Genomic DNA, 57671 nt, shown 5'->3' with positions numbered 1-57671 from the left:
TCACGACGCTCCAGCTCGAGCCGTTCTACCCGGACCTCAGTGACGAGCGCTTCGCGTCGAAGCTCGCGATCGTGCACTCCCGGTACTCCACGAACACGTTCCCGTCGTGGCCGCTCGCCCAACCGTTCCGCACGCTGGCGCACAACGGCGAGATCAACACCGTCCGCGGCAACCGCAACTGGATGCGCGCCCGCCAGTCGCAGCTCGAGAGCGAGCTGCTCGGCGACATGGCGCCGCTGCTGCCGATCGTCAGCCCCGGCGCGAGCGACTCCGCGTCCTTCGACGAGACCCTCGAGCTGCTCACCCTGACCGGGCGGACGCTCCCGCACGCGGTGTCGATGATGGTCCCAGAAGCGTGGGAGAACCAGGCCGACATGGACCCGGAGCTCCGGGCGTTCTACGAGTACCACTCGATGCTCATGGAGCCGTGGGACGGCCCCGCCGCGATCACGTTCACCGACGGCTCGCTCGTCGGCGCCACGCTCGACCGCAACGGCCTGCGTCCCGGCCGGTTCCTGGTCACCGACGACGGCCTCATCGTGATGGGGTCGGAGACCGGCGTGATCGACGTCCCCGCGTCGAAGGTCGTCCGCAAGGGCCGTCTGCGCCCTGGCCGGATGTTCCTCGTCGACACCGAGGCCGGTCGCATCATCGAGGACGACGAGGTCAAGCAGGGCCTGGCGTCCTCCGGGCCGTGGGGCGAGTGGCTGGAGGCCGGCCGGATCAACCTCCGCGACCTGCCCGAGCGGGAGCACATCGTGCACACCCCTGCCTCCGTCACGCGTCGACAGCGCGCCTTCGGGTACACCGAGGAAGAGGTCCGGATCCTGCTGCGTCCGATGGCGCAGGCGGGTGCGGAACCGCTCGGTGCGATGGGCTCCGACACGCCGATCGCCGTGCTGTCCCAGCGCCCGCGACTCCTCTTCGACTACTTCACCCAGCAGTTCGCCCAGGTGACGAACCCGCCGCTCGACTCCATCCGCGAGCAGGTCATCACCTCGATGGGCATGGGCCTCGGCCCGGAGCGCAACCTGCTCGACGCCGGCCCGGAGCACGCGAAGCAGATCGTCCTCGACTTCCCGGTGATCGACAACGACCAGCTCGCGAAGGTCCAGCACTTCGAGACGGCGTCCGGTCGGCACCTCACCGTGACGATCAGGGGCCTCTACCGCGTCGATGCGGGCGAACAGGCCATGGAGCAGCGCATCCAGGCCGTCTGCGACGAGGTGGACGAGGCGATCGAGTCCGGCAAGCAGTTCATCGTGCTGTCCGACCGTGACGGCAACGCCGAGAGCGCGCCGATCCCGAGCCTGCTGCTGCTCGCGGCCGTGCACCACCACCTGATCCGCACCGAGCAGCGCATGAAGGTCGGCCTGATCGTCGAGGCGGGGGACGTGCGTGAGGTCCACCACGTCGCGACCCTGATCGGCTACGGCGCCTCGGCGATCAACCCGTACCTCGCGATGGAGACCTGCGAGAACCTGGTCCGCCAGGGCATGATCAGCGGCATCACCCCCGAGCAGGCCGTCAAGAACGTGATCAAGGCGCTCGGCAAGGGCGTCCTGAAGATCATGTCGAAGATGGGCATCTCGACGGTGTCGAGCTACGCGGGCGCCCAGGCGTTCGAGGCGGTCGGGCTGTCGCAGGAGTTCGTCGACAAGTACTTCACCGGCACCTCGTCGATCCTCGGCGGCGTCGACATCGACGTGATCGCGAAGGAGAACGCCGAGCGGCACGGTCAGGCGTACCCGCAGGACGGCGCGGTGCTCGCACACGAGCGCCTGCAGACCGGTGGCGAGTACCAGTGGCGCCGCGAAGGGCCGCCGCACCTGTTCAACCCGGACACGGTGTTCCGCCTGCAGCACGCCACCCGTGCCCGTCGGTACGACATCTTCAAGGAGTACTCGAGCACGGTCGACGACCAGTCCGAGGAGCTCATGACGCTCCGCGGTCTGTTCCGCTTCAAGCACGGCGAGCGGAAGCCCGTCTCGCTGGAAGAAGTCGAGTCGATCGAGTCCATCGTCAAACGGTTCAACACCGGCGCGATGTCCTACGGCTCCATCTCGAAGGAAGCCCACGAGACCCTCGCGATCGCGATGAACCGTCTCGGCGGGCGGTCCAACACGGGCGAGGGCGGCGAGGACGTCGACCGGCTCCTCGACCCCGAGCGCCGCAGCGCGATCAAGCAGGTCGCCTCCGGTCGCTTCGGCGTCACGAGCATGTACCTGACGCACGCCACGGACATCCAGCTGAAGATGGCCCAGGGTGCGAAGCCCGGCGAGGGCGGCCAGCTGCCGCCGCAGAAGGTCTACCCGTGGGTGGCGCGCACCCGGCACGCCACCGCCGGTGTCGGCCTCATCTCGCCCCCGCCGCACCACGACATCTACTCCATCGAGGACCTCAAGCAGCTGATCTTCGACGTCAAGCGCGCCAACCCCTCGGCACGCGTGCACGTCAAGCTCGTCAGCCAGTCCGGCATCGGTGCGGTGGCCGCCGGCGTGACGAAGGCCCTCGCCGACGTCGTGCTCGTCTCCGGCCACGACGGTGGCACCGGTGCGTCGCCGTTGAACTCGTTGAAGCACGCAGGCACCCCGTGGGAGATCGGTCTCGCCGAGACGCAGCAGACGCTCATGCTCAATGGCATGCGCGACCGCGTGGTGGTGCAGGTCGACGGCCAGATGAAGACCGGCCGCGACGTCGTCGTCGCAGCGCTGCTCGGCGCAGAGGAGTACGGCTTCGCCACGGCTCCGCTCGTCGTCGAGGGATGCATCCTGATGCGCGTCTGCCACCTCGACACGTGCCCGGTCGGCGTCGCGACGCAGAACCCGGAGCTCCGCAAGCGGTTCTCGGGCAAGCCGGAGTTCGTGGTGAACTTCTTCGAGTTCATCGCGCAGGAAGTCCGCGAGCTCCTCGCCGAACTCGGCTTCCGCAGCCTCGACGAGGCGATCGGGCACACCGACGTCCTCGACGTCGACCGCGCCGTCGAGCACTGGAAGGCGTCCGGCCTCGACCTCGAACCCGTCCTCAAGGGGCCGGAGTTCCAGGCGGAGGAACCCCGTCGGCACCACCGCGAGCAGGACCACGAGCTCGAGCAGCACTTCGACGTGCAGCTCATCCAGAAGGCGTCTGACGTGCTCGAGCACGGTGGGTCCGTCACGCTCGACCTCCCGATCCGCAACACCGAGCGCGCCGTCGGCACCATGCTCGGCCACGAGGTCACGCTGCGCCACGGCGAGAACGGGCTGCCGGCCGGGTCGATCGACGTCACGCTGCGCGGGTCCGCCGGGCAGTCGCTCGGCGCGTTCATGCCGTCTGGCATCACCCTGCGGCTCATCGGCGACAGCAACGACTACGTCGGCAAGGGACTCTCCGGTGGCGACATCGTCGTGCGCCCGGCCGAGTCGAGCGGCTTCGAGCCGTCGGAGAACGTCATCGCCGGCAACGTCATCGGCTACGGCGCCACCCAGGGCAGCATGTTCATCCGCGGCATCGTGGGGGAGCGCTTCCTGGTCAGGAACTCCGGCGCGACCGCGGTCGTCGAGGGCGTCGGCGACCACGCGCTGGAGTACATGACGGGTGGCCTCGCGCTCATCCTCGGCGAGACCGGTCGGAACCTCGGCGCCGGCATGTCCGGTGGCACCGCGTACGTCAGGGGCCTGCGGACGGAGCACGTCAACCAGGACTCCCTGGGCAGCGGCGAGCTCCGGCTCGAGGAACTCGACAGCGCCGACGTGGAGATCGTCACCGACCTGCTCGAGCGGCACGCTGCCGAGACGGGCTCGACGGTCGCCGCAGACCTGCTGGCGTCGGGTGACCTGTCCGAGTTCGTCAAGGTGCTGCCGCGTGACTACGCCGCAGTGCTCGAGACCCGCAAGCAGGCCGTCGACGAGGGCCTCGACCCCGACGGCGACGTCGTTTGGAACAGGATCATGGAGGTGACCGGTGGCTGAGATCACGGCGCGTCCGGAACAGACTGAGCACACGAACCCGATGGAGGTAACAGGTGGCTGACCCCAAGGGATTCCTGAAGGTCCAGGAACGCGAACTGCCCGAGCGTCGGCCCGTCCCCGTCCGGCTCATGGACTGGAAAGAGGTCTACGAGCAGCAGGAGTCCGGCCAGCTGAAGCGCCAGGCAGGCCGCTGCATGGACTGCGGTGTGCCGTTCTGTCACCAGGGCTGCCCACTCGGCAACCTCATCCCGGAGTGGAACGACCTCACGTGGCGCGGCGAGGGCCGGCAGGCGATCGAGCGGCTCCACGCGACGAACAACTTCCCGGAGTTCACGGGTCGGCTCTGCCCGGCTCCGTGCGAGTCGTCGTGCGTGCTCGGCATCAACCAGCCGCCCGTGACCATCAAGCAGGTCGAGGTCTCGATCATCGACGAGGCGTTCCAGAACGGGTGGGTCACCCCGCACCCGCCGGAGCGCCTGACCGGCAAGACCGTCGCCGTCGTCGGCTCCGGCCCCGCCGGGCTCGCGGCCGCGCAGCAGCTGACCCGCGCCGGCCACACCGTCGCCGTCTACGAGCGTGACGACCGCATCGGTGGTCTGCTCCGGTACGGCATCCCGGACTTCAAGATGGAGAAGCGCCAGATCGACGCGCGCCTCGCCCAGATGCAGGCGGAGGGCACGCGCTTCCGCGCCGGTGTCGAGATCGGCCGGGACATCACCTGGGACGACCTGAAGTCGCGCTACGACGCGGTCGTCGTCGCCACGGGTGCCACGGTCCCGCGCGACCTGCCCATCCCCGGTCGCGACCTCGCCGGTGTGCACTTCGCGATGGAGTACCTCGTGCAGCAGAACCGCGCGGGTGCCGGCACCGTCGTCGACAACCAGATCACGGCGGAGGGCAAGCACGTCGTCGTGATCGGCGGTGGTGACACCGGTGCGGACTGCATCGGGACCGCCCACCGTCAGGGCGCGCTGAGCGTGACGAACCTGGCGATCGGCAAGCAGCCGCCGCTGGAGCGCCCGGACAACCAGCCGTGGCCGATGTTCCCGACCGTGTTCGAGGTCACCAGCGCCCACGAAGAGGGCGGGGAGCGCACCTTCCTGGCCTCGACGGTCGAGTTCCTCTCGAACGACGCTGGCGAGGTCCGGGCGCTCCGTGTCGCCGAGACGGAGTACCTCGACGGCCGCCGGGTCCCCAAGGCCGGCACCGAGCGGGAGATCCCCGCCGACCTGGTCCTCATCGCGATGGGCTTCACCGGTCCCGAGACCGACACGCTCGAGCCGCAGCTCGGGCTCCCGGTCACGGTGTCCGGCGCGGTCGCGCGGCAGGCCGACTACACCACGAACGAGGCCGGCGTGTTCGTCGCCGGTGACGCCGGCCGCGGGCAGTCCCTGATCGTCTGGGCCATCGCGGAGGGCCGTGCGGCCGCCGCGAAGGTCGACGAGTACCTCGAGGGCACCACGATGCTGCCGGCGCCGGTGAAGGCGACCGACCGGGCGATCTCCATCTGATGGTCACCACTCGGTGAGCGGGAGGCCACCAGCACTCGATAGGGTGCTGGTGGCCTCTTCTTCGTACTGCGAAGCCCCACGCCAGCAAGCAAGCAGCAGCCGCAAGCCCCACAAGACACCACACGAAGGAATCCATTGAGACGCGCAAAGATCGTTTCGACCCTCGGCCCGGCCACGTCGGACTACGAGACCGTCAAGGAGATCATCGAGGCAGGCGTGGACGTCGCCCGACTCAACCTCAGCCACGGTGACTACAGCGTCCACGAGGCCAACTACGAGAACGTCCGTCGCGCCGCCGAGGAGCTCGGCAAGCCGGTCGCGATCCTCGTCGACCTGCAGGGTCCGAAGATCCGCCTCGCGAAGTTCGCCGACGGCCCGCACGAACTCGCCGTCGGCGACGTCTTCACGATCACGACCGAGGACGTGCCCGGCTCGAAGGAGATCTGCGGCACCACGTTCAAGGGCCTCCCCGACGACGTGCAGCCCGGCGACCCGCTCCTCATCGACGACGGCCGCGTGCGCCTCCGCGTGCTCGACACGGACGGCGTCCGCGTCCGCACCGAAGTCGTCGTCGGCGGCACCGTGTCGAACAACAAGGGCATCAACCTCCCCGGCGTCGCCGTGAACGTCCCCGCACTGAGCGAGAAGGACGAAGCGGACCTCCGCTGGGGGATCCGGCAGGGTGCCGACCTCATCGCGCTGTCGTTCGTGCGCAACGCCGCCGACGTCGACCGCGCCCACGAGATCATGGACGAAGAGGGCAAGCGCCTCCCCGTCATCGCGAAGATCGAGAAGCCGCAGGCCGTCGACGCGCTCGAGGAGATCATCGACGCCTTCGACTCGATCATGGTCGCCCGCGGTGACCTCGGCGTCGAGCTCCCGCTCGAGGCCGTCCCGATCGTGCAGAAGCGCGCCGTCGAGCTCTCCCGCCGCATGGCGAAGCCGGTGATCGTCGCGACGCAGATGCTCGAGTCGATGATCTCGTCGCCGATCCCGACCCGCGCCGAGACGTCCGACGTCGCGAACGCGGTGCTCGACGGTGCCGACGCCGTGATGCTCTCCGGCGAGACGAGCGTGGGCGAGTACCCCGTGCAGACCGTCCGCACCATGGCACGCATCGTCGAGTCGACCGAGGACCACGGCCTCGAGCGCATCGCGCCGCTCGGCACCAAGCCGCGCACCCTCGGTGGTGCGATCACGCTCGCCGCGGTCGAGATCGCCGAGTTCACCGAGGCGTCGTACCTCTGCGTCTTCACCGAGTCCGGTGACTCCGCCCGCCGCATGTCGCGTCTCCGCCACGGGCTGCCGATCATCGCGTTCACGCCGAACGAGGCCACGCGTCGCCGCATGGCGCTCACCTGGGGCGTCCGCTCGTTCCTGGTGCCGCGCATGAAGCACACCGACGAGCTGTTCGGTCAGGTCGACGACGTCCTGATCCACAACGGCCTCGCCGCACCCGGTGACCGCGTCATCGTGACGGCCGGCTCGCCTCCCGGACTCGAGGGCTCGACGAACGACCTCCGCGTGCACCGCGTGGGGGACGCGCACGCCGAGGCCGCACCGGCGTACGTTCGGGACTAGTCCCGCGGATCGCGCGAGGGCGCGGACGGGAGGCCCGGTGCAGCTCACTGCACCACCTCCGGTCCGGGCCCGCTCGCGTCCAGAGCCCCCATCCCGTCGACAGGAGACGATCGCGATGAGTGAGCGGAGCCTCCGGTCCGAGACGGTGGGCCGACGGCCCACGGACGTCCGCCGATGGCGACGGTACCTGGCCGACGAACGCGCGGAAGGCGCCGTCTACCGCAATCTCGCCGCCCGTCGCGAGGGTGAGGAGCGGGAGATCCTGAGCGCCCTCGCGGAGGCCGAGGGCCGGCACGAGCAGCACTGGATCGACCTGCTCGGCAACGACATCGGCCGGCCGTTGCGCGGCAGCCTGCGGACGCGGGTCCTCGCCGGACTGGCGAAGCGGTTCGGGTCGGTGTTCGTGCTCGCGCTCATGCAACGCGCCGAGGACCGCTCGCCGTACGCCGACGACGCGGACGCGACCGCGAGCATGGCAGCAGACGAACGGATCCACGGCGAGGTGGTCCGCGGGCTGGCCAACCGCGGCCGGATGCGGCTGTCCGGCACCTTCCGGGCGGCGGTCTTCGGCGCGAACGACGGACTGGTCTCGAACCTCGCGCTGATCATCGGCATCAGCGCCTCGGGAGCGGACCGGCACTTCGTGCTCCTGAGCGGGATCGCGGGGTTGCTCGCGGGTGCCCTGTCGATGGGCGCGGGGGAGTACGTGTCCGTGCGGTCCCAGCGCGAGCTGCTCGAGGCGTCGTCACCGCATCCGGACGCGAACCGGGCCGTCGCGGACCTCGACGTCGACGCGAACGAGCTCGCCCTGGTCTACCGGGCGCGGGGGATGCCCGAGCACGAGGCCGAGGCCCACGCGACCGACGTGCTCGCCGGGCTCGGAACCGGGCCGGACACCAGGTCCACCCGGGCGGTCGACGACCACGAGGCGGTCGGCAACGGCATGAGCGCGGCGATCTCGAGCTTCCTGTTCTTCGCGTCCGGCGCGATCATCCCGGTGCTGCCCTACCTGTTCGGGCTCGACGGCTGGACCGCGGTCGTCGTGGCCGGGTTCCTGGTCGGGATCGCCCTGCTCGGCACCGGCGCGGTCGTCGGCGTCCTCAGCGGTGCCTCGCCGCTCCGTCGGGCACTGCGGCAGCTCGCGATCGGCTTCGGTGCCGCGGTGGTCACGTACCTGCTCGGGCTGCTCTTCGGCACCGGATCGGCGTAGCGACCGCCCGCTACCGGCGGACGGCGGCCCGCGGGGGCAGGAGCAGCAAGGCCGCCGCCCCGACCACGATCAGCGCGATCCCGGCGAAGACCATGAACACGGTCAGGGCGAGGCCCGGCGCGAACAGCACCGCGATGCCGCCGAGGATCGACAGCACCCCGCTGACGACCGTCGGGATGCGGGAGGAACCGGGGTGTCCGGCGAACCCGCCGACGAGCGACGCGATGCCCTCGATGACGAACCCGATCCCCGCGAGCACGGCGTAGACCACGAGCGGGACGGCGGGGTCGAGGAGCGTGACCAGGCCGGCGACCGCGACGAGCACCCCGACCACGCCGGACGTCCACCGCCACACGGGCGGCGTCCCGTGGCCGCGGACCGCTGCGAACACACGCATCACGCCGGCGACGACGAGGTAGACGCCGAAGAGCAGTGCGACGACGACGAGGGACGGCCGGGGCCAGACGATCGCGACGATGCCGAGCGCGATGGCGACGACGGACGTCACGATGACGAACACCCGGAACGTCCGGACTGCACGGGAATCCACGAGCACTCCTCCCTGATCGGAGCTGGACGACCTGGACAGTACCCGGAGCGCGACCGGCCCGCCCGCCCGTGCAACCGGATGCAACCCCTGTCCACGTAGCGTCGCGAACAGGCGCGCGGATCGTGCGCCCCGACAGCGTCGTCGAAAGGGCACCACCATGACCATCGCAGCATCGCCCACCACCTACGCCGCACCCGGCGAGGCAGGATCACTCGTCTCGTTCCGACCGAGGTACGACCACTTCATCGGGGGCGAGTACGTCGCCCCGACCGGCGGCCAGTACTTCGAGAACCCGACACCGGTCACCGGGCGGGTCTTCACCGAGGTCGCCCGCGGCGACTCCACCGACGTGGACCGCGCCGTGCAGGCCGCGTGGAAGGCGTTCCCCGCGTGGGGGAAGACCAGCGTCACCGAACGGGCGAACATCCTCACCAGGATCGCCGACCGGATGGAGCAGAACCTCGAGCTCCTGGCGGTCGCGGAGACGTGGGAGAACGGCAAACCGATCCGCGAGACCCTCGGTGCGGACATCCCGCTCGCGATCGACCACTTCCGCTACTTCGCGGGGGCCATCCGCGCGCAGGAGGGTTCAACGGGGGAGATCGACCACGACACCGTGGCGTACCACTTCCACGAGCCGCTCGGCGTCGTCGCCCAGATCATCCCGTGGAACTTCCCGATCCTGATGGCGGTGTGGAAACTCGCGCCGGCCCTCGCCGCCGGCAACTGCGTCGTCCTGAAGCCCGCAGAGCAGACGCCGGCGTCGATCCACGTGCTCGTCGAGCTGATCCAGGACCTCATCCCCGCCGGCGTGCTCAACGTCGTGAACGGCTTCGGGTTCGAGGTCGGTGCCCCGCTCGCGCAGCACCCGGACGTCCGGAAGGTGGCGTTCACGGGGGAGACGACCACCGGCCGGCTCATCATGCAGTACGCGTCGCAGAACCTCATCCCCGTGACGCTCGAGCTCGGCGGCAAGAGCCCGAACGTGTTCTTCGCCGACGTCGCCCAGGAGCACGACGCGTTCTACGACAAGGCACTCGAGGGGTTCGCGTTCTTCAACCTCAACCAGGGCGAGGTGTGTACCTGCCCGTCCCGCGCGCTCGTCGCGAAGGAGATCTACGACGGGTTCGTCGCCGACGGCCTCGACCGCGTGCGTGCGGTGAAGCAGGGGCACCCGCTCGACATGTCGACCATGATCGGCGCCCAGGCGTCGAACGACCAGCTCGAGAAGATCCTGAGCTACATCGACATCGGCAAGCAGGAGGGGGCGAAGCTCCTGACCGGTGGCGAGCGAGCCGACCTCGGCGGCGAGCTGTCCGGCGGGTACTACGTCACGCCGACCGTCTTCGAGGGCGACAACGCGATGCGCATCTTCCAGGAGGAGATCTTCGGGCCGGTCCTCGCGCTCACGTCCTTCAGCGGCTACGACGACGCCATCTCGATCGCCAACGACACCCTGTACGGTCTCGGCGCCGGTGTGTGGAGCCGCGAGGCCACCACCCTCTACCGGGCAGGTCGTGACATCCAGGCCGGACGCGTGTGGGAGAACACCTACCACCAGTACCCGGCCGGTGCGGCCTTCGGCGGCTACAAGCAGTCCGGGGTCGGGCGCGAGAACCACAAGATGATGCTCGACCACTACCAGCAGACGAAGAACCTGCTGGTCTCCTACGCAGAAGGGCCGATGGGGTTCTTCTGATGAGCACCGACCGCGTCGCGGTCACGCCGGCGGCGAGTGACCTGCTCAGGTCCCTCGCCGCCCGGCACGGCCCGCTCATGTTCCACCAGTCCGGCGGCTGCTGCGACGGCTCGAGCCCGATGTGCTACCCCGTCGGCATGTTCATGACCGGGCCGGGCGACGTCCTGCTCGGGGCGCTCGAGGTCGACGGCATCGACCCCGTCGAGGTCTACATGTCGAAGGCCCAGTTCGAGTACTGGAAGTACACCCACCTCACGATCGACGTCGTCGACGGGCGCGGCGGCGGCTTCTCGCTCGAGGTACCCGAGGGCAAGCGGTTCCTCACCAGGTCCCGGATGTTCACCGACCCGGAACTGGAGGATCTCGGTCTGGTCCCGGCCACCCACCGGACGTAGGCTGGCCGCACCCCGGCGCGACGACGCGACGGGCGGACCCGAGGACGGAGGACGCATGCGCGCACCCCGACCGGGATCCGTTCGTCCCCTCGTCGCCGACTCCTGGCGCCGCTCCGCTGGAGTCGACCCCGATGGTGTCCCACGGGTCGCCCTCGGAGCCGACGAACTCGACGCCGCGCGGCGGGACGGGCCGCTCGCCACGCTGCTGCCGATCGTCCGCCGGCTGCTCGTCGACGACACGCGGTCGGCCGGCTGCGTCGTGGCCGTCGGTGACGCGTCCGGCCGGCTCGTCTGGGTCGACGGCGCACGGACCGCCCGCCGGGCAGCAGAGGACATGGGGTTCGTCCCCGGTGCCGACTGGGCAGAGGAACACGTCGGCACGAGCGCACCCGGCACCGCACTCCGCATCGACCGTGCCGTGCAGATCCGCAGCGACGAGCACTACGCGACCGCAGTGAAGCCCTGGTCCTGCACGGCGGTCCCGGTGCACGACCCGTCCGGACGCGCGGTCGGTGTGCTCGACATCACCGGCGACGACCGTGCGGTCGAACGGCACACGCTGCCGCTCGTGCGTGCGACGGTCGCGGCGGTCGAAGCGGAACTCGCCCTCGCCGGGCTCCGGGTCCCGACCCCCGCTGTGGACGTGCCTGCCGAGGCCGAGCTCGTCCTGCTCGGCTCCGACACCGCGACGCTGCACGTCGACGGCCGGGCGGTGGCGCTGTCGGCCAGGCACTCGGAGATCCTCGCGGTGCTCGCGACCGCCCCGGCGGGGATGGCCGCCGCTGACCTCGCCGACGCCGTCTACGGCGACCCCGGTGCGGTGGTCACGCTCCGCGCCGAGGTGGTGCGGCTCCGGCGCGTGCTGTCGTCGGCCGCACCGTCGGTGACGCTCGCCTCCCGCCCGTACCGTGTGGGCGGTGTCCGGACCGACGTCGACGGCGTGCTGTCCGCGCTCGACCGCGGGGCGCGCCTCCAGGCCGTCAGCCGGTACCCGGGACCCGTCCTGCCCGGTTCCGCCGCGCCTGGTGTGGACGCGCTCCGCGACCTGGTGCGCGGTCGGTTCCGCGAGGCGGTCGTGTCGGACGGTTCCGCCGATGCGCTCCTCGCATGGGCGCGGACGCCCGACGGCGCCGCGGACGCGCGCGTGCTGCGAGCGCTGCTCGCGACGCTGCCGCCGCGATCGCCCCGCCGGGCCGGATTGGTCGCTGCGGTGGAGGCGCTCGAAGGTCCGTGACCGCGGGCACCGACCTGGAGGCCCGGGCCGGGCTGGTATCGTGAGTCACCTCGCGAGTGTGGTGGAATCGGCAGACACGGGGCACTCAAAATGCTCTGCCTCACGGCGTGCGGGTTCAAGTCCCGCCACTCGTACAAGCGCAGCTCACGGCGTGCGGGGCAGTTCCGACCCCACCGTCCCGCCACTCGTACTCTCTCCACGGCTGTTCGCGGCTGCAAGCAGCGCTCCCGACGTCTAGTAGGCTTTCGGACGTGAGTGACTCAGAAGCAACTGCAACAGCGCCCCGTCGTGTCGTCGTCGCCGAGGACGAGTCGCTCATCCGTCTCGACATCGTCGAGATCCTCCGCGACAACGGGTTCGACGTCGTCGGCGAAGCGGGTGACGGCGAGACCGCCGTGCAGCTCGCGACCGACCTCCGCCCGGACCTCGTCATCATGGACGTCAAGATGCCCCAGCTCGACGGCATCTCCGCGGCCGAGAAGCTCTCGAAGAACCACATCGCCCCGGTCGTCCTCCTCACGGCGTTCAGCCAGAAGGAGCTCGTCGAGCGTGCGACCGAGGCCGGAGCGCTCGCGTACGTCGTGAAGCCCTTCACGCCGAACGACCTGCTCCCCGCGATCGAGATCGCCCTCTCGCGGCACCAGCAGATCATCACCCTCGAAGCCGAGGTCGCCGACCTGGTCGAACGCTTCGAGACCCGCAAGCTCGTCGACCGCGCCAAGGGCCTGCTCAACGAGAAGATGGGCCTCACCGAGCCCGAGGCGTTCCGCTGGATCCAGAAAGCATCGATGGACCGCCGCCTGACCATGCACGACGTCGCCAAGGCGATCATCGAGCAGCTCAGCGCGAAGAAGTAGTCGCTCACACCCTCTCCTTCCCGAAACGCCGCCGTTCTCGGCAGCGTTTCGCGGTTCCGGCGGCGTTCCGTGTCTCCGGTGGTGTCCATCTGCGAAGGTGGAGCCGTGAACGACGTCGTGATCCGTGCCTCCCGTCCGTCCGACATGCCGGCGGTGGCCGACCTGCGGTGGCGGTGGAGCATCGAGGAGGACGGCCGACAGGCCGCGCAGACGCCCGAGTCGTACCGCGATGCCATGACGGACTTCGCCGTCGCCCACCCGGAGTCGCACCGGTGCGTCGTCGCCGAGCGCGACGGCGTCGTGCTCGGGATGGCGTGGTTGGCGCTCGTCGCCCGGCCGCCGGCACCGGACCGCCCGGGTGGCCGCATCACGGCCGACGTGCAGACCGTGTACGTGCACCCGGACCTGCGTGGGCTCGGGGTCGCGGGTCGACTCGTCGCCCGGCTGCTCGAGATCGCCGACGAGCTCGGATCCGAGCGCACGTCGGTCCACTCGAGCGTGGACGGCGAACGGCTCTACCGGCGGCTCGGCTTCGGCGACGCCCGGCTGCTGCTGCAGCGGCCTCCGGAGGACTGACCGCGGCCGTCGTCGCTCAGCCGCCTGCGGGGAGCTGCTGCAGCGTCCAGGCGTTCTCGTCCGGGTCGGTGAAGAACACGAACCGCCCCCAGGCCATCTCGTCGACGCCGACGGCGTTCACCCCGAGGCCCTGCAGGTGTGCAAGGGCCTCGTCGGCATCCGGGACGACGACCTGGATCGACTTCAGCGACCCGGGAAGCACGTCGGGGGACATGATGCCCTGACCGAACGCGATCGAGCACGCGGACCCGGGAGGGGTGGCCTGCACGAAGCGGAGTTCATCCGAGACGCGCTGGTCGTGGTCGATCGTGAAGCCGATGCGTTCGTAGAACTCGCGGGCACGGTCGACGTCGCTGACGGGGACCATGATGAGTTCGATCTTCCAGTCCATGGCGGACTCCCTGCGTCGGAGCGGTCGGTCAGCGCCGCTCACGGATCATGTTCGTGATGCGTACCGTGGAGCAGCGTCGCCCCTGCTCGTCGGTGAGGACGATCTCGTGGGTCGTCAGCGTGTTGCCGAGGTGGATCGCGGTGCACGTGCCGGTGACGATGCCGCTGGTGGCGCTTCGCGAGTGCGAGGCGTTCAGCTCGATGCCGACCGCGTACCGACCGGGTCCGGCGTGCACGTTCGCGGCCATCGAACCGAGGCTCTCCGCCAGGACGACGTACGCCCCGCCGTGCAGGAGCCCGACCGGCTGCCGGTTGCCCTCGACCGGGATGGTGCCGACGGCGCGCTCCGCGGAGAGCTCCGTGATGACCATGCCCATCTTGTCGGCGAGCTCGCCCATCCCGCGGTCCGCGAGGCGTTCGTCGACGGGGCCGGTGGTGGTCGCTTCGTCGGTCACGCGCTGGGACTCCCGTGTCGGATGGCGTCGGTAGGCTGTCCGGGTGTCGGACTCCGCAAAGCCTACCCTCATGGTCATCGACGGCCACTCGCTCGCCTTCCGGGCCTTCTACGCGCTCCCGGTGGACAGCTTCGTGAACCGCGACGGGCAGCACACGAACGCCATCCACGGTTTCATCTCGATGCTGCTCATGCTCCTCCAGCGCGAGAAGCCGACCCACCTGGCGGTCGCGTTCGACATCTCGCGGTTCTCGTTCCGCACCCGAGAGTACGAGGACTACAAGGGCACCCGTTCCGAGACCCCTGCTGAGTTCAAGGGCCAGATCCCGCTCCTGCAGCAGGCGCTCGAGGCGATGGGCATCACCACCGTCACGAAGGAGGACTACGAGGCGGACGACATCCTCGCGACCCTCTCCTCGCAGGGTGCTGCACAGGGCTACCAGGTCTACGTGGTCTCCGGCGACCGCGACTCCATCCAGCTCGTGAACGACGACGTCACGCTGCTGTACCCGTCCGTCCGCGGCGTCTCCGAACTGACGCGGTACGACCGCGACAAGGTCTACGAGCGGTACGGCATCGAGCCGCACCAGTACCCCGACATCGCCGCACTCGTGGGCGAGACCAGCGACAACCTGATCGGTATCGACAAGGTCGGCGAGAAGACCGCCGTCAAGTGGATCACCCAGTACGGCTCGCTCGACGGCGTGCTCGAGCACGCGGACGAGATCAAGGGCGTCGTGGGCAACAACCTGCGCGAGCAGAAGGACCGGGCGATCCGGAACCGCAAGCTGAACCGCCTCGTCACCGACGTCGAGCTGCCGGTCGGTCCGGGGGACGTCGCGCTCCGACCCCTCGACGAAGCCGCCGTCCGCGAGCTGTTCGCCAAGCTGCAGTTCCGCACGCTGCTCGACCGCGTGTTCAAGGTCGCCGGGAACGGCGAGACCGGTGAGGCCCCCGCGGTCGAGGGCGGTGTCGACGACGGTGGACCAGCCTCGCCGACGGTGAAGACCCTGATCGACGAAGAGCTCGGCTACTGGCTCGAGCGGAAGAACGCCGCAGCAGCCGAGAACGGGTACGGCGTCGCGGTGGAGGTCATCGACGGCAGCCTCAGCGCCATCGGGATCGCCACCCACGACGACGCCGTCCTGGTCCCGGGCGGCAGCGGTGCGAAGGACTACGAGCAGCTGACCGCGTGGTTCGCGTCCGACGCCCCGAAGCACTTCCACGACGCCAAGGCCGCGGTGAAGGCGCTCGGCACCGCCGGCATCGCGGTGAACGGCATCGCCGGCGACGCCCGCATCATGGGCTGGCTGGCGAACCCGGGCAAGCAGGGCCAACCGCTCACCGACCTCGTGTACCAGGAGCTCGGTGAAGAGCTCCCGACGGCGGACCCGAACCAGCTCGTCCCGGAGACCGACCCCGTGAACGTCGGCGTGCACGCCTGGTACGTCCTCCGCGTGACGACGGCGCTCCGGGCTCGCATCGACGCCGGGTCGCTCGGGGTCCTCGACGACATCGAGCTCCCGCTCGTGTCGGTCCTCGCTGACATGGAGACGACCGGCGTCGGCATCGACCGCCCGGTGCTCACGAACCTCTCGAAGGAGCTCGGGGAACGCGCGGCCGACCTCGCGCAGCAGGCGTTCGCCGAGATCGGGCACGAGGTCAACCTCGGCTCGCCGAAGCAGCTGCAGGAAGTGCTCTTCACCGAGCTCGCGATGCCGAAGACCCGCAAGACCAAGACGGGCTTCTCGACCGACGCCGCGAGCCTGGCCGACCTGCAGGAGCAGCACCCGCACCCGTTCCTGGGGCTCCTGCTCCAGCACCGTGACGCCACGAAGCTCCGGCAGATCGTGGACACGCTCGACGCCGCGGTCGTCGACGGCCGCATCCACACCCGGTACGAGCAGACCGGCAGCAGTACCGGCCGTATCTCCTCGACCGACCCGAACCTGCAGAACATCCCGGTCAAGACCGCCGTCGGTCGTCGGGTCCGTTCCGCGTTCGCCGTCGCCGAGCCGTACACGACGCTCCTCACCGCGGACTACTCGCAGATCGAGATGCGCATCATGGCGCACCTCTCCGGTGACCCCGGGCTGATCCAGGCCTTCAACGAGGGTGAGGACCTGCACCGCTTCGTCGGCGCCCGGGTGTTCGGTGTCGAGCCGGCGGACGTCTCACCGGAGATGCGCACGAAGGTCAAGGCGATGTCGTACGGCCTCGCGTACGGGCTCAGCGCGTTCGGTCTGTCGAAGCAGCTCCGCATCGAGCAGAGCGAAGCGCGCACCCTGATGACCGAGTACTTCGCCCGCTTCGGCGCGGTGCGGGACTACCTCCGCAACGTGGTCGAGCAGGCTCGTGAGGACGGCTACACCGAGACGATCTTCGGCCGTCGTCGTCCGTTCCCCGACCTCAAGAGCCCGAACCGCGTCCTCCGCGAGAACGCCGAGCGTGCTGCGCTGAACGCACCGATCCAGGGCTCGGCCGCCGACATCATGAAGATCGCCATGCTCGGCGTCGCGGCCGACCTGCGCGACGGCGAGATGGGCACGCGGCTGCTGCTCCAGGTGCACGACGAACTCATCCTCGAGGTCGCCCCTGGGGAGCAGGACCGCGTCGAGGAGATCCTGCGGACCCGGATGGGCGGCGCGGCCGACCTCACCGTCCCGCTCGACGTGTCCGTCGGCTCCGGCCCCAACTGGGAGGCCGCCGCGCACTGACCCGCGACTGGTCACGACACCACGCTCGGGTTCGCCGGGTGGTCGCTGCCCGTCGGTTCGGCGGCGTCGGAGCCACGTTCTTCGACCGGTCGGGGGTGTGCGCGCGGGGTGTCGCGACCGGTCGCCGGGTGCCACGTCCCCCCATCCCAGGCCGCACCCGCACGCCTGCACCTCGCGCGCCTACGCCGCGCGCCTGCACCTACGCCGCGCGCCTGCGCCTACGCCACCCTCACCCCGCCCGCCCTCGCCCCCCCCCCGCGCCGTCAACCGGCCCGCGAGCCTGCACCCCGCCGCGTCACCCCGCCTGCGACTGGTCACAACATCCCGCTCAGGTTCGCCGGGTGGTCGCAGCCCGTCGTCCGGGCGCTCTCTGAGCAACGTTCTTTGACCGTTCGAGGGCGTGCGCGCGGGGTGTTGTGACCGGTCGCCTGGTGCCACTTCTCCCATCCCGCGACGCACCCGCACGCCTGTACCTCGCTCGCCTGCGCCTGCGCTGCGCGCCTGCGCTGCGCGCCTGCGCTGCGCGCCTGCGCCGCGCGCCTACGCCGCCGTCACCCCGCCCGCGACTGGTCACAACACCCCGCTCAGGTTCGCCGGGTGGTCGCGAAGGGTCGTTTGGGTGCCCTCTGAGCGACATTCTTTGACCGGTCGGGGGCGTGCACGCGGGGTGTTGTGACCGGTCGCGCAGGCGGGCGGCGGGCGAGAGCACGAGGCCGGCGCGCGTCGGTAGGGTCGAGGCATGACCGAAGACCGTCCCGCCCGCCAGCCCTCCGCCGTCGACCGTGTGGCCGAGGAGTGGGTGACCACCCTCGTCGACCTCGACCCGACGGTCGCCACCTACGTCGGCGTCCCCGGGCGCACGGGGGAGTACGGCGACACCTCGCCGGCCGGGGCAGCCGCGATGGCGGACGCGGCGAGGGCGGCCGCTCGTTCCCTGGCCGCTGCGGAGCCGGTGGACGCCGTCGACCGTGTGACGAAGACGGACCTCGGCGCCGAGCTCGACCTCGTCGTCGAGTCGTACGACCGGAAGCTCCACCTGCGTGACCTCAACGTCATCGCCAGCCCGGCGCAGTCGCTCCGCGAGATCATCGACCTCATGCCGACCGCCACGGCATCGGACTGGGACGACATCGCCGACCGTGTCGGCGCGTTGCCGGACGCGCTGGAGGGGTTCCGCGAGACGCTGCTCGAGGGCACGCGCGAGGACGTCACCCCGGCCAGGCGCCAGGTCGAGCTCGTCGCCGAGCAGGCTGCTCGGAGCGGTGCCGAGGACGGCTTCTTCCGACAGCTCGCCGAGAGCGCGGCGCTCGACGACGGGACGCCCGTCCCCGACGCCGTGCGGGCGGAGCTCGCCCGTCGTGGCGAGGTCGCCGCCGCGTCCTTCCGGTCGTTCGGGCGCTTCCTCGAGCACGAGCTGATGCCACTGGCGACCCCGGTGGACGCCGTCGGCCGTGATGCCTACGAACTCCACTCCCGGCGCTTCCTGGGTGCCGTCGTCGACCTCGACGAGACGTACGAGTGGGGGCTCGAGGAGCTCGCACGCATGCGGTCGGAGCAGGAACGCATCGCCGACCGCATCGAACCCGGCGCGTCGGTCGCCCGCGCGGTCGAGGTCCTCGACGCGGACCCGGCCAGGATGCTGCACGGCACCGACGCCCTACAGCGGTGGATGCAGGAGACGAGCGACGCCTCGATCCGGGCGATGGACGGCGTGTACTTCGACATCGCCGACCCGATCAAGCGCCTCGAGTGCCGCATCGCCCCGACGCAGGAGGGCGGGATCTACTACTCCGGTCCGTCGGACGACTTCTCACGCCCCGGCCGGATGTGGTGGTCCGTGCCGCAGGGTGTGACCGAGTTCCAGACCTGGCGCGAGAAGACGACCGTCTACCACGAGGGCGTCCCCGGACACCACCTGCAGATCAGCCAGGGCGTCTACAACCGCGGCGAGCTGAACACCTGGCGCCGCCAGCTCTCCGGATCGTCCGGCCACGTCGAGGGCTGGGCGCTCTACGCGGAGCGGCTGATGGAGCAGCTCGGGTTCCTCGACGACGAGGGCGACCGGCTCGGGATGCTCGACGGGCAGCGCATGCGGGCGGCCCGCGTCGTCCTCGACATCGGCGTCCACCTGCAGAAGACCAACCCGGACGGCGGCGGCTGGACGTGGGAGTACGCGCTCGACTTCATGCGCGAGAACGTGAACATGGACGACGCGTTCATCCGGTTCGAGGTCGCCAGGTACTTCGGGTGGCCGGGGCAGGCGCCGTCCTACAAGGTCGGACAGCGCGTCTGGGAGTCGATCCGCGACGAGGTCGCAGCGCGCGAGGGCGCCGCGTTCGACCTGAAGTCCTTCCACCACCGCGCGCTGGCGCTCGGCAGCATCGGCCTCGACACGCTCCGGTCGGCGCTGCTCGACTGACCGATCCGGTGCGAGTGACTCCCCGCGACACGGGCGACACACCCGCTTGTGGGGGGTCGCGCGCACCGGTTAGACTTGTGCGGCGCAATCCGCGTCACCACAATCAACCGCCACCGCGACAGCATGTGGGAGTCATTCTCCCGCGTCGCCCTGGCCCGACTCATGTCCGTTCGGAGCAATCTCTACATGACAACCACTACGACCAAGGCTCCTAAGCAGGTCGCCATCAACGACATCGGTTCGGCTGATGACTTCCTGGCCGAGGTCGAGAAGACCCTGAAGTTCTTCAACGACGGCGATCTCATCTCCGGCACCGTCGTGAAGATCGACCGCGACGAGGTCCTCCTCGATGTCGGTTACAAGACCGAGGGCGTCATCCCCTCGCGCGAGCTCTCGATCAAGCACGACGTCGACCCCAACGAGGTCGTCAACGTCGGTGACGAGGTCGAGGCCCTGGTTCTCCAGAAGGAGGACAAGGAAGGCCGCCTCATCCTGTCGAAGAAGCGTGCGCAGTACGAGCGTGCGTGGGGCGACGTCGAGAAGATCAAGGAGTCCGACGGGGTCGTCACCGGCACCGTCATCGAGGTCGTCAAGGGTGGCCTCATCGTGGACATCGGTCTCCGTGGCTTCCTCCCGGCTTCGCTCATCGAGCTGCGTCGCGTCCGTGACCTGACGCCGTACCTCGGCCAGGAGATCGAGGCGAAGATCCTCGAGCTCGACAAGAACCGCAACAACGTGGTCCTCTCGCGCCGCGCCCTGCTCGAGCAGACGCAGTCCGAGTCGCGCACCACGTTCCTCAACAACCTCCACAAGGGCCAGGTCCGCAAGGGCGTCGTCTCGTCGATCGTCAACTTCGGTGCGTTCGTCGACCTCGGTGGCGTCGACGGTCTCGTCCACGTCTCGGAGCTCAGCTGGAAGCACATCGAGCACGCCAGCGAGGTCGTCGAGGTCGGTCAGGAAGTCACCGTCGAGATCCTCGAGGTGGACCTGGACCGCGAGCGCGTGTCGCTCTCGCTCAAGGCCACCCAGGAAGACCCGTGGCAGGTCTTCGCCCGCACCCACGCGATCGGTCAGATCGCACCGGGCAAGGTCACGAAGCTCGTGCCGTTCGGTGCCTTCGTCCGCGTCGCGGACGGCATCGAGGGCCTCGTCCACATCTCGGAGCTCTCGAACAAGCACGTCGAGCTCGCCGAGCAGGTCGTCTCGGTCGGCGACGAGGTCTTCGTGAAGATCATCGACATCGACCTCGACCGTCGCCGCATCTCGCTCAGCCTCAAGCAGGCGAACGAGGGCGTCGACCCCGAGGGCAGCGAGTTCGACCCGGCGCTCTACGGCATGCCGACGGAGTACGACGACAAGGGTGACTACAAGTACCCGGACGGCTTCGACCCGGAGACCAACGAGTGGCTCGAGGGCTACGACACCCAGCGCGAAGAGTGGGAGCGTCAGTACGCCGCCGCTCAGGGTCGCTGGGAGGCGCACAAGGCGCAGGTCGCCAAGTCGCTCACCGAAGAGGCGCAGGGTGGTTTCGACCTCCCGGCCAGCGCTTCCTCGTCGTTCACGAGTGAGCAGGCCGGTCAGGGCACCCTGGCCGACGACGCTTCGCTCGCGGCGCTCCGCGAGAAGCTCAGCTCGACCAACTGATCGAGCCGGTGCTGCCGTGCGCAGCACTGAGCGCACCGGAAACCCGGCACCCCGAGAGGGTGCCGGGTTTCCGGCGTTTCGGGAGCGTCCGACCCGTACGCTGTTGCCGTGCGCATCATCGGACTGACGGGCGGCATCGCCGCGGGGAAGTCGACCGTGTCGCGTCGATGGGCCGAGCACGGCGCGGTCGTCGTCGATGCGGACCGGCTGGCACGGGACGCCGTCGCTCCCGGCAGCCGGGGGCTTGCACGTGTCGCGGAGCGGTTCGGTCCCGATGTGATCGCTGCCGACGGCTCGCTCGACCGCCCGGCGCTCGGCACCGTCGTGTTCGCTGATCCCGCGGCACGGAAGGACCTCGAGGCGATCACGCACCCGGAGGTGTGGCGCCTCGCCCAGCTCGCGTTCGACGCCGCCGCTGCAGCGGACCCCGACGCGGTCGTGGTGTACGACGTGCCGCTCCTCGCCGAGGCGAAGGCGGACCGCCCGCTGCAGTTCGACGCCGTCGTGGTCGTCGACGCCCCGGCGGCCGACCGCATCGAACGACTCGTGGCGCACCGTGGGATGTCCCGTGCCGAGGCCGAACGGCGCGTCGGTGCACAGGCATCCGACGCGGAGCGCCTCGCACTCGCGGACCACGTCGTCGACGCCACGGGCTCCGTGGCCGACACCATCCGGTCCGCGGACGAGGTGTGGTCCCGGGTCGGCCGATGAGGCACCGTCTGCTGATCGTCATCGCGCTGGTCGTCCTGGTGGCGATCGGCGCCGCGGCACTCGTCGCGGCGAACGTGATGGGCGAGCAGCGCGTCGAGGACCACGGACGGCGGCCCGCGAACGCCCAGCCACGCAACACACACGGTCCGCAGGACGAGTTCCACCGCTTCCGGCTCGGCGCGATCGACGGCGAGCGGCTGGAGCCGAACCGTGACGACTTCGCGGCTCGTACGGCGTCGGACGGCCCGCTGCTCCTGTTCCTCCCCGCCACCAGGGCGAAGCCCGCCCAGTACCAGCGCTTCCTCACCACGGCGCTCGGTGACGGCTACCACGTGCTCGGGCTCGACTACTGGAACCTCGGCAAGACCCTGTCCGGCACGTGCGAGGCCGATCCGCAGTGCTACGGACAGGTGCAGCGGAACCGGTTCGACGGCACCAGGCAGTCCGAGTTCAGCAAGGTGTCGCCGGCCGGATCGATCGTCTCCCGGTTCCGCGACGCCATCGCGCACCTCGACGACGTCGACCCGAAGGGCGGCTGGGGACGGTTCGTCGCCGCGAACGAGGACATCGCCTGGCAGGACGTCGTCGTCGCCGGGCACTCGCAGGGCGGGGGAGAGGCGGCCTACATCGCGCACATCCGTCCAGTCCTCGGCGCGCTGATGTTCTCGTCGCCGGTGGAGTCACTCGGGCCGGCACACGCGGCGTGGATGGACCGTCCCGGTCGGACCCCCGCGTCGAAGATGTACGCGATCGACGACGTCCGTGACGTCTTCGGTCCGCGCATCCGCGGTTCGTGGCGGGTCCTTGGACTCGACGCACCTGCGACGTCGGGTGGGCCGGACGGCCCGTGGCGCACGGACACCGCAGCGCCGCCGGACGGCTGGGATCCGCACGCCATCCTCACCGACATCGAGGTGGGGACGCCGGACGAGTCGCACTCGCGCATCATCAAGGACACCACACCGCTCGCGGACGACGGACAGCCGCGAATGCTCGGGCTGTGGCAGTGGCTGCTCCGGCGGTTCCCGCTCCCCGTCGAGCAAGGACCGGATGCCGGTGCCACCGACGTCCCACAGGCGGCCCCGACGACGTCCTCCGGGACGTCATAGGAACGAGAACTACCATTGGGTGGTGCAGCACGATGGTCGATCACCCGAACCCGCACCCGCCGATCTCCGCTCGTTGATCCGGGAGCGCGCCTCCACGGACACGGATCGCGTCTTCCTCGAGGACGGCCGGTCCGACCGGGTCCTGCGCTACGGCGCCCTCGATGCCGCGGTCAGCGCCTGGGCGTCGACGTTCGACGTGATCGGCATCCCGTCGTCCGGCGCGGTCCTGATCGACGTCGGCGACCCGCTCGCCTTCGCGGTGGTGCACCTCGCTGCGGTCGCCACCGGTCGTCGAGCGGTCCCGGTGGACACCGGACAGCCGGTCACCGAGCCGGCCCGGCTCGCCGACCTGCTCGGTGGAGCCTCCATCGTGGTGTCGGACCGCGAGGTGGACTCGACCATCCCCGGGACGCCCGCCGCACGCGTCGACCCGGCCACGGGCCTCCCGGCGGACGTCCGTGACGGCGACCTGCCGGGTGATGCCCCGGACGCTCCCGGCGAGGGCTCCGTGGTCCTGTTCACCTCGGGCTCGACGGGCACGCCGAAGGGCGTCGAACTCCCGGAGTCGCAGCTGCTCTTCGTCGCCCGAGCAGTCGCGCAGCACAACCAGCTCGACTCGGACGACCGCGGGTTCAACTCCCTGCCGCTCTTCCACGTCAACGCCGAGGTCGTCGGGCTGCTCGCGACGCTGGTGGCGGGCGCGACGCTCGTGCTCGACCGGCGCTTCCGTCGCACCGGGTTCTGGGAGTTGCTCGCCGAACGACGCATCACCTGGCTGAACGCGGTCCCGGCGATCCTCGCGGTGCTCGCGAAGACCGGCCCCCTCGACTTCCCGCCGAGCCTGCGGTTCGTCCGCAGCGCATCGGCACCGCTGCCCGACCCGGTCCGCACGGCGCTCGGCGACACCCCGCTCGTCGTGAGCTGGGGGATGACCGAGGGCGCGAGCCAGATCACCGCGACGCCGCTCGACGCTCCGGCGCGACTCGGCACGGTCGGCGTGCCCGTCGGCTCCGAGGTGCAGGTCCGCGGCGAGGACGGCACGCTGCTGCCCGCCGGCGAGGTCGGCGCGCTCTGGGTCCGCGGACCCGGCATCGTGCACTCGTACCTGTTCGGCCGCGCGGCGGAACGGTTCGACGCCGACGGCTGGCTCTCGACGGGCGACGTCGGGTCGGTGTCGGAGGACGGCTGGGTGTCGCTGGCTGGACGGTCGGACGACGTGATCAACCGCGGCGGCGAGAAGGTCTACCCCTCAGAGGTCGAGGACGTCCTGCTCGGCGACGCCCGCGTGCTCGAGGCCGTCGTGGTCGGACGTCCGCACGACGTGCTCGGGAGCGTGCCGGTCGCCTACGTCATCCCGCAGCCGGACGAGCCCGTCGACGCCGACGCCCTCGTGGCCGACCTGACCGAGCGGACCACCGCCGAGCTCACCCGCTTCCGGCGGCCGGTCGAGATCGTCGTGGTGCCCGACCTGCCGCGGGCACCCACCGGCAAGATCCAGCGCGCCCGGGTGCGGAACATGGCGGAGCGCTCATGACCGCGACGGGTACCGGCACGGGAACGGCGGACGCCGCGTCGCGCGTCGCCCCGACCGGCGTACAGACCCCGACCAGGACCGCGGCGGGGCGGCCGCGGCACCTGTACGAGATCGACGTCCTCCGCATCCTGACGTTCGCGTGCGTGCTCGGTGTGCACACCACGAGCCACACGATGGCGTCGGACGACATCGGCCTCGCCGGGCTGCTGTCGCTGCTGCACTTCACCCGCCTGGTCTTCTTCACCCTGACGGCGTTCGTGCTCGTGTACAGCTACACGATCCGCCCGAAGCCCATGTCGGTGTTCTGGCCGAAGCGCTTCCTGCTCGTCGGCGTGCCCTACCTGGCGTGGTCGTTCGTCTACGTGGCGTCGGCCTGGCTGCTCGACTCCGGGCAACGCGGCGACGTCCCTGCGCTCGTCACGACGTACGCCGAGGGCATCGTCACCGGCACCGCGAAGTACCACCTGTACTTCCTCCTCGTCACGATGCAGGTGTACCTCCTGCTGCCCGCGATCATGTGGGTCGTCCGCAGGACCCGGCGGCACCACGTGACACTGCTCGTCGTCGCGTTCGTCGTGCAGCTCGGCATCTTTGCCTGCTACAAGTACTTCCCGTCGACGGACGCGTGGATGCACGGCTACCAGAAGCAGTTCTTCTTCTCGTACGTGTTCTTCATCATCTCCGGGGCCATCGCCGCCGACCACGCGGACGGGTTCCTCGGGTTCATCCGGAAGTACCGGCGCGCGATCATGTGGTCGTTCGCCGGCGGTGCGCTGCTGACGGTCGTCGTGTTCACGATCCACCTGCTCGCGGGCAACTCCCCGTACGCCGCCGGGACGCCGCTGCAGCCGATCGAGGTCGTCTGGAGCACGATCGTCTTCGTCGCGTTCCTGGCGATCGGTGCCGCGTGGGCAGACAAGCGCGTGCCCGGCAGTCGCCTCGCCAAGGCGGTCGACTACGCCTCGGACCGCTCGTTCGGCATCTTCCTGAGCCACCCGCTCGTCATCTGGCTGCTCCTGTACGGCGACAGCTGGCTCGAGGGCCTCGTCCCGAAGCCGTGGCTGACGCTCGTCACGTACCTGCTGGTGGTGGTGCTCGCCGTCGCGATCACCGAGGTGTTCCGCTGGACACCCCTCAGCGTGCCGCTCACGGGTCGTCCGTCACTGTCGTCCCGGAAGGCGCGTGTCGCACGCGCCGCGAAGCGGCAGGCCGCGGCCGCGGCCGCGTAGCGGGTCGAATCGCGCGTAGGAGGTCGTTTCGCGCGTAGGAGGTCGGTTTTTCCGACCTCCTACGCGCGTTCCTGCCACCTATGCGCGGTCTGACCGGGCGGGCGGGCCGACCACGCGACGGACAGGAGGCTCGTGGCGACGCCGCCACGAGCCTCCCGTCCGTCAGTGGGCCGCGTCCACACCGCACCCCGGTGCGTGCTTCGCGCCCCGTCATGCAGGGGCGCGAAGCACACAGCGGGGTGCGATGTTCGGACACGACGGAGCCCTCCCGGCGGACCGGGCGGGCTCCGTGAGGGATCAGGACGCCTGCTGCTGCTCCGCCTTCGGGGTGCCGACCTCGAGGACACCGTCGGTCATCGTGAGCCGCTGCGGCTTCATGAACCAGGCGACGACGGCGGCGGCGCCGAGGAGCGCGCAGGACAGGGCGAATGGAAGCTGCCACCCGGACGCGTCGATGAGCAGTCCGAAGACGATCGGCGAGACCACGCCGGCGATCCCGAACCCGGTGTTCATGAACCCGGACGCGGTCCCGGACCACTGCGGCGCGACGTCCATCGGGATCGCCCAGAGGTTCGCGTTGCAGAGCTCGAGGAAGAAGAACGACAGCGCCAGTGAGATCGTGGCGACGAGGAGTCCCTGGCCGATGACGAGGGGGATCAGGCACACGAGCGACCCGCCGAGCCCGACGACGAGGATGCTGCGTCGCGCGTTGCGGGTGTTCCCGCCTCGGTGGATGATCCGGTCGCTGAGCATGCCGCCGACGGTGTCCCCGACGACACCGGCGAGCAGGATCAGCGTGGTGAAGAGGGCGAAGTCGCCGATCTCCAGGCCGTAGGTCGAGCTCAGGAACGTCGGCAGCCAGGTGAGGAACACCCAGAGCGTCCAGCCGTACCCGAAGTCGACGAAGGTGACCGGCAGGATCTGCTTCGCCATCTGGCCCCACGGCACCGGGGGACGCGTCGCGCGGGTCTCGACGGGCGGCAGCTCGTCGAGCTCGACCTGCTTGATGCCCTTCGCCGACTCCGGCTTGTCGCGGAAGAAGAACCACCACACGACGGCCCACGCGAAGGAGAGCACTGCGGTGGCGAAGAACGCGAGTCGCCAACCGCTGATCGCGATGAAGTAGGCGACGACGAGGGGCGCCAGCGCGTTGCCGAGTCGGGCAGCCGAGTGCACCACGCCCTGGGCGAAGCCGTTCCGGTCGCGCGGGATCCAGCGGCTCATGGCCTGCGTCGCTGTCGGGAACGCCGCGGCCTCGCTGAGCCCGAGGAGTGCACGTGCGGCGAAGAGGGTCCAGAAGCCGACGGCGAACCCGGTCCAGAGCGTCGCGACGCCCCAGATCACGGTGATGACGAACAGCGCCTTGCGGGGCCCGAACTTCTCGCTGATCGTGCCGCCGAACACCTGCAACAGGGCGTAGGGGAGCGAGAAGGCGGAGACGATGAGACCGGCGGTGGCCTCGTTGAAGCCGAACTCCTCGGTGATGTGGGGGAGTGCGGTGGAGATGTTGGTGCGGTCGATGTACGAGATCGCGTACATGAAGCACAGGAGGATGAGCACGCGCCCACGGATGCGTCCGCGGAACGGTGTGCCCTTCGCCGGTGCGGTGGGAGTCGCCGTCGTCATGGGAGCCTCTTCGGGTCTTCGGGTCTTCGGGGCGTTGCGGGGAGATCGCTGCGCGTGCTGAACGGATGGGACGCTAGACCTGATTTCTATCAGCGTCCTTTGTGGTTCGTTGCGCGGACCGATGGACGGCCCGCGCGCGGACGGGGTACGCCGTGGGCGAGCGGGACCCTTCGGTGTCGGTGGTCGCGCCTAGTGTTGACGGCATGGGAGTTGCGATCGAACCCACCCGCGCGGTCCGTCCGTTCGAGGTCATCAGCGAGTACTCGCCGAGCGGTGACCAGCCGGCGGCCATCGCCGAGCTCGCCGGTCGGATCAACGCCGGTGAGACCGACGTGGTGCTCCTCGGCGCGACCGGGACCGGCAAGTCGGCGACCACGGCCTGGCTCATCGAGCAGGTCCAGCGGCCGACGCTGGTGCTCGCCCACAACAAGACGCTCGCCGCCCAGCTGGCGACCGAGTTCCGCGGACTGCTGCCGAACAACGCCGTCGAGTACTTCGTCTCGTACTACGACTACTACCAGCCGGAAGCGTACGTGCCGCAGACGGACACCTTCATCGAGAAGGACTCCTCGGTCAACGCCGAGGTCGAGCGCCTCCGGCACTCCACGACGAACTCGCTCCTCAGCCGGCGGGACGTCGTCGTCGTCTCGACGGTGTCCTGCATCTACGGCCTCGGGACGCCGGAGCAGTACATGAACGCCTCGGTCGCGCTGCACCGCGGGCAGACGATCTCCCGCGACCAGCTCGTCCGCCGGTTCGTCGCCATGCAGTACCAGCGCAACGACGTCGACTTCGCCCGCGGGACGTTCCGCGTCCGTGGTGACACCATCGAGATCATCCCGATGTACGAAGAGCACGCGATCCGCATCGAGATGTTCGGCGACGAGGTCGAAGCACTCAGCTCCCTGCACCCGCTCACCGGCTCCGTGATCGAAGACCTCGACGCCGTGTCGATCTTCCCGGCGTCGCACTACGTCGCCGACACCGACGTCATGCACCGGGCGATCGGCACCATCAAGGAAGAACTCGCCGAGCGGCTCGCCGAGCTCGAAGGGCAGGGCAAGCTCCTCGAAGCGCAGCGCCTCCGGATGCGCACCACGTTCGACATCGAGATGATGGAGCAGATCGGCTTCTGCTCCGGCATCGAGAACTACTCGCGGCACGTCGACGCCCGCATGCCCGGGGAAGCGCCGCACTGCCTGCTCGACTACTTCCCGGACGACTTCCTCATCGTCATCGACGAGTCGCACGTCACGGTGCCGCAGATCGGCGCGATGTACGAAGGCGACGCCTCGCGCAAGCGGACCCTCGTCGACCACGGGTTCCGCCTGCCGAGTGCCCTCGACAACCGGCCGCTGACGTGGGAGGAGTTCCTCGAGCGCGCCGGTCAGAAGGTCTACCTGTCGGCCACGCCAGGTCGGTACGAGCTCGGCGTCACCGACAGCGTCGTCGAGCAGATCATCCGACCGACGGGCCTCGTGGACCCCGAGATCGTCATCAAGCCCTCCGACGGGCAGATCGACGACCTGCTCGAGGAGATCCAGCAGCGCGTCGAGAAGAACGAGCGCGTGCTCGTCACGACCCTCACCAAGCGCATGGCCGAGGAACTCACGGACTTCCTCGGGAACGCCGGGGTCCGGGTCCGTTACCTGCACTCCGACGTCGACACGCTCAAGCGCGTGGAGCTCCTGACCGAGCTGCGACAGGGTGTGTACGACGTCCTGGTCGGCATCAACCTGCTGCGTGAGGGCCTCGACCTGCCGGAGGTCTCGCTCGTGGCGATCCTCGACGCCGACAAGGAAGGCTTCCTCCGCTCGTCGACCTCGCTCATCCAGACGATCGGTCGTGCCGCGCGCAACGTGTCCGGCCAGGTCCTGATGTACGCGGACAAGATGACCGACTCGATGAAGCAGGCCATCGAGGAGACCGACCGCCGTCGCGAGAAGCAGGTCGCGTACAACCTGGAACACGGCATCGACCCGCAGCCGCTCCGCAAGAAGATCGGCGACATCACCGAGCAGCTCGCCCGCGAGAACGACGACACGCAGGAACTCCTCGAACGTCGGGGTGGTGGGGCGCGGGACCGCGGTCGGGCACCCACGCCGTCGCTCAAGCGCGGGGGCATCGCCGGAGAGGGCGCGACGCAGCTCGAGGCGACCATCGCGGACCTCAACGACCAGATGCTCCAGGCGGCCACCGAGCTGAAGTTCGAGCTCGCGGCACGTCTGCGTGACGAGGTCCAGGACCTCAAGAAGGCATTGCGCCAGATGGAGTCGGCCGGGCATGTCCGCTGAGCAGCCGCGGAAGACCGTCGTCGTCACCGGCGCCAGTGCCGGGTTGGGGTACTTCGCGGCCGAGCAGCTCGCCGCGGCCGGGCACCGGGTGGTGCTCGCCACCCGCAGCCCCGAGCGTGCGACGGCGGCCGCCGACAGCATCCGCCGACACGTTCCCGACGCGGCGCTCGAGCACCTGCACGTGGACCTCGCCGACCTCGACGTCGTCCGGACAGCGGCGGCAGCGCTCGGCGAACTCGGCCCGATCGACGCCGTGGTCAACAACGCCGGCGTCGTGGGATCGAGGACGGAGCGGTTCACCGCGCAGGGGACGGAGCTGCAGGTGGGGACGAACCACCTCGGCCACTTCGCGTTCACCGCGCTCGTGCTCCCACTGCTCGAGGAGACCGCGGGACGCGTGGTCCACCTCGGATCGATCGCGCACCGCTGGGCATCGCTCGACCCGTCGGATCCGTTCCGGGTCGGGCACTACTCCGGCTACCGGCAGTACGCCCGCAGCAAGCTCGCCGTGATGCTCTTCGGCTTCGAACTCGCCGAGCGACTCGCGGACGCCGGCTCCCCGGTGTCGAGCGTGGTCGCGCACCCAGGCCTCTCGTTGGACTCGCTCGCGCCGTCGCGTCCCGCGATCCAGCCCGCGCGGACCGAGCCGGCGTGGACCCGACCGGGGCAGCGGCTGTACGCCCAGGGCAAGGACGCCGGGGCACACCCGCTCGTCCACGCCGCGGTGGGCGACGACGTCCGGTCCGGGCAGTACTGGGGGCCAGGCGGCTTCATGCAGCTCCGCGGTCCGGCGGCGGTCGTCCCGGCCGAGCCACGTGCGCACGACCGTGGCGAAGCGGCACGGCTCTGGCGGGCGAGCGAGCGTGCTTCGGGGGTCGCGTTCGCTCTCGACGCACTCGTCTGATGCCGTTCCCGGACCGAATGTCGGACCGCCTTCGTAGAATCGACGGTGATGACCATCACCTCTGACCGCGGTACCGCGACCTCCGGCCGGAGCGCCTTCGGCGACTCCGCCAACACCGACCTCGAGCCCGCAGACCAGCACCTCCCCGGTGGGGCTACACCGCACGACACCTCGACGCTCAGCGTCCGTGGTGCGCGCGTGCACAACCTGCGCGACGTCGACCTCGAGATCCCGCGCGACTCCCTCGTCGTGTTCACCGGCCTGTCCGGCTCGGGGAAGTCCTCGTTGGCGTTCGACACGATCTTCGCCGAGGGACAGCGTCGCTACGTCGAGTCGCTCTCGGCGTACGCGCGTCAGTTCCTCGGGCAGGTGGACCGCCCCGACGTCGACTTCATCGAGGGGCTCTCGCCCGCGGTGTCGATCGACCAGAAGTCGACGAACCGCAACCCGCGGTCGACGGTCGGAACCATCACCGAGGTGTACGACTACATGCGCCTGCTCTGGGCGCGCATCGGGATCCCGCACTGCCCGACGTGTGGCGAGGTCATCAGCAAGCAGACGGTCCAGCAGATCGCGGACCAGCTCATGACCCAGGAGACCGGTACCCGGTTCCAGGTCCTGGCCCCGATCGTCTCCAAGAAGAAGGGCGAGTTCGTCGACCTCTTCCAGGAGCTCGCGGCGTCCGGCTACTCGCGCGCGATCGTCGACGGCGAGCGGATCCAGCTGAGCAGCCCGCCCACGCTCAAGAAGCAGGTCAAGCACGACATCTCGGTGATCGTCGACCGACTGGTGGCGAGCGACGACATCCTCGGCCGCCTCACCGACTCCCTCGAGACGGCCCTGCGCCTGACGAACGGCACGGTCGCGATCGACCTCGTCGACCACGAGGGGCCCGGCGCGGTCCGGACCTACTCCGAGAACCTGTCGTGCCCGAACAACCACCCGCTGGCGCTCACCGAGATCGAGCCGCGGACGTTCTCGTTCAACGCCCCGTTCGGTGCCTGCCCGGAGTGCTCCGGCCTCGGCACGCGCATGTCGGTCGACCCCGACCTGGTGCTCGGCGACCCGGAAGCCTCGCTCGCCGACGGTGTCCTCCTGCCCTGGACCGGCACGAGCGGCCTGTACTCGTACTTCGAGAAGCTCCTGGCCGGTCTCGGCAAGGAACTCGGCTTCCGGCTCGACACCCCCTGGAACCAGCTCGACGCGTCCGTGCAGGCAGCGATCCTCACCGGCAAGGACTTCGAGGTCTCGGTGTCCTGGCGCAACCGCTTCGGCCGCGAGATGCGCTACACCAGCGGCTTCGAAGGCGTGATGCCGTACATCGAGCGCAAGTTCGCCGAGGCGGAGTCCGACTCCCAGCGGCAGCGCTTCCAGGGGTACCTGCGCGAGGTCCCGTGCCCGGTGTGCGACGGCACCCGTCTCAAGCCAGAGGTCCTCGCCGTGACCGTGGCGGACCGCAGCATCGCGGACGTGACCGAGCTCAGCCTCGACAACGCGTACGCGTTCATGGAGACCCTGACCCTCACCGAGCGCGAAGCCCACATCGCCGCGGCCGTGCTGCGCGAGATCCGGGCGCGCCTCGAGTTCCTGCTCGAGGTCGGGCTCAACTACCTCACGCTGTCCCGCGGCGCCGGTTCGCTGTCGGGTGGCGAAGCGCAGCGCATCCGGCTCGCGACCCAGATCGGGTCGGGGCTGACGGGCGTGCTCTACGTCCTCGACGAGCCGAGCATCGGGCTGCACCAGCGGGACAACCGTCGGCTGATCGACACGCTCGTGAAGCTGAAGAACCTCGGCAACACCCTCATCGTCGTCGAGCACGACGAGGACACGATCCGCACGGCGGACTGGGTCGTCGACATCGGTCCTGGTGCCGGGGTGAACGGCGGCAACGTCGTGCACTCGGGCTCGTACGAGGGCATCATCGAGAACCGCGAGTCGATCACGGGCGACTACCTCGCCGGGCGTCGCATGATTGAGATGCCGTCGGAGCGCCGGAAGATCAACAAGAAGCGCGTGATCAGCGTGCAGGGCGCCCGCGCCAACAACCTCAAGGAAGTCGACGTCGACTTCCCGCTCGGGGTGTTCACCGCGGTGACCGGCGTCAGCGGTTCCGGCAAGTCGACGCTGGTGAACGACATCCTCTACAAGGTGCTCGCGAACCAGCTCAACGGCGCACGGCACATCGCCGGCAAGCACACCCGCGTCAAGGGGCTCGACCAGCTCGACAAGGTGGTCCACGTCGACCAGGCACCGATCGGCCGCACGCCGCGGTCGAACCCGGCGACCTACACGGGTGTGTTCGACCGGATCCGGCAGCTCTTCGCCGAGACCCCGGAAGCCAAGGCCCGCGGCTACCAGCCCGGTCGCTTCAGCTTCAACGTCAAGGGCGGTCGCTGCGAGAACTGTTCCGGTGACGGCACGATCAAGATCGAGATGAACTTCCTCCCCGACGTCTACGTCGCGTGCGAAGTCTGTGGTGGCGCGCGGTACAACCGCGAGACGCTGCAGGTGCACTACAAGGGCAAGGACATCTCCGAGGTCCTCGACATGCCGATCAGCGAGGCGGCCGAGTTCTTCGAGCCGATCTCCGCGATCCACCGCTACATGGCGACCCTCGTCGACGTGGGTCTCGGGTACGTCCGCCTCGGCCAGAGCGCGACGACCCTCTCCGGCGGCGAGGCGCAGCGCGTGAAGCTCGCGACGGAACTCCAGCGCCGGTCCAACGGTCGCACCGTGTACGTGCTCGACGAGCCGACGACGGGCCTGCACTTCGAGGACGTCCGGAAGCTGCTGCTCGTGCTGCAGGGCCTCGTCGACAAGGGCAACACCGTGATCACGATCGAGCACAACCTCGACGTCATCAAGTCGGCGGACTGGCTCATCGACATGGGTCCGGAAGGTGGTTCCGGTGGTGGCACCGTCCTGGCGACGGGCACCCCGGAGTTCGTCGCGGACGTCCCCGAGAGCCACACCGGTGTCTTCCTGCGTGAGATCTTCGACGCGCAGGACGCCCGCGTGGGCAAGGAGCGCTCCGTCGGCGCCCGCACGGTCACGGAGACCGGCACGCTGAAGCGCGGCACGAAGGCGGGTGCTCGGTAGGTGGCGGACACCGTCCCGTGGCGTCCGAAGGCGGGGGAGATCCCGACCGACCCGGGCGTCTACCGCTGGCGTGACGGCAACGGCCGGGTGCTCTACGTCGGCAAGGCGAAGAACCTCCGGGCACGGCTCAGCAACTACTTCGCGCCGCTGCCGACGCTGCACGAGCGCACCCGCCGGATGGTCCTGACGGCGAAGAGCGTCGAGTGGACGACCGTCGGGTCCGAGATCGAGGCGCTCCAGCTCGAGTACACGTGGATCAAGGAGTTCGATCCGCCGTTCAACGTGAAGTTCCGGGACGACAAGTCGTACCCGTACATGGCGATCACGATGGCGGACGAAGCACCACGGGTGATGGTGACGCGGAACCGGAAGATCAAGGGCGCGAAGTACTTCGGGCCGTACCCGAAGATCTGGGCTGTGCACGACACGATCGACCTGATGATCAAGGTGTTCCCGATCCGCACCTGCTCCGACTCCTCGTACAAGCGCGCGATGCAGACCGGCAAGCCGTGCTTCCCCGGGCAGATCGGCAAGTGCGGCGGACCGTGTTCGCAGCGGGTCACGATCGCGGAGCACCGTGCCCTGGTCGAGGAGTTCGTCCGGTTCATGGCGAGCTACGACCGCCGGGTGATCACCGAACTCCGGCAGCGCATGGGTGCCTCCGCCGACGCGATGCAGTACGAGCAGGCGGCGAAGTACCGCGACCAGGTCGAGGCGCTCGAGGCCGTCCTCGAGAAGTCGGCCGTCGTGCTCCGCGACTCGGTGGACCTCGATCTGTTCGGCATCGCCGAGGACGAGCTCGCCGCAGCCGTGCAGCTGTTCTCGGTCCGCGGCGGTCGCATCCGCGGTGTCCGCGGCTGGGTCGTGGACAAGGAGCTCGACATCTCGACGGGCGACCTGGTCGAACAGATCGTGCAGGGCAACTACGCCGACGGCACGGCCGAGTCCGAGCCGCCCCGAGAGGTCGTCGTCCCGGAGCTCCCCGACGACGCCGATGCGCTGCAGCAGTGGCTCAGCGACCGTCGCGGCGGCCGGGGGACCAAGCTCAGCACCGCGCAGCGCGGCGACCGGGCCGGCCTCGCACGGACGGCATCGCAGAACGCGCAGCAGGCGCTGATGCTCTACAAGACCAAGCGCTCGGCCGACTACACCACGCGTGCCGCGGCCCTGGCCGACATCCAGGAAGCGCTCGGCATGACCGAGGCGCCGTTGCGGATGGAGTGCTACGACATCTCGCACCTGCAGGGCACGAACGTCGTGGCGTCGATGGTCGTGTTCGAGGACGGGCTGCCCCGCAAGGACCAGTACCGGCGGTACTCGATCGCGGAGACCCGCGACGACACCGACAGCATGCACCAGGTGCTGACCCGTCGGCTCGCGCGTCTCGACGAGGACGCCGAGCTGCCCGAGCAGCCGGACCAGAACGCGGACGGCGTGGTCGCGGTGGAGAAGCCCACGAAGCGGTTCGCGTACCGCCCGCAGCTGCTCATCGTCGACGGCGGCCAGCCCCAGGTCCAGGCGGCGAAGCGGGCGATGGACGAAGCCGGTGTCACCGACATCGCGCTGGTCGGCATCGCCAAGCGGCTCGAGGAACTCTGGCTGCCAGACGACGACTTCCCGGTGATCCTGCCCCGCAACTCCGAGGCGCTCTTCCTCATCCAGCGCATCCGCGACGAGGCGCACCGGTTCGCGATCACCCACCAGCGGGGACGGCGCAAGCGCGACGTCCGCACGCAGCTCTCGGAGATCCCGGGGCTCGGGCCGAGCCGGGTGAGTGCGCTGTTGAAGCACTTCGGTTCGGTGGCGCGGCTGCGGTCCGCCACGGCGGACGAGATCGCCGAGGTCAACGGGGTGGGTCCGGCGACCGCCGCTGCGGTGGTCAGGAAGCTGACGACGGTGCCGACGAGCACGCCGACCGGCGAGTCGCCGACGAGCGCGCCCCAGCCGGCGGAGCCGGGTGCGCAGGACGCGGACGCGACCCGCTCGGGAGGCCCGGTGCAGGTCCCGGAGACGACCGCCGACGGTCCGCACCTGCCTGCATGACACGTGACGAGCCTCCAGGCCGGCCTGCGGACCGCGCGTGTCGGGGGATAGCCTTGTCCGCGAGCCCAACCGACCCGAGACCACCCGGCCGGGCCGTCCCGGAGAGCCCTGGCGACGCGCCCGGGCAGCGACGACGGAGCACATCTCCCAGATGACCGACACCGAACCGAAGCCCCAGCACGACGTCCTCATCGTCACCGGGATGTCCGGTGCGGGCAGGTCGACCGTCGGCAAGGCCCTCGAGGACCTCGACTGGTACGTCGTCGACAACCTGCCGACCCAGATGCTCGGTCCGCTGACCGATCTCGCCGACCGGGCGGGGGAGAAGATCCCGAAGCTCGCCGCGGTGGTCGACGTGCGTGGCGGGCGGCACTTCACCGACCCCGAAGCCGCCGTCGAGCAGCTGCGTGCGAGCACCTCCGCACGGGTGCGCGTGCTGTTCCTCGAGGCGACGGACCAGGTGCTCGTCCGACGGTTCGAGCAGGTCCGCCGACCGCACCCGCTGCAGGGCGAGGACACGCTGCTGGACGGCATCGCCCGTGAGCGCCAGCGACTCCTCGGTCTCCGAGAGGCGTCGGACGTGATCATCGACACCTCGGACCTCAACATCCACCAGCTCGCGAACACCGTCATCGAGAAGTTCGCCGAGGACCGCTTCACGGGTGTTCAGGTGACGCTGATGAGCTTCGGGTTCAAGTACGGGCTGCCGCCGGACGCGGACATGGTCGCCGACGTGCGGTTCCTCCCGAACCCGTACTGGGTGCCGGAACTCCGGCCGCACACGGGCCTCGACGAGCCCGTTTCCGACTACGTCCTGGCCCAGTCCGGTGCCCGTCCGTTCGTGGACCGGTACGCCGCCGTACTGGAGCCCGTCCTGGACGGCTACCAGCGCGAGAACAAAAGACACGCTACGATCGCCATCGGCTGTACCGGCGGGAAGCACCGCTCGGTCGCCATCGTCGCCGAGTTGGCGAGTCTCCTCCGTGGGATGCCCAACGTCGCCGTGCGTGTGAAGAACCGAGATCTCGGCCGGGAGTGACCGTCCCACCGGCCGCTCCACACGGCTGCGCCACCGGGACCGACGAGCCCCACCACCAGAAACGTTAGGAATGATGCTGTGCCGTTGACTGCCGAGGTCAAGGACGAACTGGCCAGGGTCGTCGTGGGCCGCAACACGGTCCGTGCCGCCGAGCTCGCGACCGTGCTGCGCTTCGCGGGCGGGCTGCACGTGATCTCCGGCCGCATCGCCGTCGAGGTCGAGCTCGACACCCGGATCATCGTGCACCGTGTCCGCAAGGACCTCGCCGAGCTCTACGGCGTCCGTAGCGAGGCCTCGGTGGGCTCCTCGGCGTCCGCTCGGCGTGGCACCCGCTACCTGGTCCGCGTGCTCGAGGCCGGGGAGACCCTCGCACGCCAGACCGGGCTGATGGACGCCCGCCGTCGTCCGGTCCGCGGGCTGCCGAACCGGCTGACCACCGGGAACCGCGAGGACCTCGCCGCGATCTGGCGCGGTGCGTTCCTCGCCGCCGGCACCCTGACCGACCCGGGTCGCGCCGCAGCGCTCGAGGTGACCTGCCCCGGCAACGAGGCGGCGATGGCCCTGGTGGGAGCCGCGTCGCGTCTCGGGATCGCCGCGAAGGGCCGTGAGGTCCGCGGGGTGCACCGCGTCGTCATCCGCGACGGCGAGGCCATCGGGCAGATGCTCACGGTGATGGGTGCAGCGCGCACCACCGCCGAGTGGGAGGAGATGCGCCAGCGCCGGGAGGTCCGCGCGACCGCCAACCGCCTGGTGAACTTCGACGACGCGAACCTCCGCCGCTCGGCCCAGGCCGCGGTCGCGGCGTGCGCACGGGTCGAGCGCGCGCTCGAGATCCTCGGCGACGAGGTCCCCGACCACCTGCAGTACGCCGGGTCCCTGCGGCTCGCACACCGGGACGCGTCGCTCGACGAACTCGGCCAGCACGCCGACCCGCCCATGACGAAGGACGCCATCGCCGGCCGCATCCGCCGCCTCCTCGCGATGGCCGACAAGCGTGCCGCGGAACTCGACATCCCGGGCACCGAGGCCAGCGTCCCCGAGGAGCTCGAGGGCGCCTGAGGCCCCCTCGTCCGACCCGTCCCGGCGTGGCGCTTCCTGGACGTCACACGGGCGGGCGCTGATGCTCCGACTGCTAGGGTCGTTACGGCGACGTTACGGGGCGTATCGTCACCACACGCGGGCCCGACGAGGGCTCGCGACTCCGAAAGCAGCGCCCCCTGGGCGCTCCACACCCAACAGGAGATCCATTGACCGTCAAGATCGGCATCAACGGCTTCGGCCGCATCGGCCGTAACTTCTTCCGGGCCGCCCTCGCCAAGGGCAGCGACCTCGAGATCGTGGCGGTGAACGACCTCACCGACAACGCCGCGCTGGCGAACCTGCTGAAGTTCGACTCCATCACGGGCCGTCTCGGCGTCTCCGTCGAGCTCGACGGCGACAACATCGTCGTCGACGGCAAGCCGATCAAGGTCCTCGCGGAGCGCGACCCCGCCAACCTCCCCTGGGGCGAGCTGGGCGTCGACATCGTCATCGAGTCGACCGGGTTCTTCACCAAGGCCGCCGACGCGCAGAAGCACATCGACGCCGGCGCCAAGAAGGTCATCATCTCCGCCCCGGCCACGGGTGACGACGTCACCATCGTGCTCGGTGTGAACGAGGACCAGTACGACCCGGCGAACCACAACATCATCTCGAACGCCTCGTGCACCACGAACAGCCTCGCGCCGCTCGCCAAGGTGTTCAACGACAAGTTCGGCATCGAGCGCGGTCTCATGACCACGGTCCACGCCTACACCGCCGACCAGAACCTCCAGGACGGCCCGCACAAGGACCCGCGTCGCGCCCGCGCTGCAGCCCTCAACATCGTGCCGACCTCGACCGGTGCCGCCAAGGCCATCGGCCAGGTCATGCCGGAGCTCGCCGGCAAGCTCGACGGCTTCGCCCTCCGCGTGCCGGTCCCGACCGGGTCGATCACCGACCTGACGCTCGAGACCAAGGCCGAGGCCACCGTCGACGAGATCAACGCCGCGTACAAGGAGGCCGCTGAGGGCCCCCTCAAGGGCATCCTGCTCTACAGCGAGGACCCGCTGGTGTCGACCGACATCACGACGGACCCGCACTCGTCGATCTACGACTCCGGCCTGACCAAGGTCATCGGCGGTCTCGTGAAGATCACGTCGTGGTACGACAACGAGTGGGGCTACTCGAACCGCCTCGTCGACCTGACCGAGTTCGTGGGCGAGCGACTCTGAGCATGACCCTCCGCACCCTCGAGGACCTCGGCGACCTCGCCGGCAAGCGTGTCGTCGTCCGCTGTGACCTGAACGTCCCGCTCAAGGACGGCGTGATCACGGACGACGGCCGCGTGCGGGCGTCGCTCGCGACGCTCGACACGCTCATCAACGCCGGCGCGCGCGTCATCGTCATCTCCCACCTCGGCCGTCCCGATGGGTCGCCGGCGCCGGAGTACTCGCTGGCCCCGGTGGCCCAGCGCCTCTCCGAGCTGCTCGGGAAAGAGGTGACGTTCGTCGGCGAGACCGTCGGCGACGACGCCACCGCGGCCGCCGAGGCCCTCGGGGACGGCGACGTCCTGCTGCTCGAGAACCTCCGCTTCAACCCGGAGGAGACCTCGAAGGACGCCGCCGTGCGCGGTGGCTTCGCGGACCGCATCGCCGCCATGGCCGACGCCTTCGTGTCGGACGGCTTCGGCGTCGTGCACCGCAAGCAGGCCTCCGTGTACGAGCTCGCCTCCGCGCTGCCCTCGGCAGCCGGTGAGCTCATCGAGACCGAACTCCGCGTGCTCGAGCGTCTGACCACGAACCCGGAGCGCCCCTACACGGTGGTGCTCGGCGGCTCGAAGGTCAGCGACAAGCTCGGCGTGATCGACCACCTGCTCCCGCAGGTGGACACGCTGTGCATCGGTGGCGGGATGCTCTTCACCTTCCTCGCAGCGCAGGGCCACGGTGTCGCCAAGTCCCTGCTCGAGCAGGACCAGCTCGACGTCGTGCGCTCCTACCTGACCAAGGCCGACGAGCTGGGCGTGACGATCGACCTGCCGACCGACGTCGTCGTGGCGTCCGGCTTCTCCGCAGACGCCGACCACGAGACGGTCGCCGCCGATGCCATCGAGTCCTCCTCGTTCGGCACCGACGGCATCGGCCTGGACATCGGCCCGGAGACCGCGGCGCGGTTCGCGTCGGCGGTGTCCGGTTCGAAGACCGTGTTCTGGAACGGGCCGATGGGCGTGTTCGAGTTCCCGGCCTTCGCCGCGGGCACGAAGACCGTCGCGCAGGCGCTCACCGAGGTCGACGGGCTCGGGGTCGTCGGCGGTGGCGACTCCGCTGCTGCCGTCCGGTCCCTCGGGTTCTCGGACGACCAGTTCGGGCACATCTCGACCGGCGGCGGCGCGAGCCTCGAGTTCCTCGAGGGCAAGTCGCTCCCCGGTCTCGAAGCACTGGGGTGGACCCGATGACGCGGACTCCTTTCATCGCCGGCAACTGGAAGATGAACCTGGACCACCTCCAGGCCATCGCCACCGTGCAGAAGCTCGCGTGGACGCTGAAGGACGCGCGCCACGACTTCGACGACGTCGAGGTCGCGGTGTTCCCGCCCTTCACGGACCTCCGCAGCGTGCAGACGCTCATCTCGGCGGACAAGCTCCCGATCCGCTTCGGTGCGCAGGACCTCTCCCAGCACGACTCCGGCGCCTACACGGGCGACGTCTCCGGCGCGTTCCTCGCTGCCCTCGACGCCGCGTACGTGATCGTCGGGCACTCCGAACGTCGCACCGTCCACGGTGAGACCGACGAGATCGTCGCCGCGAAGACCGCCGCCGCCGTCAAGCACGGACTCGTGCCGGTCGTCTGCGTCGGGGAGACCGGCGAGCAGCGCGAGAGCCGCGGAGCCGGTGTCGTGCCGGTCGAGCAGCTCCAGGTCGTGCTCGACGCGGTCAAGCCGTCCGAGATCGTCGTCGCGTACGAGCCGGTCTGGGCGATCGGCTCCGGCCAGGCGGCCACGGCTGAGCAGGCGCAGGACGAGTGCGCAGCACTCCGTCGCGGGATCGCCGCGGCGTGGGGCGACGAGGCTGCTGCCGAGACCCGCGTGCTCTACGGCGGCTCCGTGAAGTCGGGCAACATCGCGGGCTTCCTGCGCGAGCCCGACGTCGACGGCGCGCTCGTCGGTGGGGCGTCGCTCGACGTCCAGGAGTTCGCGGCCATCGCGCGCTTCCGCCAGCACGTCGGCCTCTGACACACCGTTCCGTCCGGGGTACCGGCCGAGCCCAGCTCGGCCGGTATACTCGTACGGCTGACTGACACGAAAGGTACGTCGTGGCGATTCTCTCCGTCGTGCTGCAGGTGCTCCTCGCTATCACGAGTCTCCTGCTCACGCTCCTCATCCTCCTGCACAAGGGCCGCGGTGGCGGTCTCTCCGACATGTTCGGCGGTGGTGTGACGAGCAACCTCGGGGCGTCCGGCGTGGCCGAGCGCAACCTCAACCGGATCACGGTGATCCTCGGTCTCCTCTGGATCGTGTCGATCATCGTGCTCGGGCTCATCAACAAGTTCACGGCGGGGAGCTGATCCATGGCAACCGGAGGCAGTGCAATCCGGGGTTCGCGCGTCGGCGCGGGCCCGATGGGGGAGCAGGACCGCGGGGTCCAGGCAGAGCGTGTGGCGATCTCGTACTGGGACGCCCTCGGCAACGAGGTCGTGCGGTACTTCTCCGCCACCCTGCCGGACGAGGAGATCCCCGAGACGGTCGACTCGCCGTCCACCGGGCTCCCGGCTGGTCGTGACAAGGAGAACCCGCCGCAGGTCACGAAGACCGAGCCGTACAAGACCCACCTCGCGTACGTGAAGGAACGCCGCACCGAAGAGGAAGCCGAGCAGCTCCTCGAGGACGCGCTCCAGCAGCTCCGGCAGCGTCGCGGTACCGCGAAGTAGCACCAGACGTCACGAAGGCCCCCGCACTCCGGTGCGGGGGCCTTCGTCGTGTCGCAGCACACTCGCGAGGCTCTGCGAGGCTCTGCGAGGCTCTGCGAGTGGTCACAACACCCCGCCCGCGTGCCGCCGACCGGTCGGAACGTGTCGCTCGGGGCCTCGTCGGGCGACTGTTCGTGACCGCTCGGCGGACGTGAGCGGGGTGTTGTGACCGGTCGGCGGGCCTGCCGTGCCGGCACGGCCCGCGTCGCGGCATCCCGCACCACACGGAAGACGGGAGGCACGGTGCCAGCTGGCACCGTGCCTCCCGTCCGGAAGTGCGCGCGTCAGTACGTCGACGCGATCAGGTTCTCCGGGACGTCACGTGCGGCGTCCTGGTCCACGAAGAACACCGTACGCTTGCGGCCCTGCACGCCGCCGACGGGGACCTCGTCCACCGAGGCACCGGCGAGGGCGAGTCCGAGCACGGACGCCTTCTCGGCACCGGAGAGGATCACCCAGACCCGCTGCGACGCGTTGATCGCCGGGTAGGTCAGGGTGAGCCGCTGCGGCGGCGGCTTGGGGGAGTCGTCGACCGACAGCACGACGCGGTCGGTGACGGTGAGCTGCGGGAACTCCGGGAAGAGCGACGCCGTGTGCCCGTCCGGACCGACACCGAGCAGCGTGATGTCGAACTTCGGCGCGATGGCCGAGTCGGGCGCAGCAGCCTGGAGCTCGCGCTCGTACCGCGTCGCTGCTTCGTCGATGGTCAGGCCGGCGTCCGATGCCGCCATCGGGTGGATGTTCTCCGCCGGGATCGCGACGTGGTCGAAGAAGTCCGTCTGCGTGCCGGTGATGTTGCGGTCCGCGTCACCCTCCGGCACCCAGCGCTCGTCGACCCACCACACGTGCACCTTCGACCAGTCGACGCTCTCGCGCGCCGGGGACTGCCCGATGGCTGCGAGGACCAGGGACGACACCGAACCACCGCTGATCGCGATGTCGGCACGCTCCTGCTCGTCGAGCACGTCGATGATCTTCGTGATGAACCGTGCGGCGACGGAGGCGCCGAGGGCCTGCTTGTCCGGGTGCACCAGCACCCGCCGTTCGTTGGTCACGTGACTCCCGTGTTCGTGGTGCGGCCACCTGATGTGACCGCCGTCGGTCCGGCCGGCCGGTCCCCGTCGTGACGACGGCGGCAGACCGACCGGACCGCTGTGGAGCTGATCAGCCCGCGACGGAATCGCGGAGCTGGGCCACCCCGTGCTTGACGACGTCTCCGAAGAGGACGTCGGGGTCGAGTCTACGGAGTTCCTCGGCCAGGCAGTCGCGCAGGTTGCGGCGTGGCAGCGACAGATCGTGCGTCGGCTGGCCGGGCATCGACAGGGTCGCGACGTCGACCAGGGAACGCTCGAGCTCGATCGTCCCGCTCTCGCGCACCAGCGAGACGCCGTGGATGCCGCTCGACCCGGTCGCGCGCGGCGACGTGACGACGGACACGGGGACCTGGAGCTGCAGCCGCAACCACGCGGCGAGGAGGATCGTCGACGGGCTGTCGCTCGCCCCCGAGACCTCGACGCCGGTGATCGGCTCGTACGGCGGCTGGTCGAGCGCCGCGGCGAGCTGGTTCCGCCACAGGGTCAGGCGGGTCCACGCGAAGTCGGTGTCACCCGGCACGTAGGACGCTCCGAGCGCCGCGATCGCGATGCTCGGGTCCTTCTGGGCAGCGGCATCCGTGATCCGGCGCTGCGCGATGCGACCGAGCGAGGACTCGGACGGCTTCGACGGTGCGATGCCGGGCCACCAGGCGACGACGGGCGCGTCCGGCAGCAGGAGGCCGGTGACCAGGCTCTCCTCGTCGGTGGCCGTCTCGCCGTAGGCGCGGAGCACGATGACCTCGCTCGCGCCGGCGTCGCTCCCCACGCGGATCTGGGCGTCGAGGCGACCGGGCGAGTGGATGTCGCCGTCGTTCTTCGACACGATGATCACGCGCATCGGGTGCTCGCGCGATGCCTCGTTCGCGGCCGCGATCGCCTCTTCCTCGTGGCCGAGAGCCGTCGAGATGATGAGCGTCAGGACACGACCGAGTGCGACGGCGCCGCCCTCTTCGCGGATGTGGACCAGGGTCTTCTGGATCTTCGAGACCGTGGTGTTCGGCAGATCGATCTTCATGGACGCCTCCAGGTCCGGCCGTCGCGGGCGAGCAGGTCGTCGGCCGAAGCCGGACCCCACGTGCCGGGACGGTACTGCTCGGGCTGGCCCTGCGTGGCCCAGAACTCCTCGATCGGGTCGAGGATCTTCCAGGACAGCTCGACCTCCTGGTGCCGCGGGAAGAGCGGCGGGTCACCGAGGAGCACGTCGAGGATGAGTCGCTCGTACGCCTCCGGCGATGCCTCGGTGAACGCGTGGCCGTAGCCGAAGTCCATCGTCACGTCGCGCACCTGGGTGCCGACGCCCGGGACCTTCGACCCGAAGCGCAGCGTCACGCCCTCGTCCGGCTGGACGCGGATGACGAGTGCGTTCTGGCCGAGCGGGGACTGCGGGATGCCGAACACGTCCTCGGGGACGCGCTTGAACACGATCGCGATCTCCGTGACGCGGCGGCCGAGGCGCTTGCCGGCGCGCAGGTAGAACGGGACGCCCTGCCACCGACGCGTGGCGATGTTCAGCTTGATGGCCGCGAACGTCTCCGTGCCGGACTCCGGGTTCATCCCCGCTTCTTCGAGGAAGCCGAGGACCTTCTCGCCGCCCTGCCAGCCGCCGGCGTACTGCCCGCGGGCGGTGGCGGTCGACAGGTCGTCCGGGAGCTCCACCGCGGAGAGCACCTTCTCCTTCTCGGCGCGGAGGTGACCGGCCTTGAACGAGACGGGCTCTTCCATCGCGGTGAGTGCGAGGAGCTGGAGCAGGTGGTTCTGGATGACGTCGCGCGCCGCGCCGATGCCGTCGTAGTACGCGGCACGTCCGGCGACGCCGATGTCCTCGGCCATCGTGATCTGCACGTGGTCGACGTAGTTCGAGTTCCAGATGGGTTCGTACATCTGGTTCGCGAACCGCAGCGTCAGGAGGTTCTGGACCGTCTCCTTGCCGAGGTAGTGGTCGATGCGGAACACGTCATCGGGAGCGAAGACGCTCTCGACGATCGCGTTCAGCTCGCGCGCGGTGCGGAGGTCGGAGCCGAACGGCTTCTCCACCACGACGCGACTCCAGGAACCGTCCCGCTTCTCGGTCAGGCCGGACAGCTTCAGCTGCTCGGTGACGACCGGGAACATCTTCGGGGGGATCGAGAGGTAGAACGCGTGGTTGCCGAGCGTCCCGCGTTCGGCGTCGAGTGCGTCGACCGTCTCCTTGAGCTGGACGAACGCGTCGGGGTCGTCGAAGGACCCCTGGACGAAGCGGATGCCCTGTTCGAGCTGCCGCCAGACGTCCTCGTCGAAGGGAGTACGCGAGTGCTCCTTGACCGCGTCGTGGACGAGCTGGGAGAAGTCTTGGTCCTCCCAGTCACGCCGAGCGAACCCGACCAGCGCGAATCCAGGAGGCAGGAGCCCCCGGTTCGCGAGGTCGTACACCGCGGGCATCAGCTTCTTGCGGGACAGGTCGCCCGTCACGCCGAAGATGATGAGGGTACTGGGACCCGCGATGCGGTTCAGTCGACGATCCGTGGGTAGCCGGAGCGGGTTGTGCTCCGGGGTGATCGCCACCGGTGACATGTGTCGGTGAACTCCTTTTGGTGTCAGGAACGTACTGCGGCCGTGAGCGCCTGTGCGAGCGCGGGAACATCCCGCGTCGACAGGGTCAGGACCGGGCGCCCGTGCTGCGCGAGGACGCTGGCGTCCCCCGCTGCCTGCGCCCGGATGAGCTGGCCGAAGGTGAAGGGGCGGCCGGGGACGTCGAGGTCTGCCTGGTCGTCGGAGACGATCTGCAGGAACACGCCGTTCGCGGGTCCGCCCTTGTGGTACTGCCCGGTCGAGTGGAGGAACCGGGGGCCGTACCCGAAGGTGACGGGACGGCCGGTGCGCGCCGCGAGCAGGTCGCGGATCGGCTCGAGGGACTGGCTCGTCGTGCGGTCGACGTACGCCTGGACGGCGACGTAGCCGCGGTCGCCGAGACCGGACAGGAGGCCGGTCACGGCCTGGGCGACGGTGGTGCCCGGTTCGAAGCCGGTTGCCGTCACCGCCGTGCCCGCTTCCTCGAAGGCGGGTTCCGGTCGTCGGGAGCCGTCGCCGGCTCCGCCGTCGAGCAGGGCTCGCGCGGCGGCCTTGGCGGCCTCGACGTCGGGCTGGTCGAAGGGGTTGATCCCCATAAGGCGTCCGGCCACCGCGACCGCGTACTCCCAGACCAGGATCTGGCCGCCGAGCGTGCCGTCGATCTCGGCCTCGTTCGGAGCCACGTGGCGTTCGGCCCCGCGCGACCCGACGATGCGGATGATCTGCATGTCCGCCGGGACGTTCGTGACCTCGGGGGAGTCCGGGGTGAGGACGACGGGCAGGAGCCCGAGCCCGTCCTTGCCGGTGGACTCGGCGAGGAGCTGTTCGATCCAGTCGCCGAACCCGACGATGTGGGTGCCGTCCGGGACGATGCCGATCTTCGACACGGTCGGATCGACGCTCATGAGGACCGCGCCGAGCACGAGCCCGGGGTTCTCGTCGGTGTCGACGGCGAGGAGCGCCGAGATGGCGTCGGCCTCGTCGAGGAGCTCCTGGATGTCCGCTCCGGCCAGACCGGACGGCACGAGGCCGAACGCGGTGAGTGCGGAGAACCGGCCGCCGACGTTCGGGTCGGCGGTGAACACCCGGTAGCCGGCGTCGCGAGCGGACGCCTCGAGCGGCGAACCAGGGTCGGTGACGACGACGATGCGCTGCGCGGGGTCGATCCCGGCATCGCGGAACGCCTGCTCGTACACCCGGCGCTGAGCGTCGGTCTCGATCGTGGAACCGGACTTCGACGAGACGACGAGGACGGTGCGCTCGAGGTCGTGCTCCACGGCGGCTCGGACCTGTGCCGGGTTCGTCGAGTCGAGGATCGTCAGCGGGACGCCGTACGTCCGCGTGATGACCTCAGGCGCGAGCGACGATCCCCCCATGCCGGCGAGCACGACGTGGTCGACTCCCTCGGCACGGAGGGAGTCGCGCAGGGCCTCGATCTGCGCCACGAGGAGGGTGGAGACCGAGACGGCCTCCACCCATCCGAGGCGCTCGGACGCCTCGGCCTCGGCTGCCGGACCCCAGAGCTCGGGGTCCTCCGCGGTGATCCCCGACGCGACCAGGTCGGCGACGAGCTGCGGGACCATCTTGTCGATGGCCCGCGCGGCGTCGCCGGTGGCTGCGATGGAGACCGTCACTTACTTGTTGGCGTTCTCGAGAGCGGTCTTGACGGTCTCGACGAGCTCACCCCAGGAGACGATGAACTTGTCGACGCCCTCCTTCTCGAGGAGCGCGACGACGTCGTCGTAGTCGATGCCGACCGCGGCGAGCTGGTCCATGACGCCGTTGGCGGCGTCGTAGGAGCCGGAGATCGCGTCACCGTGGACCTGGCCGTGGTCGAACGTGGCCTCGAGGGTCTTGCCCGGCATGGTGTTCACCGTGTGCGGGGCGGCGAGCTCGGTCACGTAGAGCGTGTCGGAGAGCGACGGGTCCTTGACACCGGTCGAGGCCCACAGCGGACGCTGGGTGTTGGCACCGGCCTCGAGGAGGCCCTTGGCGCGCTCGGAGTCGAACGCCTGCTCCCAGACCTGGTAGGCGAGCTGCGCGTTGGCGACGCCGGCCTTGGACTTGAGGGCCTTCGCCTCGTCCGAGCCGATCGCGTCGAGGCGCTTGTCGATCTCGGTGTCGACGCGCGACACGAAGAACGAGGCGACCGAGTGGATCTTCGAGAGGTCGTGGCCAGCGGCCTTCGCCTTCTCGAGGCCACCGAGGTAGGCGTCGATGACGGCGCGGTAGCGCTCGAGCGAGAAGATCAGGGTGACGTTGACGGAGATGCCGGCGCCGATGACCTCGGTGATCGCCTCGAGGCCCTCGAGCGTCGCGGGGATCTTGATGAGGACGTTCTCGCGGCCGACCTTCTCGTACAGGAACTTGGCCTGCTCGATGGTCTTCGCGGTGTCGTGGGCGAGGCCCGGCTCGACCTCGATCGAGACGCGGCCGTCGAAGCCCTTGGTGTCGTCGTAGATCGCCTTGAAGCGGTCCGACGCGTTCGCGACGTCCTGCGTGGTGATCGCGAAGATCGCGTCGGTGACCTCGGTGCCAGCGGCGGCGAGCTCCTTGACCTGCGAGTCGTAGCGCTCGCCCTTGGCGAGTGCCGACGCGAAGATCGTCGGGTTGGTGGTCACGCCGACGACGTTGCGGTCCTCGATGAGGCCGTCGAGACGGCCGGTCTCGAGGAGCTCGCGGGAGAGGTCGTCGAGCCAGATGCTCACGCCGACGGCGGAGAGCTCGGCGGTGGGGGTGGTGTCAGCCATGTGTTTCTCTTCTTCTTTCGTCGACCGGCCCGCGTCGCGGAGGTGATGCGGGCCCTGGTGTCGTGGTGTGGGGGCGGGAGGCGACTGGCGGAGCCGAGCCGGGCCTCCCGGAAGAAGGGCCGGATCCGGCGAACCGGACCCGGCCCATCAGGGTCAGGAAGCCGCGATGGATTCCTTCGCGGCGGCCACGACGTGCTCCGTCGTGAAGCCGAACTCCTTGAAGAGCGTCTGGTAGTCGGCCGACGCACCGAAGTGCTCGATCGAGACGCTGCGACCCTTGTCGCCGACGATGTCGCGCCAGCTCATCGCGATCCCGGCCTCGACCGAGACACGCGCGGTGACGTCCTTCGGCAGGACCTGGTCCTGGTAGTTCTCGCTCTGGGCGCGGAACCACTCGAGCGACGGGGCGCTCACGACGCGGGCGTTGATGCCCTCGGCCTTGAGCTGCTCACGTGCCTCGACCGCGATCTGCACCTCGGAGCCGGTCGCGATGAGGATGACGTCCGGGGTGCCGTTCGGCGCCTCGGCCAGGACGTACGCGCCCTTGCCGACGTTCTTCGCGGAGGCGAAGACCTCGCCGGACGCGTCACCGTCGCCACGCTCGAAGACGGGGAGGTTCTGGCGGCTCAGCGCGATGCCGGCCGGGCGGTCCTGGTGCCCCAGCATCTCGAGCCACGCGTACGCGACCTCGTTGGCGTCGGCCGGACGGACGACGTCGAGACCCGGGATCGCGCGGAGTGCGGAGAGCTGCTCGATCGGCTGGTGCGTCGGGCCGTCCTCACCGAGGGCGACGGAGTCGTGCGTCCAGACGTAGATCGCCGGCGCCTGCATGAGCGCGGCGAGACGGACGGCCGGGCGCATGTAGTCGCTGAAGATGAGGAACGTGCCGCCGAAGGGGCGGGTGTTCCCGTGCAGGACGATGCCGGACAGGATCGAGCCCATCGCGTGCTCGCGGATGCCGAAGTGCAGCACGCGGCCGTACGGGTCGGTGCTCCAGGCCTTGGTGGCCGCGTCGAGCGGGCCGAAGGACTTGGCGCCCTCGATCGTGGTGAGGTTCGACTCCGCGAGGTCCGCGGAACCGCCCCAGAACTCGGGCATCAGCGGCGCGATGGCGTTGATGACCTTGCCGGACGCGGCACGGGTGGAGACGGCCTTGTCGGTCGGGAACTCCGGCAGCGCTGCCTCGAGGCCCTCGGGGAGGGTCTTCGACATGACGCGGTCGAACAGTTCCTTCTGCTCCGGGTGGGACTCGGCCCACGCGTCGAAGGTCTTCTGCCACTCGGCGTGCTGTGCCTGGCCCTTGGCGATCGCGCCACGGGTGTACTCGAGGACCTCGGGGTCGACGTGGAAGGTCTGCTCGGGGTCGAAGCCGAGGACCTCCTTGAGGCCCTTGATCTCCTCGGCGCCGAGCGCCGAGCCGTGGATCTTGCCGGAGTTCTGCTTGGTCGGCGACGGCCAGCCGATGATCGTCTTGAGGACGATGAGCGACGGCTTGTTCGTCTCGGCCTTGGCGGCCTCGATCGCGGCGTACAGGGACTCGACGTCCTCGGTGTACTCGCCGGTCTTCTTCCAGTCGACGGTCTGGACATGCCAGCCGAGGGCCTCGTAGCGGTCCGGGACGCTCTCCGAGAAGGAGATGTCGGTGTCGTCCTCGATCGAGATCTGGTTCGAGTCGTAGAAGACGACCAGGCGACCGAGCTGCTGACGGCCCGCGAGGCTCGCTGCCTCGTTGGTGACGCCTTCCTGCATGTCGCCGTCACCGGCGATCACGTAGGTGAAGTGGTCGAAGGGCGACTGGCCCTCGCCGGCTTCTGCGTCGAAGAGGCCGCGCTCGTAGCGCTGCGCGTAGCCGAAGCCCACGGCGGACGCGAGGCCCTGGCCGAGCGGGCCGGTGGTGATCTCGACACCGTCGGTGTGGCCGTACTCCGGGTGACCCGGGGTCTTGGAGCCCCACTTGCGGAGGTGCTGGAGGTCCTCGAGCTCGAGGCCGTAGCCGTGCAGGTAGAACTGCACGTACTGGAGGATCGATGCGTGTCCAGCGGAGAGGATGAACCGGTCACGGCCGATCCACGTGGAGTCGCTCGGGTCGCGGTGCATCACCTTCTGGAAGAGGAGGTGTGCGAGCGGCGCGAGGCTCATCGCGGTGCCGGGGTGACCGTTGCCGGCGGCCTCGACCGCATCGGCGGCGAGAACGCGGGCCGTGTCGACGGCCTTCCGGTCGATGGCGTCCCAGGTGAATTCAGCCACTTGGATGTTGACCCTTCTGTAGCGACATGTGCGAGGGCTCGTGCCATCGCACGGACATGGTTCCCATCCCGGGGCTCCGTCGTGTCGCCGTCACCGGCGGCCGACCGGCGCATTTCGCGGCCGGCTTCGTCGGGGCACACTGCGGGAGGGCGTCTCCAGCATAGTGACCCGCCACTCAGAAGGGGTTCAGGTGACCCCCGATGTTCATGGACGCGGTCCTCGCGCGTTGCCGCTCCGGGCGTGTCGCCCGCTGTTCCGCGGTTCTGCGGCGGTCTCGGGACGCATCTCGTCGACTTCTTAACCGGATGGGGAGCGGGGCATCGTCGCGGCGCTTCCATCCCGTAAACTGTCGATGACCCGTGAACATTCCGGGTCAGCGCATGCCCGGACGCCGATGGCGTCGTCCACCGAGCGTGCGAGCTGAAGCGAACAGACTGAGGTCCCCTTGCCGACTGCCACCGTGACCAGGCCCGACACCGAGCGTCGCTCGACGCTGTCCCGCAAGGTCCGAGCGTACGTCTCGCTGACGAAGCCGCGTGTGATGGAGCTGCTGCTCGTCACGACGGCGCCGACGATGTTCCTCGCCGAGCGCGGGGTGCCGAACCTGTGGCTGGTCTTCTGGACGCTGCTGGGTGGCGCGATGTCGGCCGGGTCGGCGTCGGCGTTCAACTGCTACATCGACCGCGACATCGACCGCCTCATGAAGCGGACCAGCACGCGGCCGCTCGTCACCGGCGAGCTCTCGGATCGTGAAGCCCTGGTGTTCTCGTGGGTGCTCGCGATCGGGTCGACCGCGGTCCTCGGGTTCCTGGTCAACTGGCTCGCCGCAGCGCTCAGCGTCGCCGCGATCCTGATCTACGTCTTCGTCTACACGCTGTGGCTCAAGCGCCGCACGCCGCAGAACATCGTCTGGGGCGGATCAGCCGGTTGCATGCCCGTGCTCATCGGCTGGGCGGCCGTCACGGGGTCGCTGACCTGGGCGCCCGTGATCCTGTTCATGGTGATCTTCCTCTGGACCCCGCCGCACTACTGGCCGCTGTCGATGAAGTACCGCGACGACTACGACGCCGCCGACGTGCCGATGCTCGCCGTCGTCCGGGGCCGCACGGTCGTCGGTCTGCAGGTCGTGCTGTACGCGTGGGCGACGCTCGTCTGCTCGCTGCTGCTCATCCCGGTCGCACACATGGGGCCGCTCTACACGGTCGTCGCGCTCGCGGGCGGTGTGTGGTTCGTCGTGGAGTCGCACAAGCTCTACAACCGGGCGATCCAGCACGTGGAGCAGGTCCAGCCGATGCGGGTCTTCCACAGTTCGATCACCTACCTGACGCTGCTCTTCATCGCGGTGGGCATCGACCCCCTGCTCCCGCAGGTCTTCACCTTCTAGGGCGCGCTGCGGCCCCGGGGCTGGCGCGGGTGCGCCGCCGCGGGCGTGCTGCCGCGGGCGGCCGTTTCCCGCGTGGGAAGTCGAAACGCGCGTAGGTGGTCGGGTTTTCCGACCACCTACGCGCGTTTCTGCTTTCGATCACGCCCGTTGTGGGCGGGAACGGGCGGAGCGGTCGGAGCAGTCGGACGGGAGGCTCGTGGCGGGCCCGCCACGAGCCTCCCGTCCGACCGTGACCGGCGCGTGACGCAGCGTCCCCTGGGTGCGTGTGTCCGGATGCGAAAGCGACAGTGTCCGCCCGGATCCCGGGCGGACACTGTCGCTTTCGCGGGTGGCGGGGTGGCGGGTGGCGGGTGGCGGCTGGGGGTCAGCGGGGCAGGGGCTCCCGGACCGCCTGGCGGCCGCCCGATGCCCGCGTGGACAGGGTCACGACGGTGACGGCACCGACGAGCAGGCCGGCGAGGACCATGTGCGTGCCGACCAGCCCGACCGGCAGCCCGGTGCGGGCCTGGGTCAGGCCGACGGCGATCTGCACGAACTCCACGACGAGCAGGACGAGCGCCCACCGGCTGGAGAGGTGCAACCGCACGGCACCGACGACGAGCACCAGGGTCAGCGCGAAGAGGACGTACGCCGGGACCGCGTGCACGTGCTGGAGGATCGCCGGGTCGAGCCCCGTGCGGTGCAGGCGGCCGCCGTCGACCGCTTCGTCCGCGCCGGCGTGTGGGCCGCTGCCCGTGGTCAGGATGCCGATGAGGACCGTGACGGCGGTGGCGGCGATCGTCCCCCGGACGACGCCGACGTACGAGCCGGGGACCAGCCGCGACGCGGTGCGAGGCCCGTTCATCGACCGGTACACGAGCGTGGCCGTCACCGCCGTCAGGAGCGTCGACACGACGAAGTGCAGCCCGACGACGTAGGGGTTCAGGTTCGTGAGGACGCTCAGGCCGCCGATGACCGCCTGCACGGGGATCGCTGCGCCCTGGGCGAACGCGAGCCAGAACAACTCGGGGCGGGTTCGACGCATCCGGACGACCAGCAGGAACATCGCGATGGCCACGACCACGAGCACGAAGGTCAGCAGACGGTTGCCGAACTCGATGATCCCGTGCACGCCCATCTCCGGCGTCGACACGAGCGAGTCGGCGGTGCATCGGGGCCAGGTCGGGCATCCGAGGCCGGACGCGGTGAGGCGGACGAGCCCACCCGTGCCGATCAGGACGACCTCGACGACGAACGACGCCCAGGCGAGGACGACCACCCGCTGGTCGACGACGCGGGGGAGGGACCACCACCTGGTCCGGGTCTCCTGGCCGACGGGGGATCCGACGCGTGTCACGAGGGTGGTGCCTTCCTGTTGTTCCGTGCAGTGAACCTGTAGGATTCGAGGGTTCAGCAGCAGTCAAGTCTAGGCAGGCGCCGGCTCCGAATGGGCCGAGATCGCCGATCATGCCCAGGACTGCGTGGAACCATGACGTTGCGAGGTAGCAGCACCGTGATCGCCCTGTCGGCGGTTCGCGATGGAATGGCGCCCGACGCCGACCGGTTGGAACCGGAAGCTGCCACGAGAAGGAAACGAGGAGACCATGTCCGACGTGCTCATCGACCGTCCAGAACTCGAAGGGCTCGGCCAGTACGAATTCGGCTGGTCCGACTCCGACTCCGCCGGTGCCTCGGCACGTCGCGGGATCTCAGAAGAGGTCGTCACCGACATCTCGAACCTCAAGAACGAGCCCGAGTGGATGCTGAAGAACCGGCTCAAGGGCCTGCAGCTCTTCGGCCGGAAGCCCATGCCGACGTGGGGTGCCGACCTGACGGGCATCGACTTCGACAACATCAAGTACTTCGTGCGCTCCACGGAGAAGCAGGCGCAGTCGTGGGAGGACCTCCCCGAGGACATCCGTGCCACCTACGAGAAGCTCGGCATCCCCGAGGCGGAGCGCCAGCGCCTCGTCGCCGGCGTCGCCGCGCAGTACGAGTCCGAGGTGGTCTACCACCAGATCCGCGAGGACCTGGAGCAGCAGGGTGTCATCTTCATGGACACCGACACGGCCCTCCGCGAGCACCCCGAGATCTTCGAGGAGTACTTCGGCACCGTGATCCCGGCCGGCGACAACAAGTTCGCCGCGTTGAACACGGCCGTGTGGTCCGGCGGCTCGTTCGTCTACGTCCCGAAGGGCGTCCACGTCGAGATCCCGCTGCAGGCCTACTTCCGGATCAACACCGAGAACATGGGCCAGTTCGAGCGGACGCTGATCATCGCGGACGAGGACTCGTACGTCCACTACATCGAGGGCTGCACGGCCCCGATCTACAAGTCGGACTCCCTGCACTCGGCCGTCGTCGAGATCATCGTGAAGAAGAACGCCCGCGTGCGCTACACGACGATCCAGAACTGGTCGAACAACGTCTACAACCTCGTCACCAAGCGTGCCATCGCGCACGAGGGCGCCACGATGGAGTGGATCGACGGCAACATCGGGTCGAAGGTCACGATGAAGTACCCGTCGATCTACCTCGCCGGCGAGCACGCCAAGGGCGAGACGCTCTCGGTCGCCTTCGCGGGCCCCGGCCAGCACCAGGACGCCGGCGCGAAGATGATCCACATGGCGCCGTACACGACGTCCTCGATCGTCTCGAAGTCGATCGCCCGTGGCGGCGGCCGTGCCGGGTACCGCGGCGAGGTCCGGGTCGACCCGAACGCGCACCACGCGGCCAACACGGTCCGCTGCGACGCGCTCCTCGTCGACACGATCAGCCGGTCGGACACGTACCCGGCGATCGACATCCGTGTGGACGACGTCCAGCTCGGGCACGAGGCGACGGTGTCGCGCGTGAGCGAAGAGCAGCTGTTCTACCTCATGTCCCGCGGCATGGCAGAAGACGAGGCGATGGCGATGATCGTCCGCGGCTTCATCGAGCCGATCGCCCGCGAACTCCCGATGGAGTACGCACTCGAACTCAACAAGCTCATCGAGATGAGCATGGAAGGATCCGTCGGCTAGATGTCCAGCCCCACCCAGACACCCCGCATCGACCAGCCGATCGAGCCTGCGTCCGCCACGGTCCAACACGGCGCGAAGGCGCACTCCGACGGCGGATGGGACTCCAAGGTCCCCGTCCAGACCCGTTCGGCGCGCCCGCAGTCGGGCGACATCGACGACTTCCCGACGGTCACCGGCCGAGAGGTCAACTGGAAGTTCGCGCCGCTCGACAAGCTCGCACCGCTCCTCGCGGGTGGGCTCGACGGCTCCGCGTACCCGTTCCTGGCGACGGAGACCGACGGCGCCGACGTGGAGTGGGGTCGCAGTGACGACCCCCGCGTCGGCACGGCGGGCCTCCCGGAGGACCGGGCGGCCGCCGCTGCCTGGACTGCTCGTGACGCCGTCCTCGCCGTGACGATCAAGGCGACCGAGTCCTACGAGTCGATCACCATCACCCGCTCGGACTTCGGCACGCAGCCCCGCGCTGCGCACACCGTCGTCACGGCCGAGCCGAACGCGCAGGGCATCGTCGTCATCGACAACCGCGGTTCGGCGCTCCTCAGCGAGAACATCGAGATCGTCGTCGGCGACAACGCCCGCCTGACGGTCGTGTCGCTGCAGGACTGGGCCGACGACACCGTCCACGTGTCGACGCAGTTCGCCGAGGTCGGCCGCGACGCCTTCCTCAAGCACGTCGTGGTCTCGCTCGGGGGCGACGTCGTCCGGGTCAACCCGTCGACGCACCTGGGTGCCCAGGGCGCCGACACCGAGATGTACGGCGTGTACTTCGCCGATGCGGGTCAGTACATCGAGCAGCAGGTCTACGTGAACCACGACGCGCCGAACACGCGCGGTCGGGTCAACTACAAGGGGGCGCTGCAGGGCCAGGGTGCGCACACCGTCTGGATCGGCGACGTGCTCATCGGCCGCGCCGGCGACGACACCGACTCCTACGAGCAGAACCGCAACCTCGTGCTGACCGACGGCACCCGCGCGGACAGCATCCCGAACCTCGAGATCGAGACGGGCAACATCCAGGGCGCCGGGCACGCGAGTGCGACCGGTCGGTTCGACGACGAGCAGCTGTTCTACCTGCAGGCCCGCGGCATCCCGGAAGAAGAAGCACGCCGACTCGTCGTGCTCGGCTTCCTCGTCGAGGTCATCCAGAAGATCGGCGCCCCCGAGCTCGAGGAACGCCTCATCGCCGCCGTCGAGCAGGAGCTCGCCGAGGGACGGACCGTGCTCGTCGCGCCGTCGGCCGAGGCGGACGGCTCGGACGCCTGATGGCCGAGAAGGTCTGCGCCGAGGGCGACATCGCGGTGGACAGCCCGATGCGCGTCGTCGTCGACGGCACCGCTGTGGCGATCGTGAAGGACTCCGCGGGCACGGTGCACGCCATCGGTGACACGTGCACGCACGGGGACATCTCCCTCGCCGAGGGCTTCGTCGAGGGCGACTCGCTCGAGTGCTGGGCGCACGGATCCCGCTTCTCGCTCACCACCGGCAAGCCGCAGAACTTCCCCGCGTACGAGCCCGTCCCGGTCTTCCGTGTCGAGGTCCGCGACGGCGACGTCTACGTCGACGTGCACGACCCCGTCCCCGTCGACTAGGGACCCCAACTCTTCCCCGCGGCTGACGCCGCGACCCAGCTGCAACCGAAGGAACGCAATGTCCACTCTCGAAATCCGCGACCTGCAGGTCTCGATCGACACCGACCAGGGTGTCAAGGAAATCCTCAAGGGCGTCGACCTCACCATCAACGAGGGCGAGATCCACGCGATCATGGGGCCGAACGGCTCGGGCAAGTCCACCCTCGCCTACACGATCGCCGGCCACCCGCGCTACAACGTCGTCGGTGGCTCGATCACCCTCGACGGCGAGGACGTCCTCGCGATGAGCGTCGACGAGCGTGCCCGCGCCGGCATGTTCCTCGCGATGCAGTACCCGGTGGAGATCCCGGGCGTCACCGTCTCGAACTTCCTCCGCACCGCCAAGACCGCGATCGACGGCGAGGCTCCCGCCCTCCGCACCTGGGTGAAGGACCTCCGTCAGTCGATGGCCGACCTCAAGATGGACTCGGCCTTCGCCGAGCGGAACGTCAACGAGGGCTTCTCCGGCGGCGAGAAGAAGCGCCACGAGATCATGCAGCTGGAGCTCCTCAAGCCGAAGTTCGCCGTCCTCGACGAGACCGACTCCGGGCTCGACGTCGACGCGCTGAAGATCGTCTCCGAGGGCGTCAACCGCGCGAAGGCCGCCACGGGCCTCGGCGTGCTGCTCATCACGCACTACACGCGCATCCTGCGCTACATCAAGCCGGACTTCGTGCACGTGTTCGTCGCGGGCAAGGTCGCCGAGCAGGGCGGCCCCGAGCTCGCGGACCGGCTCGAGAACGAGGGCTACGACCGCTACGTGCAGGCCGCAGCCGCAGCCGAGGCGCACTGACCATGATCACCGCACTCGCACCGGAGAAGTTCGACGAGGTCGTCGAGGGCCTCAAGGAGGTCCAGGACCCGGAGCTCGGCGTCAACATCGTCGACCTCGGGCTCATCTACGACCTCGCCTGGGACGACGAGGCGACCGCCCTGATCATCAGCATGACGCTGACGAGCGCGGGCTGCCCCCTGACCGACGTCATCGAGGGCGACACCGCGAACGCGCTCGACGGCATCGTCGACGCGTTCCGCATCAACTGGGTCTGGATGCCGCCGTGGGGTCCGGAGCGGATCACCGACGACGGGCGCGAGATGATGCGCGCGCTCGGCTTCTCGATCTAGTCGCGACCACACACAGACGGGAGGCGGGGGGGGCGCGGGGCCCCCCCCCCCCCCCGGGGGGGGGGGGGGCGGGGGGGCGGGGGCGCCCCCCGGGTTAGTTTAGGTTTGTACCTCGGAAAGGGTGGCGGGCAGTGGGG

At 69.6% G+C, this 57671-nt stretch carries 44 protein-coding genes and 1 tRNA gene (1 of these 45 running past the window's edge); 34 read left to right on the top strand and 11 right to left on the bottom strand.

The features are described from left to right. From gltB to ACIPJ2_RS10880, 4 genes are all read left to right on the top strand, one after another. Window positions 1-3950: the 3' portion of a glutamate synthase large subunit gene (gene gltB / locus ACIPJ2_RS10895; protein WP_402728987.1), read on the top strand. 568 nt of this gene lie to the left of the window's left edge; 3950 of the gene's 4518 nt are visible here — the last part of the coding sequence; its start codon lies beyond the left edge, outside the window; its stop codon occupies window positions 3948-3950. Window positions 3951-4003: 53 nt separating this feature from the next. Further along, window positions 4004-5461: a glutamate synthase subunit beta gene (locus ACIPJ2_RS10890; protein WP_281264676.1), complete on the top strand. Its 1458-nt coding sequence runs from the start codon at window positions 4004-4006 to the stop codon at window positions 5459-5461. A gap of 135 nt (window positions 5462-5596) precedes the next feature. Beyond that, window positions 5597-7042, top strand: coding sequence for a pyruvate kinase (gene pyk, locus ACIPJ2_RS10885; protein ID WP_402728824.1), 1446 nt, complete (start codon window positions 5597-5599; stop codon window positions 7040-7042). Window positions 7043-7157: 115 nt separating this feature from the next. Further along, complete coding sequence (locus ACIPJ2_RS10880) at window positions 7158-8252, top strand: VIT1/CCC1 transporter family protein (RefSeq protein ID WP_402728823.1); 1095 nt, start codon at window positions 7158-7160, stop codon at window positions 8250-8252. A gap of 10 nt (window positions 8253-8262) precedes the next feature. Here ACIPJ2_RS10880 and ACIPJ2_RS10875 read toward each other — a convergent pair whose 3' ends face one another. Then, a complete protein-coding gene (locus ACIPJ2_RS10875) occupies window positions 8263-8802 on the bottom strand; it encodes an HdeD family acid-resistance protein (protein ID WP_281264673.1) in 540 nt (179 codons plus the stop codon). 157 nt (window positions 8803-8959) lie between these two features. On the opposite strand from ACIPJ2_RS10875, the gene ACIPJ2_RS10870 reads away from it, so the two are divergent. The 6 genes from ACIPJ2_RS10870 (at window position 8960) to ACIPJ2_RS10845 (ending at window position 13563) form a co-directional block, all read left to right on the top strand. Then, window positions 8960-10501 carry an aldehyde dehydrogenase family protein gene (locus ACIPJ2_RS10870; RefSeq protein WP_402728822.1) on the top strand — a complete coding sequence of 514 codons (1542 nt, stop codon included), beginning with the start codon at window positions 8960-8962 and terminating at the stop codon, window positions 10499-10501. Continuing rightward, window positions 10501-10896, top strand: coding sequence for a DUF779 domain-containing protein (locus tag ACIPJ2_RS10865; protein WP_402728821.1), 396 nt, complete (start codon window positions 10501-10503; stop codon window positions 10894-10896). The genes ACIPJ2_RS10870 and ACIPJ2_RS10865 overlap by 1 nt, the downstream gene beginning before the upstream one ends. Window positions 10897-10951: 55 nt before the next feature. Then, on the top strand, window positions 10952-12130 hold the full coding sequence (locus tag ACIPJ2_RS10860) for a GAF domain-containing protein (RefSeq protein ID WP_402728820.1): 1179 nt from the start codon (window positions 10952-10954) through the stop codon (window positions 12128-12130). Window positions 12131-12182: 52 nt separating this feature from the next. Beyond that, a tRNA-Leu gene (locus ACIPJ2_RS10855) sits at window positions 12183-12264 on the top strand. Between the two features lie 117 nt (window positions 12265-12381). Then, window positions 12382-12987, top strand: a complete 606-nt coding sequence (locus ACIPJ2_RS10850; protein ID WP_144758275.1) for an ANTAR domain-containing response regulator — start codon at window positions 12382-12384, stop codon at window positions 12985-12987. 105 nt (window positions 12988-13092) lie between these two features. Next, on the top strand, window positions 13093-13563 hold the full coding sequence (locus ACIPJ2_RS10845) for a GNAT family N-acetyltransferase (protein WP_402728819.1): 471 nt from the start codon (window positions 13093-13095) through the stop codon (window positions 13561-13563). A gap of 16 nt (window positions 13564-13579) precedes the next feature. On the opposite strand, the gene ACIPJ2_RS10840 is transcribed toward ACIPJ2_RS10845, so the two are convergent. Together ACIPJ2_RS10840 and ACIPJ2_RS10835 are read right to left on the bottom strand one after the other, a co-directional pair. Beyond that, window positions 13580-13954, bottom strand: coding sequence for a VOC family protein (locus ACIPJ2_RS10840; RefSeq protein ID WP_402728818.1), 375 nt, complete (start codon window positions 13952-13954; stop codon window positions 13580-13582). A gap of 28 nt (window positions 13955-13982) precedes the next feature. Next, window positions 13983-14351, bottom strand: a complete 369-nt coding sequence (locus ACIPJ2_RS10835) for a PaaI family thioesterase (RefSeq protein WP_402728986.1) — start codon at window positions 14349-14351, stop codon at window positions 13983-13985. A 127-nt stretch (window positions 14352-14478) separates the two neighbouring features. Between ACIPJ2_RS10835 and polA the strand changes: the two genes are divergently transcribed. The 7 genes from polA (at window position 14479) to ACIPJ2_RS10800 (ending at window position 25770) form a co-directional block, all read left to right on the top strand. After that, complete coding sequence (gene polA / locus ACIPJ2_RS10830; protein ID WP_402728817.1) at window positions 14479-17124, top strand: DNA polymerase I; 2646 nt, start codon at window positions 14479-14481, stop codon at window positions 17122-17124. A gap of 739 nt (window positions 17125-17863) precedes the next feature. After that, the gene (locus tag ACIPJ2_RS10825; protein WP_402728816.1) at window positions 17864-19543 is read left to right on the top strand and encodes a DUF885 domain-containing protein; all 1680 of its coding nucleotides are present in this window, start codon (window positions 17864-17866) and stop codon (window positions 19541-19543) included. 186 nt (window positions 19544-19729) lie between these two features. After that, entirely contained in the window at window positions 19730-21187 is a 1458-nt protein-coding gene (gene rpsA, locus ACIPJ2_RS10820) for a 30S ribosomal protein S1 (protein WP_402728815.1), read from the top strand. Between the two features lie 108 nt (window positions 21188-21295). Next, window positions 21296-21898, top strand: coding sequence for a dephospho-CoA kinase (coaE, locus tag ACIPJ2_RS10815; RefSeq protein WP_402728814.1), 603 nt, complete (start codon window positions 21296-21298; stop codon window positions 21896-21898). After that, window positions 21895-23007 (top strand): BPSS1187 family protein, encoded by a 1113-nt coding sequence (locus ACIPJ2_RS10810; protein WP_402728813.1) that lies wholly within the window; start codon window positions 21895-21897, stop codon window positions 23005-23007. The genes coaE and ACIPJ2_RS10810 overlap by 4 nt, the downstream gene beginning before the upstream one ends. 22 nt (window positions 23008-23029) lie before the next feature. After that, window positions 23030-24541 carry a class I adenylate-forming enzyme family protein gene (locus tag ACIPJ2_RS10805; RefSeq protein ID WP_402728812.1) on the top strand — a complete coding sequence of 504 codons (1512 nt, stop codon included), beginning with the start codon at window positions 23030-23032 and terminating at the stop codon, window positions 24539-24541. Next, window positions 24538-25770 (top strand): acyltransferase, encoded by a 1233-nt coding sequence (locus ACIPJ2_RS10800; RefSeq protein ID WP_402728811.1) that lies wholly within the window; start codon window positions 24538-24540, stop codon window positions 25768-25770. The genes ACIPJ2_RS10805 and ACIPJ2_RS10800 overlap by 4 nt, the downstream gene beginning before the upstream one ends. Before the next feature lie 297 nt (window positions 25771-26067). Here ACIPJ2_RS10800 and ACIPJ2_RS10795 read toward each other — a convergent pair whose 3' ends face one another. Beyond that, complete coding sequence (locus ACIPJ2_RS10795; protein ID WP_281264660.1) at window positions 26068-27396, bottom strand: MFS transporter; 1329 nt, start codon at window positions 27394-27396, stop codon at window positions 26068-26070. Window positions 27397-27611: 215 nt separating this feature from the next. Here ACIPJ2_RS10795 and uvrB point away from each other — a divergent pair, with 215 nt between their 5' ends. From uvrB to ACIPJ2_RS10740, 11 genes are all read left to right on the top strand, one after another. Continuing rightward, window positions 27612-29690: an excinuclease ABC subunit UvrB gene (gene uvrB / locus ACIPJ2_RS10790; protein WP_281267583.1), complete on the top strand. Its 2079-nt coding sequence runs from the start codon at window positions 27612-27614 to the stop codon at window positions 29688-29690. Then, a complete protein-coding gene (locus tag ACIPJ2_RS10785; protein WP_402728810.1) occupies window positions 29680-30594 on the top strand; it encodes an SDR family NAD(P)-dependent oxidoreductase in 915 nt (304 codons plus the stop codon). The genes uvrB and ACIPJ2_RS10785 overlap by 11 nt, the downstream gene beginning before the upstream one ends. 48 nt (window positions 30595-30642) lie before the next feature. Beyond that, a complete protein-coding gene (uvrA, locus tag ACIPJ2_RS10780) occupies window positions 30643-33693 on the top strand; it encodes an excinuclease ABC subunit UvrA (protein ID WP_402728809.1) in 3051 nt (1016 codons plus the stop codon). After that, a complete protein-coding gene (uvrC, locus tag ACIPJ2_RS10775; RefSeq protein WP_402728808.1) occupies window positions 33694-35736 on the top strand; it encodes an excinuclease ABC subunit UvrC in 2043 nt (680 codons plus the stop codon). Window positions 35737-35887: 151 nt separating this feature from the next. Beyond that, the gene (gene rapZ / locus ACIPJ2_RS10770; protein WP_281264656.1) at window positions 35888-36775 is read left to right on the top strand and encodes an RNase adapter RapZ; all 888 of its coding nucleotides are present in this window, start codon (window positions 35888-35890) and stop codon (window positions 36773-36775) included. A gap of 78 nt (window positions 36776-36853) precedes the next feature. Then, window positions 36854-37834, top strand: a complete 981-nt coding sequence (gene whiA / locus ACIPJ2_RS10765) for a DNA-binding protein WhiA (protein WP_281264655.1) — start codon at window positions 36854-36856, stop codon at window positions 37832-37834. Between the two features lie 188 nt (window positions 37835-38022). Then, complete coding sequence (gap, locus tag ACIPJ2_RS10760; protein WP_402728807.1) at window positions 38023-39027, top strand: type I glyceraldehyde-3-phosphate dehydrogenase; 1005 nt, start codon at window positions 38023-38025, stop codon at window positions 39025-39027. Between the two features lie 2 nt (window positions 39028-39029). Next, window positions 39030-40247 (top strand): phosphoglycerate kinase, encoded by a 1218-nt coding sequence (locus ACIPJ2_RS10755; protein ID WP_402728806.1) that lies wholly within the window; start codon window positions 39030-39032, stop codon window positions 40245-40247. After that, window positions 40244-41023 (top strand): triose-phosphate isomerase, encoded by a 780-nt coding sequence (tpiA, locus tag ACIPJ2_RS10750; protein ID WP_402728805.1) that lies wholly within the window; start codon window positions 40244-40246, stop codon window positions 41021-41023. Before ACIPJ2_RS10755 ends, tpiA begins: the two co-directional genes overlap by 4 nt. An 80-nt stretch (window positions 41024-41103) precedes the next feature. After that, the gene (gene secG / locus ACIPJ2_RS10745; protein ID WP_056124375.1) at window positions 41104-41355 is read left to right on the top strand and encodes a preprotein translocase subunit SecG; all 252 of its coding nucleotides are present in this window, start codon (window positions 41104-41106) and stop codon (window positions 41353-41355) included. A 3-nt stretch (window positions 41356-41358) separates the two neighbouring features. Beyond that, on the top strand, window positions 41359-41718 hold the full coding sequence (locus tag ACIPJ2_RS10740; protein ID WP_281264651.1) for an RNA polymerase-binding protein RbpA: 360 nt from the start codon (window positions 41359-41361) through the stop codon (window positions 41716-41718). A gap of 323 nt (window positions 41719-42041) precedes the next feature. On the opposite strand, the gene pgl is transcribed toward ACIPJ2_RS10740, so the two are convergent. From pgl to tkt, 6 genes are all read right to left on the bottom strand, one after another. Then, on the bottom strand, window positions 42042-42812 hold the full coding sequence (gene pgl, locus ACIPJ2_RS10735; protein ID WP_402728804.1) for a 6-phosphogluconolactonase: 771 nt from the start codon (window positions 42810-42812) through the stop codon (window positions 42042-42044). 109 nt (window positions 42813-42921) lie between these two features. Next, on the bottom strand, window positions 42922-43866 hold the full coding sequence (locus ACIPJ2_RS10730) for a glucose-6-phosphate dehydrogenase assembly protein OpcA (RefSeq protein WP_281264649.1): 945 nt from the start codon (window positions 43864-43866) through the stop codon (window positions 42922-42924). Then, on the bottom strand, window positions 43863-45401 hold the full coding sequence (zwf, locus tag ACIPJ2_RS10725; RefSeq protein WP_281264648.1) for a glucose-6-phosphate dehydrogenase: 1539 nt from the start codon (window positions 45399-45401) through the stop codon (window positions 43863-43865). Before zwf ends, ACIPJ2_RS10730 begins: the two co-directional genes overlap by 4 nt. 23 nt (window positions 45402-45424) lie before the next feature. Beyond that, window positions 45425-47032 (bottom strand): glucose-6-phosphate isomerase, encoded by a 1608-nt coding sequence (locus ACIPJ2_RS10720; RefSeq protein WP_402728803.1) that lies wholly within the window; start codon window positions 47030-47032, stop codon window positions 45425-45427. Next, window positions 47033-48148, bottom strand: coding sequence for a transaldolase (tal, locus tag ACIPJ2_RS10715; RefSeq protein ID WP_402728802.1), 1116 nt, complete (start codon window positions 48146-48148; stop codon window positions 47033-47035). A 153-nt stretch (window positions 48149-48301) separates the two neighbouring features. Next, window positions 48302-50395, bottom strand: a complete 2094-nt coding sequence (tkt, locus tag ACIPJ2_RS10710; RefSeq protein WP_402728801.1) for a transketolase — start codon at window positions 50393-50395, stop codon at window positions 48302-48304. Window positions 50396-50855: 460 nt separating this feature from the next. Here tkt and ACIPJ2_RS10705 point away from each other — a divergent pair, with 460 nt between their 5' ends. Beyond that, window positions 50856-51779 (top strand): heme o synthase, encoded by a 924-nt coding sequence (locus tag ACIPJ2_RS10705; protein ID WP_402728800.1) that lies wholly within the window; start codon window positions 50856-50858, stop codon window positions 51777-51779. A 364-nt stretch (window positions 51780-52143) separates the two neighbouring features. Here the strand turns inward: ACIPJ2_RS10705 and ACIPJ2_RS10700 are convergent, their stop codons facing one another. Further along, entirely contained in the window at window positions 52144-53115 is a 972-nt protein-coding gene (locus ACIPJ2_RS10700) for a heme A synthase (protein ID WP_402728799.1), read from the bottom strand. Between the two features lie 247 nt (window positions 53116-53362). Here ACIPJ2_RS10700 and sufB point away from each other — a divergent pair, with 247 nt between their 5' ends. The 5 genes from sufB to ACIPJ2_RS10675 are packed head-to-tail and all read left to right on the top strand — an operon-like array spanning window position 53363 to window position 57534. Beyond that, window positions 53363-54781: a Fe-S cluster assembly protein SufB gene (sufB, locus tag ACIPJ2_RS10695; RefSeq protein WP_402728798.1), complete on the top strand. Its 1419-nt coding sequence runs from the start codon at window positions 53363-53365 to the stop codon at window positions 54779-54781. Further along, window positions 54782-56044 carry a Fe-S cluster assembly protein SufD gene (sufD, locus tag ACIPJ2_RS10690; RefSeq protein WP_402728797.1) on the top strand — a complete coding sequence of 421 codons (1263 nt, stop codon included), beginning with the start codon at window positions 54782-54784 and terminating at the stop codon, window positions 56042-56044. Continuing rightward, complete coding sequence (locus ACIPJ2_RS10685; RefSeq protein WP_281264640.1) at window positions 56044-56370, top strand: non-heme iron oxygenase ferredoxin subunit; 327 nt, start codon at window positions 56044-56046, stop codon at window positions 56368-56370. The genes sufD and ACIPJ2_RS10685 overlap by 1 nt, the downstream gene beginning before the upstream one ends. A gap of 58 nt (window positions 56371-56428) precedes the next feature. Then, window positions 56429-57202, top strand: coding sequence for a Fe-S cluster assembly ATPase SufC (sufC, locus tag ACIPJ2_RS10680; RefSeq protein WP_281264639.1), 774 nt, complete (start codon window positions 56429-56431; stop codon window positions 57200-57202). 2 nt (window positions 57203-57204) lie between these two features. Next, window positions 57205-57534, top strand: a complete 330-nt coding sequence (locus ACIPJ2_RS10675; RefSeq protein ID WP_071300728.1) for a metal-sulfur cluster assembly factor — start codon at window positions 57205-57207, stop codon at window positions 57532-57534. Window positions 57535-57671: the final 137 nt, after the last annotated feature.

The sequence above is a fragment of the Curtobacterium sp. NPDC090217 genome (genome assembly GCF_044746705.1).
Lineage (GTDB): Bacteria > Actinomycetota > Actinomycetes > Actinomycetales > Microbacteriaceae > Curtobacterium.
This window is presented reverse-complemented; position numbering and strand designations above follow the sequence as displayed.

Excerpts from the sequence above, each read along its gene's own strand:
- ACIPJ2_RS10880 (WP_402728823.1), top strand. The coding sequence starts at position 7,158 with ATGAGTGAGCGGAGCCTCCGGTCCGAGACGGTGGGCCGACGGCCCACG.
- ACIPJ2_RS10870 (WP_402728822.1), top strand. The coding sequence starts at position 8,960 with ATGACCATCGCAGCATCGCCCACCACCTACGCCGCACCCGGCGAGGCA.
- ACIPJ2_RS10865 (WP_402728821.1), top strand. The coding sequence starts at position 10,501 with ATGAGCACCGACCGCGTCGCGGTCACGCCGGCGGCGAGTGACCTGCTC.
- ACIPJ2_RS10860 (WP_402728820.1), top strand. The coding sequence starts at position 10,952 with ATGCGCGCACCCCGACCGGGATCCGTTCGTCCCCTCGTCGCCGACTCC.
- ACIPJ2_RS10840 (WP_402728818.1), bottom strand. The coding sequence starts at position 13,954 with ATGGACTGGAAGATCGAACTCATCATGGTCCCCGTCAGCGACGTCGAC.
- ACIPJ2_RS10835 (WP_402728986.1), bottom strand. The coding sequence starts at position 14,351 with ATGGGCGAGCTCGCCGACAAGATGGGCATGGTCATCACGGAGCTCTCC.
- polA (WP_402728817.1), top strand. The coding sequence starts at position 14,479 with ATGGTCATCGACGGCCACTCGCTCGCCTTCCGGGCCTTCTACGCGCTC.
- ACIPJ2_RS10825 (WP_402728816.1), top strand. The coding sequence starts at position 17,864 with ATGACCGAAGACCGTCCCGCCCGCCAGCCCTCCGCCGTCGACCGTGTG.
- rpsA (WP_402728815.1), top strand. The coding sequence starts at position 19,730 with ATGACAACCACTACGACCAAGGCTCCTAAGCAGGTCGCCATCAACGAC.
- ACIPJ2_RS10810 (WP_402728813.1), top strand. The coding sequence starts at position 21,895 with ATGAGGCACCGTCTGCTGATCGTCATCGCGCTGGTCGTCCTGGTGGCG.
- ACIPJ2_RS10800 (WP_402728811.1), top strand. The coding sequence starts at position 24,538 with ATGACCGCGACGGGTACCGGCACGGGAACGGCGGACGCCGCGTCGCGC.
- ACIPJ2_RS10795 (WP_281264660.1), bottom strand. The coding sequence starts at position 27,396 with ATGACGACGGCGACTCCCACCGCACCGGCGAAGGGCACACCGTTCCGC.
- ACIPJ2_RS10785 (WP_402728810.1), top strand. The coding sequence starts at position 29,680 with ATGTCCGCTGAGCAGCCGCGGAAGACCGTCGTCGTCACCGGCGCCAGT.
- uvrA (WP_402728809.1), top strand. The coding sequence starts at position 30,643 with ATGACCATCACCTCTGACCGCGGTACCGCGACCTCCGGCCGGAGCGCC.
- rapZ (WP_281264656.1), top strand. The coding sequence starts at position 35,888 with ATGACCGACACCGAACCGAAGCCCCAGCACGACGTCCTCATCGTCACC.
- ACIPJ2_RS10755 (WP_402728806.1), top strand. The coding sequence starts at position 39,030 with ATGACCCTCCGCACCCTCGAGGACCTCGGCGACCTCGCCGGCAAGCGT.
- tpiA (WP_402728805.1), top strand. The coding sequence starts at position 40,244 with ATGACGCGGACTCCTTTCATCGCCGGCAACTGGAAGATGAACCTGGAC.
- ACIPJ2_RS10740 (WP_281264651.1), top strand. The coding sequence starts at position 41,359 with ATGGCAACCGGAGGCAGTGCAATCCGGGGTTCGCGCGTCGGCGCGGGC.
- ACIPJ2_RS10730 (WP_281264649.1), bottom strand. The coding sequence starts at position 43,866 with ATGAAGATCGATCTGCCGAACACCACGGTCTCGAAGATCCAGAAGACC.
- zwf (WP_281264648.1), bottom strand. The coding sequence starts at position 45,401 with ATGTCACCGGTGGCGATCACCCCGGAGCACAACCCGCTCCGGCTACCC.
- tal (WP_402728802.1), bottom strand. The coding sequence starts at position 48,148 with ATGGCTGACACCACCCCCACCGCCGAGCTCTCCGCCGTCGGCGTGAGC.
- sufB (WP_402728798.1), top strand. The coding sequence starts at position 53,363 with ATGTCCGACGTGCTCATCGACCGTCCAGAACTCGAAGGGCTCGGCCAG.
- sufD (WP_402728797.1), top strand. The coding sequence starts at position 54,782 with ATGTCCAGCCCCACCCAGACACCCCGCATCGACCAGCCGATCGAGCCT.
- ACIPJ2_RS10685 (WP_281264640.1), top strand. The coding sequence starts at position 56,044 with ATGGCCGAGAAGGTCTGCGCCGAGGGCGACATCGCGGTGGACAGCCCG.
- sufC (WP_281264639.1), top strand. The coding sequence starts at position 56,429 with ATGTCCACTCTCGAAATCCGCGACCTGCAGGTCTCGATCGACACCGAC.
- ACIPJ2_RS10675 (WP_071300728.1), top strand. The coding sequence starts at position 57,205 with ATGATCACCGCACTCGCACCGGAGAAGTTCGACGAGGTCGTCGAGGGC.